Annotated in this window: 55 protein-coding genes (2 of these 55 only partly in view); 24 read left to right on the top strand and 31 right to left on the bottom strand. The window is 68.8% G+C overall.

Annotated features, from left to right (window positions below; translation table 11 throughout):
• The 4 genes from T333_RS00555 to T333_RS00540 all read right to left on the bottom strand — a co-directional run.
• Positions 1–244 carry the start of an MMPL family transporter gene (locus T333_RS00555; protein ID WP_496423382.1) on the bottom strand. 2,060 nt of this gene lie to the left of the window's left edge, so 244 of the gene's 2,304 nt are visible here — the first part of the coding sequence; the start codon lies at positions 242–244; its stop codon lies beyond the left edge, outside the window.
• A 181-nt stretch (positions 245–425) separates the two neighbouring features.
• A complete protein-coding gene (gene fahA, locus T333_RS00550; protein WP_496423381.1) occupies positions 426–1,634 on the bottom strand; it encodes a fumarylacetoacetase in 1,209 nt (402 codons plus the stop codon).
• Complete coding sequence (locus tag T333_RS00545) at positions 1,604–2,800, bottom strand: homogentisate 1,2-dioxygenase (protein WP_496423421.1); 1,197 nt, start codon at positions 2,798–2,800, stop codon at positions 1,604–1,606. Before T333_RS00545 ends, fahA begins: the two co-directional genes overlap by 31 nt.
• A gap of 288 nt (positions 2,801–3,088) precedes the next feature.
• Positions 3,089–3,715: a TetR/AcrR family transcriptional regulator gene (locus T333_RS00540; protein ID WP_496423380.1), complete on the bottom strand. Its 627-nt coding sequence runs from the start codon at positions 3,713–3,715 to the stop codon at positions 3,089–3,091.
• 388 nt (positions 3,716–4,103) lie between these two features.
• On the opposite strand from T333_RS00540, the gene T333_RS00535 reads away from it, so the two are divergent.
• Positions 4,104–6,020, top strand: coding sequence for an acyl-CoA dehydrogenase family protein (locus tag T333_RS00535; RefSeq protein ID WP_496423379.1), 1,917 nt, complete (start codon positions 4,104–4,106; stop codon positions 6,018–6,020).
• A gap of 93 nt (positions 6,021–6,113) precedes the next feature.
• Here T333_RS00535 and T333_RS00530 read toward each other — a convergent pair whose 3' ends face one another.
• The 3 genes from T333_RS00530 to T333_RS00520 are packed head-to-tail and all read right to left on the bottom strand — an operon-like array spanning position 6,114 to position 8,524.
• Positions 6,114–6,944: an exodeoxyribonuclease III gene (locus T333_RS00530; RefSeq protein ID WP_496423378.1), complete on the bottom strand. Its 831-nt coding sequence runs from the start codon at positions 6,942–6,944 to the stop codon at positions 6,114–6,116.
• A gap of 28 nt (positions 6,945–6,972) precedes the next feature.
• The gene (locus T333_RS00525; RefSeq protein ID WP_496423377.1) at positions 6,973–7,944 is read right to left on the bottom strand and encodes an N-acetylglutamate synthase, CG3035 family; all 972 of its coding nucleotides are present in this window, start codon (positions 7,942–7,944) and stop codon (positions 6,973–6,975) included.
• Positions 7,934–8,524 (bottom strand): peptide deformylase, encoded by a 591-nt coding sequence (locus T333_RS00520; protein ID WP_354998697.1) that lies wholly within the window; start codon positions 8,522–8,524, stop codon positions 7,934–7,936. Before T333_RS00520 ends, T333_RS00525 begins: the two co-directional genes overlap by 11 nt.
• Positions 8,525–8,710: 186 nt before the next feature.
• Here T333_RS00520 and napA point away from each other — a divergent pair, with 186 nt between their 5' ends.
• From napA to T333_RS00495, 5 genes are all read left to right on the top strand, one after another.
• Positions 8,711–9,067, top strand: coding sequence for a nucleoid-associated protein NapA (gene napA / locus T333_RS00515; RefSeq protein WP_354998698.1), 357 nt, complete (start codon positions 8,711–8,713; stop codon positions 9,065–9,067).
• 58 nt (positions 9,068–9,125) lie between these two features.
• Positions 9,126–9,698: a LytR C-terminal domain-containing protein gene (locus T333_RS00510; RefSeq protein ID WP_496423376.1), complete on the top strand. Its 573-nt coding sequence runs from the start codon at positions 9,126–9,128 to the stop codon at positions 9,696–9,698.
• Between the two features lie 127 nt (positions 9,699–9,825).
• Positions 9,826–10,515, top strand: a complete 690-nt coding sequence (sodC, locus tag T333_RS00505) for a superoxide dismutase[Cu-Zn] (protein ID WP_354998700.1) — start codon at positions 9,826–9,828, stop codon at positions 10,513–10,515.
• Positions 10,516–10,528: 13 nt separating this feature from the next.
• Positions 10,529–11,671 carry a glutamate--cysteine ligase gene (locus T333_RS00500; RefSeq protein ID WP_354998701.1) on the top strand — a complete coding sequence of 381 codons (1,143 nt, stop codon included), beginning with the start codon at positions 10,529–10,531 and terminating at the stop codon, positions 11,669–11,671.
• Positions 11,672–11,741: 70 nt separating this feature from the next.
• Positions 11,742–13,109 (top strand): phosphatase PAP2 family protein, encoded by a 1,368-nt coding sequence (locus tag T333_RS00495; RefSeq protein ID WP_354998702.1) that lies wholly within the window; start codon positions 11,742–11,744, stop codon positions 13,107–13,109.
• Between the two features lie 39 nt (positions 13,110–13,148).
• On the opposite strand, the gene mnhG is transcribed toward T333_RS00495, so the two are convergent.
• From mnhG to T333_RS00435, 12 genes are all read right to left on the bottom strand, one after another.
• Entirely contained in the window at positions 13,149–13,481 is a 333-nt protein-coding gene (gene mnhG, locus T333_RS00490) for a monovalent cation/H(+) antiporter subunit G (RefSeq protein WP_354998703.1), read from the bottom strand.
• On the bottom strand, positions 13,478–13,738 hold the full coding sequence (locus T333_RS00485) for a monovalent cation/H+ antiporter complex subunit F (protein WP_354998704.1): 261 nt from the start codon (positions 13,736–13,738) through the stop codon (positions 13,478–13,480). Before T333_RS00485 ends, mnhG begins: the two co-directional genes overlap by 4 nt.
• Before the next feature lie 4 nt (positions 13,739–13,742).
• Complete coding sequence (locus tag T333_RS00480) at positions 13,743–14,318, bottom strand: Na+/H+ antiporter subunit E (RefSeq protein WP_496423375.1); 576 nt, start codon at positions 14,316–14,318, stop codon at positions 13,743–13,745.
• A 58-nt stretch (positions 14,319–14,376) separates the two neighbouring features.
• Positions 14,377–15,978 (bottom strand): Na+/H+ antiporter subunit D, encoded by a 1,602-nt coding sequence (locus T333_RS00475; protein WP_496423374.1) that lies wholly within the window; start codon positions 15,976–15,978, stop codon positions 14,377–14,379.
• Complete coding sequence (locus tag T333_RS00470; protein ID WP_141808432.1) at positions 15,975–16,358, bottom strand: Na(+)/H(+) antiporter subunit C; 384 nt, start codon at positions 16,356–16,358, stop codon at positions 15,975–15,977. Before T333_RS00470 ends, T333_RS00475 begins: the two co-directional genes overlap by 4 nt.
• A gap of 150 nt (positions 16,359–16,508) precedes the next feature.
• Positions 16,509–19,343, bottom strand: a complete 2,835-nt coding sequence (locus tag T333_RS00465) for a Na+/H+ antiporter subunit A (protein ID WP_496423373.1) — start codon at positions 19,341–19,343, stop codon at positions 16,509–16,511.
• Positions 19,344–19,453: 110 nt separating this feature from the next.
• Positions 19,454–20,767, bottom strand: a complete 1,314-nt coding sequence (locus tag T333_RS00460; RefSeq protein WP_354998709.1) for a hypothetical protein — start codon at positions 20,765–20,767, stop codon at positions 19,454–19,456.
• A 61-nt stretch (positions 20,768–20,828) separates the two neighbouring features.
• Positions 20,829–23,057, bottom strand: coding sequence for an AAA family ATPase (locus tag T333_RS00455; RefSeq protein ID WP_496423372.1), 2,229 nt, complete (start codon positions 23,055–23,057; stop codon positions 20,829–20,831).
• Between the two features lie 100 nt (positions 23,058–23,157).
• Positions 23,158–23,580: a hypothetical protein gene (locus T333_RS00450; RefSeq protein ID WP_354998711.1), complete on the bottom strand. Its 423-nt coding sequence runs from the start codon at positions 23,578–23,580 to the stop codon at positions 23,158–23,160.
• A gap of 100 nt (positions 23,581–23,680) precedes the next feature.
• Positions 23,681–24,034, bottom strand: coding sequence for a UBP-type zinc finger domain-containing protein (locus tag T333_RS00445; RefSeq protein WP_354998712.1), 354 nt, complete (start codon positions 24,032–24,034; stop codon positions 23,681–23,683).
• 28 nt (positions 24,035–24,062) lie between these two features.
• Positions 24,063–25,541: an ATP-binding protein gene (locus tag T333_RS00440; protein WP_496423371.1), complete on the bottom strand. Its 1,479-nt coding sequence runs from the start codon at positions 25,539–25,541 to the stop codon at positions 24,063–24,065.
• Between the two features lie 16 nt (positions 25,542–25,557).
• A complete protein-coding gene (locus T333_RS00435; protein ID WP_496423370.1) occupies positions 25,558–27,225 on the bottom strand; it encodes an NAD(P)/FAD-dependent oxidoreductase in 1,668 nt (555 codons plus the stop codon).
• Positions 27,226–27,702: 477 nt separating this feature from the next.
• Here T333_RS00435 and T333_RS00430 point away from each other — a divergent pair, with 477 nt between their 5' ends.
• On the top strand, positions 27,703–28,158 hold the full coding sequence (locus T333_RS00430) for an SRPBCC family protein (RefSeq protein ID WP_354998716.1): 456 nt from the start codon (positions 27,703–27,705) through the stop codon (positions 28,156–28,158).
• Positions 28,159–28,336: 178 nt separating this feature from the next.
• Here T333_RS00430 and T333_RS00425 read toward each other — a convergent pair whose 3' ends face one another.
• Positions 28,337–29,365, bottom strand: coding sequence for a beta-ketoacyl-ACP synthase III (locus tag T333_RS00425; RefSeq protein WP_354998717.1), 1,029 nt, complete (start codon positions 29,363–29,365; stop codon positions 28,337–28,339).
• A 217-nt stretch (positions 29,366–29,582) separates the two neighbouring features.
• Here T333_RS00425 and T333_RS00420 point away from each other — a divergent pair, with 217 nt between their 5' ends.
• The 6 genes from T333_RS00420 to T333_RS00395 all read left to right on the top strand — a co-directional run bounded on the left by T333_RS00420 (position 29,583) and on the right by T333_RS00395 (position 34,587).
• The gene (locus tag T333_RS00420; protein ID WP_067791145.1) at positions 29,583–29,855 is read left to right on the top strand and encodes a GlsB/YeaQ/YmgE family stress response membrane protein; all 273 of its coding nucleotides are present in this window, start codon (positions 29,583–29,585) and stop codon (positions 29,853–29,855) included.
• A 99-nt stretch (positions 29,856–29,954) separates the two neighbouring features.
• Complete coding sequence (locus tag T333_RS00415; protein ID WP_067791146.1) at positions 29,955–30,668, top strand: phosphatidylserine decarboxylase; 714 nt, start codon at positions 29,955–29,957, stop codon at positions 30,666–30,668.
• Entirely contained in the window at positions 30,668–31,570 is a 903-nt protein-coding gene (locus tag T333_RS00410; protein ID WP_354999029.1) for a CDP-alcohol phosphatidyltransferase family protein, read from the top strand. Before T333_RS00415 ends, T333_RS00410 begins: the two co-directional genes overlap by 1 nt.
• 67 nt (positions 31,571–31,637) lie before the next feature.
• Entirely contained in the window at positions 31,638–32,519 is an 882-nt protein-coding gene (locus T333_RS00405) for an RNA polymerase sigma-70 factor (protein ID WP_354998718.1), read from the top strand.
• A 96-nt stretch (positions 32,520–32,615) separates the two neighbouring features.
• Positions 32,616–33,701, top strand: a complete 1,086-nt coding sequence (locus tag T333_RS00400) for an NAD(P)/FAD-dependent oxidoreductase (protein ID WP_496423369.1) — start codon at positions 32,616–32,618, stop codon at positions 33,699–33,701.
• Positions 33,702–33,849: 148 nt separating this feature from the next.
• A complete protein-coding gene (locus T333_RS00395) occupies positions 33,850–34,587 on the top strand; it encodes a Clp protease N-terminal domain-containing protein (protein ID WP_357254428.1) in 738 nt (245 codons plus the stop codon).
• Positions 34,588–34,832: 245 nt separating this feature from the next.
• On the opposite strand, the gene T333_RS00390 is transcribed toward T333_RS00395, so the two are convergent.
• Positions 34,833–35,507, bottom strand: coding sequence for a suppressor of fused domain protein (locus tag T333_RS00390; protein ID WP_496423368.1), 675 nt, complete (start codon positions 35,505–35,507; stop codon positions 34,833–34,835).
• Positions 35,508–35,651: 144 nt separating this feature from the next.
• Here T333_RS00390 and T333_RS00385 point away from each other — a divergent pair, with 144 nt between their 5' ends.
• Both T333_RS00385 and groL read left to right on the top strand, forming a co-directional pair.
• The gene (locus T333_RS00385; protein ID WP_141808449.1) at positions 35,652–35,954 is read left to right on the top strand and encodes a hypothetical protein; all 303 of its coding nucleotides are present in this window, start codon (positions 35,652–35,654) and stop codon (positions 35,952–35,954) included.
• A 238-nt stretch (positions 35,955–36,192) separates the two neighbouring features.
• Positions 36,193–37,818 carry a chaperonin GroEL gene (gene groL / locus T333_RS00380; RefSeq protein ID WP_354998722.1) on the top strand — a complete coding sequence of 542 codons (1,626 nt, stop codon included), beginning with the start codon at positions 36,193–36,195 and terminating at the stop codon, positions 37,816–37,818.
• A 459-nt stretch (positions 37,819–38,277) separates the two neighbouring features.
• On the opposite strand, the gene T333_RS00375 is transcribed toward groL, so the two are convergent.
• From T333_RS00375 to T333_RS00365, 3 genes are all read right to left on the bottom strand, one after another.
• Entirely contained in the window at positions 38,278–39,087 is an 810-nt protein-coding gene (locus tag T333_RS00375) for a DUF6585 family protein (protein WP_354998724.1), read from the bottom strand.
• 105 nt (positions 39,088–39,192) lie between these two features.
• Entirely contained in the window at positions 39,193–39,882 is a 690-nt protein-coding gene (locus T333_RS00370; RefSeq protein WP_496423367.1) for a ZIP family metal transporter, read from the bottom strand.
• An 84-nt stretch (positions 39,883–39,966) separates the two neighbouring features.
• The gene (locus tag T333_RS00365; RefSeq protein ID WP_496423366.1) at positions 39,967–40,941 is read right to left on the bottom strand and encodes an SMP-30/gluconolactonase/LRE family protein; all 975 of its coding nucleotides are present in this window, start codon (positions 40,939–40,941) and stop codon (positions 39,967–39,969) included.
• Positions 40,942–41,050: 109 nt separating this feature from the next.
• Here T333_RS00365 and T333_RS00360 point away from each other — a divergent pair, with 109 nt between their 5' ends.
• The 5 genes from T333_RS00360 to T333_RS00340 all read left to right on the top strand — a co-directional run bounded on the left by T333_RS00360 (position 41,051) and on the right by T333_RS00340 (position 45,225).
• Complete coding sequence (locus tag T333_RS00360; protein WP_354998727.1) at positions 41,051–41,512, top strand: MarR family winged helix-turn-helix transcriptional regulator; 462 nt, start codon at positions 41,051–41,053, stop codon at positions 41,510–41,512.
• A gap of 137 nt (positions 41,513–41,649) precedes the next feature.
• Positions 41,650–42,525 (top strand): DMT family transporter, encoded by an 876-nt coding sequence (locus T333_RS00355; RefSeq protein WP_496423365.1) that lies wholly within the window; start codon positions 41,650–41,652, stop codon positions 42,523–42,525.
• An 88-nt stretch (positions 42,526–42,613) separates the two neighbouring features.
• Positions 42,614–43,408 (top strand): HAD-IIA family hydrolase, encoded by a 795-nt coding sequence (locus T333_RS00350; protein ID WP_496423364.1) that lies wholly within the window; start codon positions 42,614–42,616, stop codon positions 43,406–43,408.
• A gap of 251 nt (positions 43,409–43,659) precedes the next feature.
• Positions 43,660–44,292, top strand: a complete 633-nt coding sequence (locus T333_RS00345) for a TetR/AcrR family transcriptional regulator (RefSeq protein WP_357254414.1) — start codon at positions 43,660–43,662, stop codon at positions 44,290–44,292.
• A gap of 72 nt (positions 44,293–44,364) precedes the next feature.
• A complete protein-coding gene (locus tag T333_RS00340; protein WP_357254412.1) occupies positions 44,365–45,225 on the top strand; it encodes an alpha/beta hydrolase family protein in 861 nt (286 codons plus the stop codon).
• 5 nt (positions 45,226–45,230) lie between these two features.
• Here the strand turns inward: T333_RS00340 and T333_RS00335 are convergent, their stop codons facing one another.
• Positions 45,231–45,980: a TetR/AcrR family transcriptional regulator gene (locus T333_RS00335; RefSeq protein ID WP_496423363.1), complete on the bottom strand. Its 750-nt coding sequence runs from the start codon at positions 45,978–45,980 to the stop codon at positions 45,231–45,233.
• A 140-nt stretch (positions 45,981–46,120) separates the two neighbouring features.
• Between T333_RS00335 and T333_RS00330 the strand changes: the two genes are divergently transcribed.
• Positions 46,121–47,476: a WS/DGAT/MGAT family O-acyltransferase gene (locus T333_RS00330; RefSeq protein ID WP_357254408.1), complete on the top strand. Its 1,356-nt coding sequence runs from the start codon at positions 46,121–46,123 to the stop codon at positions 47,474–47,476.
• Positions 47,477–47,479: 3 nt separating this feature from the next.
• Here T333_RS00330 and T333_RS00325 read toward each other — a convergent pair whose 3' ends face one another.
• A complete protein-coding gene (locus T333_RS00325; RefSeq protein WP_496423362.1) occupies positions 47,480–49,537 on the bottom strand; it encodes a prolyl oligopeptidase family serine peptidase in 2,058 nt (685 codons plus the stop codon).
• Positions 49,538–49,579: 42 nt separating this feature from the next.
• A complete protein-coding gene (locus T333_RS00320) occupies positions 49,580–50,125 on the bottom strand; it encodes an AMIN-like domain-containing (lipo)protein (RefSeq protein WP_496423361.1) in 546 nt (181 codons plus the stop codon).
• Between the two features lie 156 nt (positions 50,126–50,281).
• On the opposite strand from T333_RS00320, the gene T333_RS00315 reads away from it, so the two are divergent.
• A complete protein-coding gene (locus T333_RS00315; protein ID WP_496423360.1) occupies positions 50,282–51,256 on the top strand; it encodes a dipeptidase in 975 nt (324 codons plus the stop codon).
• A 1-nt stretch (position 51,257) separates the two neighbouring features.
• Here the strand turns inward: T333_RS00315 and T333_RS00310 are convergent, their stop codons facing one another.
• Positions 51,258–52,292 carry an NADP-dependent oxidoreductase gene (locus T333_RS00310; protein ID WP_496423359.1) on the bottom strand — a complete coding sequence of 345 codons (1,035 nt, stop codon included), beginning with the start codon at positions 52,290–52,292 and terminating at the stop codon, positions 51,258–51,260.
• A gap of 190 nt (positions 52,293–52,482) precedes the next feature.
• Complete coding sequence (locus T333_RS00305; RefSeq protein ID WP_496423358.1) at positions 52,483–53,532, bottom strand: AraC family transcriptional regulator; 1,050 nt, start codon at positions 53,530–53,532, stop codon at positions 52,483–52,485.
• A 261-nt stretch (positions 53,533–53,793) separates the two neighbouring features.
• Between T333_RS00305 and lpdA the strand changes: the two genes are divergently transcribed.
• Together lpdA and T333_RS00295 are read left to right on the top strand one after the other, a co-directional pair.
• The gene (lpdA, locus tag T333_RS00300; RefSeq protein WP_354998737.1) at positions 53,794–55,194 is read left to right on the top strand and encodes a dihydrolipoyl dehydrogenase; all 1,401 of its coding nucleotides are present in this window, start codon (positions 53,794–53,796) and stop codon (positions 55,192–55,194) included.
• Positions 55,195–55,260: 66 nt separating this feature from the next.
• Entirely contained in the window at positions 55,261–55,959 is a 699-nt protein-coding gene (locus T333_RS00295; protein WP_496423357.1) for a polysaccharide deacetylase family protein, read from the top strand.
• Here T333_RS00295 and T333_RS00290 read toward each other — a convergent pair.
• Both T333_RS00290 and T333_RS00285 read right to left on the bottom strand, forming a co-directional pair.
• The gene (locus T333_RS00290) at positions 55,906–56,547 is read right to left on the bottom strand and encodes a GrpB family protein (RefSeq protein ID WP_496423356.1); all 642 of its coding nucleotides are present in this window, start codon (positions 56,545–56,547) and stop codon (positions 55,906–55,908) included. The two genes, T333_RS00295 and T333_RS00290, sit on opposite strands and share 54 nt — an antisense overlap.
• A gap of 62 nt (positions 56,548–56,609) precedes the next feature.
• Positions 56,610–56,863, bottom strand: partial view of a PPOX class F420-dependent oxidoreductase gene (locus T333_RS00285; RefSeq protein ID WP_354998740.1) — the 3' portion only. The gene runs 163 nt beyond the window's last position; only the last 254 of its 417 coding nucleotides appear in the window; its start codon lies beyond the right edge, outside the window — the gene reads right to left on this strand; the stop codon is at positions 56,610–56,612.

Genomic DNA, 56,863 nt, shown 5'->3' with positions numbered 1-56,863 from the left:
CAGCGCTGTCCACCCCGTCCTCGGCTTGGATGAGCAGCACATAGTTCGGATCCCCACCGGTGAAGTGGTCGGCGATGAACTCGGCGGCCCGAACCGACTCGAGGTCTTCGGTGACGAACCCGCCGGACTTCATGTGCGCCTGCGCCGTCGCCCCGAACAGACCGCACAGCACCATGAGCAGAAGCGCGATACCGAGAACAACGCGAGGACGCGCGGCGGCGAACCGTGCGAGGGTGGTCAGCATTGACGCGGGCTCCCGTCCCGATGGAGGTGATCCCCCGAACGGTAAACCGGCCGGTCGTCCGAACAGAATCGGCCGAGAGGGTGATGCTGGCCACGTATGCGCTGAAAAGTGAGCGACATCTCCATCGCGCAGGTAGCGCTATCTCCGCGCACTCGAAAGTCGCCGCACCTCGAAACCCAAGTCACCCCCGCGACCCGGCAGGCAGAACCCGCCCCCGCACCTCCCCCAGACCCACACGCCCCCCACCAACCCCCGGCGCAGACGCGGTAATCACGACCTCATCCCCATCCTCCAAGAACGTCCGCCCCTCCCCGCCAACCACAACCGGCTCCGCACCGCCCCAAGACAATTCGATGAACGACCCCCGCTGCCCCGGCTCAGGCCCCGAAATGGTCCCCGACGCAAACAAATCCGCACTCCGAGCGGCCGCACCATTCGCGGTCAGATGCGCCAACATCTGCGCGGGCGACCAGTACATCCGCCCATATGGCGGATGCGAGACGACCTCCCCGTTCCAGCTCACGGTCAGCTCGATATCCAGCCCCCATGGCTCGTCCACCGTCAAATAGGGCAGCGGCGGCGGTGACTGCTCCGGCAGCGGAATGCGCGCCGAATCGAGCGCGGCCAGCGGCGTCACCCATGCCGACAACGACGTGGCGAACGACTTACCGAGGAACGGCCCGAGTGGCTGATACTCCCACGCCTGGATGTCCCGCGCGGACCAGTCGTTGACCAGCGCCACACCGAACAGGTGATCCTCGACATCGGCGATATCGATCGGCGTGCCGAGCGAAGAGCCGACACCGACGACGAAGCCGAGTTCGGCCTCGATATCCAACCGCCGGGAAGGACCGAAATCCGGCACACCCGAGTCTGTTCGGCGCTGACCTCGCGGCCGCACCACTTCTGTGCCCGAGACGACGACGGTCCCGGCTCTGCCGTGGTAGCCCACCGGAAGATGACGCCAATTCGGCAGCAGCGGTTCGGCATCCGGACGGAACAATCGTCCGAGATTGGTGGCGTGGTCGATGCTCGCGTAGAAGTCCACATAGTCGCCGATGCGAATCGGCAGCGCCAGCGTCACGTCAGCCAGGGGATGCACTGCGTCGGCGGGGATTTCCGCAGAGATCAATTCGCGCACCCGCTCACGAACCGCACGCCAACGCGTAGGCCCTTGCGCGAGAAAAGCATTGAGGTCGGCAGCCGCGAATACCGAGTCCTCGAGGGCGACAGCCAGATCGACGACGAACTCGCCGAAGCGCACCCCGACCCGATGCGCACCCCCGCGCGGCGCGAACACCCCGTACGGCAGATTGTCCGCGCCGAACAGCGAATCCTCGGGAACCTCGAGCCGCGTCCTCACCGCGGGCCCCGACCCGACCACGTCCACGCGTAGGCCGGATCCTCGCAGGCCAGCGCGCCCTCGCCGAGTTCGAGCGGGCGGAAGGTGTCGACCATGACGGCGAGTTCGTCGAAGAACTCGATGCCGATGCTGCGCTCGTACGCACCGGGCTGCGGTCCGTGCGCGTACCCGCCGGGATGCACCGACACCGAACCCTGCCCGATGCCGGAACCCTTACGCGCCTCGTAGTTTCCGCCGCAGTAGAACATGATCTCGTCGGAGTCGACATTGGAGTGGTAGTACGGCACCGGGATGGACAGCGGGTGGTAGTCGACCTTGCGCGGCACGAAGTTGCAGATCACGAAGTTGATCCCCTCGAACGCCTGGTGGACGGGTGGTGGCTGGTGCACGCGCCCGGTGATCGGCTCGAAATCGGCGATGTTGAACGTGATCGGGTACAGGCATCCGTCCCAACCCACCACGTCGAACGGATGCGTCGCGTAGACCATCCGCGTGCCGACCACCCGCCCGCCCGCGCGATGCTTCACCAGAACCTCGACATCGGTACCGGATTCGAGGATCGGTTCGCCCGGCCCGTGCAGATCACGTTCGCAGTACGGCGAATTCTCCAGCAGCTGACCGAATTTCGACAGGTACCGCTTCGGCGGAGTGATGTGACTGGACGCCTCGATCACATACGCGCGCAACGGACCCGGCCCGGCGGGCAACCAGCGGTGAGTGGTGGCGCGCGGAATGAGGACCTGGTCGCCCTGGCGGGCGGCGAGCCTGCCGAACACGGTCTCGACGGTCGCCTCGCCCGCCTCCACGTAGACCAGCTCGTCGCCGATCGCGTTGCGGTACAACGGAGAAGCGCCTTTGGCCGCGACATAGGAGATGCGCACGTCGGCATTCCCGAGCAGCAGCCGCCTGCCGGTCACCGGATCGGTCTCGGCCGCGGTGTCGCCGGGGAAGAGATCGTGCAGGCGCAGATGCCGGTGGCGCAGTGGATGGTTCGGCGTCGTCGTCTGGTCCGGTAGTTCCCAGACCGTGGCGTCGACGATCGCGGGCGGCAGACCGCGGTGATAGAGCAACGAGGAATCGCCGGAGAAGCCTTCCTCGCCCATCAGCTCCTCGTAGTAGAGCCGCCCGAGGTCGTCGCGGTGCTGGGTGTGCCGTTTCGGCGGCACCGCGCCGACCTGCCGATAGAACGCCATGCTCGCACCTCCCGCCAGATCGTGGTCGGATCGGTCGGTCTCCATCGTAATGATCGGATGACTTCGGCGACCGGGAAAACGCGCGCTCGCGACGGCAAAACCGACCATGCACGCGCTGTCGGGCGGCATTTCATCGGTAGTCGCGTGTGACTGCCGGAGAAATGTCGGCATGGCGTGCCTTTGCCGCAACTGGATGCAGGCTGTGGACGGCCGCGGCGACGAACCTCCGCGCCGCCAACGTTCCCCGCGGCGATCTGGGCGGCTCAGCAGGACCCGGCCGACAGCGCCTTACGCCTGCCGCAACGCTCGATAGACCGCCGCGCCCACGAAAGCGCCGAGTGTCTGCGGCGTCCATTCCCCCTCGTCGGCGAGCAGCGACCGCACCGCCCCCTCACCCGCCGACACCCACTGCTCCACCAGAATCGGCAGCTTCCGCTCGGCATCCTCGGTCCCCCACGCGCGCAGCGTCGGCCGCAGCAGCTCGGTGCATCGCTCGACCGCCAACTTGCGACCGCGTCCGAACGAATCCGCGACGGCGGGATCGGGATTGCCGTACAGCAGCCGCCACGAGTCGGGCCGCGCGGCAGCGATCTCCAGCAGCGTCTGGAAGCCCTCCACGAAGACCGTCTCGCCCGCGTCGACCGCGCGGGGCGGCGTCGCCTGGAGCAGACCCTCGACGAGGTGGTTCTCCTCGCGGCGGATCAGTTCCTGGATGAGTTCGACGCGATCGGCGAAGCAGGCGTAGACGACCGGCCGGGTGACGTTCATCCGCTCGGCCACGGCGGCGATGGTGACGGCCGCGACGCCGTGTTCGACGGCGATGGCCAGCGCGGTGTCGAGCACCTGCGGGCGGCGGCGTTCCGGTCCGAGGTGCCGCGCCCGCTGACGCGGTCGCACGACTTGCTCGGTACCCATGGCCACCAACATATCGTGGGCAGGTGTCCCTGCTTGTGGGGTGGTTCTCTGTGGGAGTGCCTGCGACGGGACTGCGGGGGTTGCTTGTGCGCTGTCTCCGCACAAGTGCACCTGCTGGGTGCGGGGGTGCCTGCTCATGGGGTGGTCCTCTGTGTGAGTGCCTGCGGCGGGACTGCGGGGGCTGCTTGTGCGCTGTCTCCACACATGGGCACCTGTCGGAGCGGTGGCGAGGGGCGGCACTCCGGGTTTCCTGAGGAGCGCGTGCCGGGCGCAGGTGTCGGGGCGGGTCTTGCCGGGGTTCCTACACTTGTGAACAATAATGCTACATTCGCGAATGAAGCGGCCCGGCCGGATGCCGGGCGTCGAACCGACGGCCGAGGAGTCACCGATGCCGGAAACCCTGTTCAACCCGAAGACCTGCGAGTTCGCCGAGTTCGATGCCGAGACGCGGCGGTTGCTGCGCGCCACGGTCGACTGGTTCGAGACGCGCGGCAAGGCGGCGCTGAAGCGGGACGACCGGGAGCGCGTCTGGTACTCCGAGTTCCTCGACTTCGTCAAGCGCGAGCGGGTCTTCGCGACCTTCCTGACCCCCGCGGCCGAGGCCAACGGCGATCCGAACAAGCGCTGGGACACCGGCCGCATCGCGATGATGAGCAAGGTGCTCGGCTTCTACGGCATGTCCTACTGGTACGTCTGGCAGGTCACCATCCTCGGCCTCGGGCCGATCTGGCAGAGCGACAACAAGGCCGCCAAGCAGCGCGCGGCGGCGCTGCTCGACTCCGGTGAGATCTTCGCGTTCGGGCTGTCGGAGAAGGAGCACGGCGCCGACGTGTACTCCACCGACATGGTGGTGGAACCCAAGCGCGGCGGCGGTTTCACCGCGACCGGCGGCAAGCACTACATCGGCAACGGCAACCTCGCCGGGATGGTCTCGGTGTTCGGCCGCCGCGCCGACAAGCCGATCATCGACAGCGCCAAAGCGCTGAATGCCAAACCGGCGCAGGACGATTACGAGGGGTATCTGTTCTTCGTCGCCGACAGCAAGCACAAGAACTACAAGCTGCGTCGCAACGTGGTGGACAGTCAGATGTACGTGGCCGCTTTCGATCTGGAGAAGTACCCGGTCGCCGAGGAGGACATCCTGCACCGCGGTGAGGCCGCGTTCCACGCCGCGATGAACACCGTCAACGTGGGCAAGTTCAACCTCGGCTTCGGCGCCGTCGGCGCTTGCGAACACGCCTTCTACGAATCGATCACGCACGCGGAGAATCGAATCCTGTTCGGACACAGGGTGACCGAGTTCCCGCAGGTGCGCTCGCTGCTGACCGACTCCTACGCGCGGCTGATCGGCATGAAGCTCTACAGCGAGCGCGCCATCGATTACCTGCGGTCGGCGTCCCCCGAAGACCGGCGCTACCTGCTGTTCAACGCGATCGAGAAGATGACCGTGACACGGCAGGGTCAGCGCGTCATCGAAGACCTCGCCGACGTGATCGCCGCCCGCGGCTTCGAGAACGACATGTACTTCCCGATGGCGATGCTCGGCCTGTTCGGGCTGCCGCGGCTGGAAGGCACCGTGCACGTGAACATGGCGCTGTCGCTGAAGTTCATGGCCAACTACATGTTCCACCCGTCCGACGCCGGGCTCGCCGCGCTGCGCGTGCTGCCGGACGCCGCGCCCAAGGGTGCGGTGCGGGCGGTGTCCTCGGCGTTGAGCTGGTCCAGCCGCAAGCTCGCCCCGCGGGCGGGCGCGGCGGTGCCCAAGCTCCGAGCGGAGCTGGCCGCCGCGCGGTATCCGGAGGTGCCGACCCGCCGCGACGGCGCCGACGACGAATTCCTGTTCCGGCAGGGTCCGAGCGCGGGACTCGGACGCATCCGGTTCACCGACTGGCGTCCGGTGTTCGAGAAGTACGCGCACGTGCCGAACGTCGCGATCTTCCTGGAGCAGGCCCTCGCCTTCCAGACGTTGCTCGCCGCGGCCCCGCCCACCGCCGACCAACAGCGTGACGTGGACTTCCTGTTCGCCATCGGCGAGCTGTTCACCGCGATCCCGTACGCGCAGCTCATCCTGGAACAGGCCACGATCGAGGGCACCGCCGCCGCCGTGCTCGACCAGCTCTTCGACGTCTTCGTGCGGGAGTTCGCCAAGAACGCCCTCGCCCTGCACAGCAAGCCGACCGCGACCAAGGCACAGCAGACCAGGGCGCTGGATCTGGTGCGTCGCCCCGCGGCCGACGCCACCCGCTTCGACAAGGTGCTGGCCGAGGCCCGCGCACACGCGGGCGGCTACGAAATGAACCCGTAGCGGCCGGTCAACGCGCCAACCACCGTCCGCCGGGGCGGCCGCCTGTGCGTCGGCACGCGGCCGCCGATCTCGCTGGGAGCCGGGACGGTGCGGTCAGCGCGACTCGACGGGAATGTCGAACTCGGCCACAACCGGCGCGTGGTCGCTGGCGCCTTTACCTTTTCGCTCCTCGCGATCGACACCCGCGTCCGTCGTCGCGGCGGCCAGCGCGGGCGAGGCGAGGACGAAATCGATGCGCATGCCCTCTTTCCGTGGGAACCGCAGCTGCGTGTAGTCCCAGTACGTGTACACACCCGGCCCCGGCGCGAACGGCCGCATCACGTCGGCGAAGCCGGTGTCGACGATGGCGGTGAAGGCGTCGCGTTCGGGCTGGGAGGTGTGCGTCTTGCCCGTGAAGAACTCGGGCGACCACACGTCGTCGTCGGTCGGCGCGATGTTCCAGTCGCCGACCAGCGCGATCTTGGCCTGCGGGTCCTCGGTCAGCCAGTTCGCGGCGGTGGCGCGCAGCGTCTCCAGCCACTCGAGTTTGTACGCGTAGTGCGGGTCGGCGAGGGCGCGCCCGTTGGGCACGTACAGGCTCCAGACCCGCACGCCGCCGCAGGTCGCGCCGAGCGCGCGCGACTCGACGACCGGTGTGCTGATGAGGGATTCGCCCGCGTCCTTGTCGAAACCGGGCTGATTGGGAAAGCCGAGTTCGACGTCTTCCAGGCCGACCCTGGACGCGATCGCGACACCGTTCCACTGGTTGATGCCGAGGTGGGCCACCTCGTAGCCGAGTTCCTCGAAGCGCTCGAACGGGAACTGGTCGTCGCGACACTTGGTTTCCTGCATGGCGAGCACGTCGATGTCCTGGCGGTCCAGCCAGGCCGCCACCCGGTCGAGCCGGGAGCGGATGGAGTTGACGTTCCAAGTCGCCAGACGCACGAAATGCCTTCCTTCTGCGGTCTTCGATCTATTGTCCGCCGTGCGGAGCGGCGTAGCGATAGCCGTGGTGGTCCAGGAAACCGAGGCCGCGGTAGAGCTCGAGCGCCGCCGCGTTGTCGGCCTCGACCTGGACGTAGGCGTGTGTCGCGCCGCGCTCGTGCCCCCAGCGGATCAGCTCCGCGCACACCAGGGTGGCCAGGCCGTGCCTGCGGTGCTCGGCGGCCACGGCGACGCAGGTGAGCCCGATCCAGCGGCGTCCGTCCGGCGCGGTGGTGGTCGCGCCGCGTCCGATGGCGATGGGGCTCGGCAGCCCGAGCGAGGCGAAACCGAGTTCGCCGTCGCGCACCGCGGTGAGCACCTCGGGCACCGGAACAGGCTGTGCCGCAGGGTCTTCGCCGCGATAGCGGTGCAGTCGCAGCCACGCCTCGTCGGGCCGCGGCGCGATCCGGACCATCGGGGGACCTTGCGGCAGAACGAAATTGTCGATGTCGATACCGAGCACCAGGGTTTCGTTCCAGGTGCGCCAGCCGGGCGGCGCCGGTGCGAGCCGGTCGGGCAGCAGCAGTTGCAGCGGCAGGCCGTGCGCGGTGTACCACGCGCCGATGCGGTGCAGGGTATCGGTGGAAAGTTCGGCCGGTCGTCCCGGTTCGCCCAGCGGCACAGCGGAATTGGCGCGATTGGTGTAGCCGTGTCCGGCGCGCAACAGCCACCCGTCGAGCCAGTCGTTTTCGGCGCCCGGCCACGCGTCCGCCGCGGCCGCTTCCAGTGCCCTGATCTCTCTGGTGCGAATCGGCCTCGGCCCGATGGCTTTCAGCGCGACCACCCGATCGGGTGTCACCGAGACCATCTGTCCGTCGGCGTCGCGCACCGTCGGCGGGTCCAGCGAAACCAGTTCGCCGATCACGTCGGTCAGCGGTTGTGGATATCCGGCGGGCAGTTGATAGCGCATCACCACCCGGCGGCCGAGCGGAATCGGCGCGGGCGCCGGCTCAGTCGTCATGCCCGAAGGGGTCCGGAACGGTGCCCGGCACCCAGCTCAGACCCGGTGCGCCCCAACCGTTTCGCTTGATCGCCTTCTTCGCCGCGCGCGCGTTGCGGCCGATCAGCACGTCGACATAGAGGAATCCGTCGAGGTGGCCGACCTCGTGCTGCAGCATGCGGGCGAAGAAGCCGTTGCCCTCGATCGAGACCGGCTCGCCCTGCTCGTCGGTGCCGGTGACCCGCGCCCAGTCGGCCCGGCCGGTGGGGAACTGCTCTCCGGGCACCGAGAGGCAGCCCTCTTCGTCGTCGTCGGGGTCCGGCATCGTCTCCGGTAGCGCGGAGGTCTCCAGCACGGGGTTGATCACCGCGCCGCGGCGCCGGACGGCCGTGCCGTCGGGACCGAAGTCCGGGCAGTCGTAGACGAACAGTCGTAGCGGCACGCCCACCTGGTTGGCGGCCAACCCGACGCCGTTGGCGGCGTCCAGGGTCTCGTACATGTCCGCGATCAGCGGGGCCAGTTCCTCCGGCGAATCGGTGACCGGCTTGGTCGGGTTGTGCAGCACGGGGTCACCGACGATCACGATGGGGAGGATTGCCATGGAAAGCAAGCCTACCGGCCGCTCAGCGGAGGCGAGTGGCCGCCGTCCGGCGCAGGTGAGACGCCCGTACCCGCGCGTAATCAACACGCCGGACCGAAGGCGGATCATCCCTGTGACCCCGTGGTTGAATGATCCGCGACGTACAAGCACCATTTTCGTCTGGTGGCAACTCGGCGAGGGAGCGAGATGGACGGCGCAGCGGCACGGAATCTTTCCGCGATCCAAGACGACCCTTCCGCGAGCGAAGAGACGACGGCGGGCGCATCGGCCCAGGCCGGGGCGGACGAAGGCAGCGGCCTCAGCCGCCGCGAACACGAAATTCTGGCCTTCGAACGGCAGTGGTGGAAGTACGCGGGCGCCAAGGAAGAGGCCATCCGCGAACTGTTCGGCATGTCGCCGACCCGGTACTACCAGGTGCTCAACGCCGTGGTGGACCGGCAGGAGGCCCTCGCCGTCGACCCGATGCTGGTGAAACGGCTGCGCAGGCTTCGCGCGAGCAGGCAGAAGGCCAGAGCCGCACGGCGTCTCGGTTTCCAGGTATGACACGTCTTCGGATCGTGATGCGGGCACCCCGGACCGATGTGCGACTAGGGTCGACAGCGTGAGTCAAACCAATCCCACCTCCGGCGGGCCGCCGTTGCGCGCGCTGGCGATGGTTTTGATCGCACTGGCCATCGTGTTCGCGGGTCTCGGTGCGATGTCGCTGTCGAGTTCTGATTCCGACGCCACGAACGCCGAGGAGTCGTCGACCGCGGCCCAGCAGGTCACCTCGGCCGCGCCCGTGACGACGGCCGCGACCACCCCGGTGGCGACGACCCCGGTCGCGACGACGGTGGCGCCGACCACGACCGCCGCCGCGCCGACGCCCGCGGCCGGTGCGCCCGCGGCGGGCGTGAACCGGGCCGTTCCGGTCCGTGTTCTGAACAACAGTCTGGTCGCCGGTCTGGCGGCCCGTACCGCCGAGGAATTGACGGCGAGCGGCTGGACGAACGTCGCGCCGGGCAACTACGCGGGCGGCACCATCGCGAAAACGACAGTGTATTACGGGAATACGCCCGGCGAGCGGGAGGCGGCGCTGGCGATCGCCGCGGAGATCGGCGCGACCGCCGAGCCCAAGTCGGCGGGAATCGGGGACAACGGTCCGGGTGTGGTCGTCATCTTGACGGGTAACTGAAAACCGAGCCCGGCGCGCACGGCCCCTTGGCGGCGCGACACGGCGCTCGTGGCATCATCTTGTCCGGTAACGACAGTGTCCACCCAGCTTTACTCGTAAACTCGGTACTCGTAAAGGAGTTCCCCCGATGGCCCCGTCCACAACTCGTCGCCCGTCCTGGCGGACTGTGACCCCGGTGCTTGCGGTCGCGGTCTTCGGCCTCGCTGCCTGCACGAACAGCCAGGAGTCGAGTGACGTCAAGGGAACCACCCCGCCGGTGTGGACCGGTGCCTCCGCCCCGGCTCAGGAGCACGGGACCGGTACCGAGCACGGCAGCCCGGCCACCGATCCGGGCACCAAGGTCGAGCTGAAGGACGCGTCGGGCAGCTCGGTCGCCACCGCGAACATCGCCAAGGACGGCGAGCACCTCGTGATCACCGTCGAGGCGCACGGCCTGAAGCCCGGATTCCACGGTCTGCACTTCCACCAGGTCGGCAAGTGCGAGCCCAACTCCGTGGCGCCCACCGGCGGCGCGGCCGGTGACTTCCTCTCGGCGGGCGGCCACCTCCAGGTAGGCAACGCCAACGCCCACCCGGCCAGCGGCGACCTCACCTCGCTGCAGGTCCGCTCGGACGGCCAGGGCAAGCTGGTCACCACCACCGACACGGTGACCCTCGACGACCTGAAGAATCGCGCGCTGATCATCCACGCCGATGCCGACAACTTCGGCAACATTCCCAACCGTTACGTCCGTGCCGACGGCGTGGCAGGCCCGGACGACAACACACTGGCGACCGGCGACGCGGGCGGCCGCTTCGCCTGCGGTGTAGTCCAGTAGACAAGGTGCCGATATGGGCGGGGCAATCGAGAACGTTCCATTTCCAGGTTCGCCCCGGCCGACCATCGGCATCGAATGGGAGGTCGCGCTCGTCGACAAGGTGACGCGCGATCTCTCCAACACCGCGGCCGCGGTCTTCGATGCCGTCGGTGACCTGCGGGCCTGGGACGGCACTCCGCAGGTCACCAAGGAGTTGCTGCGCAACACCGTCGAGATCGTCACCGGCGTGCACGACACCGTCGGCGCGGCGGTGGACGATCTGAGCGGCACGATGGACACCGTGCGCCGCGCCGCCGACCCGCTCGGCGTCGACCTGTTCTGCGCGGGCACCCACCCCTTCGCGCAATGGTCGGCCCAGCAGCTGACCCGTTCGCCGCACTATGACGAGTTGATCGAGCGCACCCAGTGGTGGGGCCGCCAGATGATGATCTGGGGCGTGCACGTGCACGTGGGAGTCTCGCACCGGGAGAAGGTCTTTCCGATCCTGAACGCGCTGTTGTTCACCTACCCGCACCTGCTCGCGCTCTCGGCCTCCTCGCCGATGTGGGCCGGTTCCGACACCGGGTACGCGAGCAACCGCACCCTGATGTTCCAGCAGCTGCCCACCGCGGGCCTGCCGTTCCAGTTCGACAACTGGAGCCAGTTCGAGCGTTTCGTGCACGACCAGATGCAGACCGGCGTCATCGAGCAGCTCGGCGGCATGCACTGGGACATCAGGCCGGCCCCCAAGTGGGGCACCATCGAGGTGCGCATCTGCGACGGCATCTCCACCAGGGCCGAGTTGGCCGCGCTCGCGGCGTTCATCCACTGTCTGATCGTGGATCTGGACCGGCGGATCGACGAGGGCGAGGATCTCGGGACGTTGCCGCCGTGGCATGTCCAGGAGAACAAGTGGCGGGCCGCGCGTTACGGCCTGGATGCGATCGTCATCACAGACGCCGACAACAGCGAACGACTGGTCACCGACGACCTGATGGACGTGCTGAACCGGCTGGAGCCGACGGCCAAGCGGCTCGGCTGCTCGGACGAATTGTCCTTTGTCGCCGAAATTCCCCAGCGTGGAGCGTCGTATCAGCGCCAGCGCAAGGTGGCGGCGGCGACCCAGGGCGACCTGATCGCGGTGGTGGACGCGCTGGTCCAGGAGCTTTACAAGTAGCGCGCCGGGCTCACGGGCGGTCGTCTGGCGTTCAGCTGGCCAGGGGGACGGCGTTCATCCCCCGTTTACTATGGTCGTCGTGCTTGTCGAAGACCCGGGTTCCAGCGTAGGAAGTGCGGTGCGGCGGTTGAAGATACCGCCGTCCCGGGTCTGGGTGACCGCGGCCGTCGCGGCGGTGCCCGCATTGCTGATCGTGCTCCAGATCGTCGCGTTCCAGCAGGATTTCGAAGGTCCGTTGGAAAGCTTGTTGCGCGACTATGTCGGCACCCCGAAATCGATGTCGGTGCCGTGGGCCGGGCTGGTCCTCGCGCTGGTCGGTATCCCCATGCGGCGCAGGCTCGTCGCGCTCGGTGCGGCGGTGGCCATCGACCTGGTGTGCGCGGGGGCGCGGCTGCTCGCCGGTGATCCGCCCACGGTCGGCAACGGTCCGGTGCTTGTGCTCACCGCGCTCGCCCTCATCGCCTGGCTGCGCTGGACCGGCGACGAACGGCGCAACGCGTTGCACGCCGCCGCGCTCGGCGCGCTGCTGATCCTGGCGACCAAGGTGGGCGACGTCTGGTTGCACATCACGGTGCTGAGCAGTCCCGAGGTGCTCGACGAGTACGTGATGCTCGCCGATCACGCGCTCGGCGACCCTTCGTGGGTGATGGGCCGGGTGATCGACACGCTCGGCCCGGTGGTCTACGCCGTGCTGCACTGGGTCTACATCGAGCTGCCGGTGGCCGCCATCGTGGTCGCGGTGTGGCAGTTGCGCCGGGTGGTCGATTCCGGGCGGTGGCCGAGCCACTACCTGGTGCGGACCTTCCTGGTGCTCGGGTTGGTCGGACCGATCGTCTATGTCCTCTTCCCGGTGGTCGGTCCGATGTTCGCCTATGGCGCCGACGGCAACGGACTCCAGATCGGCAACTACTGGCCGGGCGTCCTCCCGCCGATCGACCGCAGTCCCGAGCCGCTGCCCTTCGACACGGCGACTCCGCGCAACTGCATGCCGTCCATGCACACCGCGTGGGCGCTGTCGGTCTTCCTGCACACCCGCCGCGATATCGACGGCTCCCGCGCACCCGCCTGGCTGCGCTGGGGCGGCACCTTCTGGCTGCTGGCCACGCTGGCCGCGACGCTCGGCTTCGGCTACCACTATGGCGTCGACCTGGTGGCGGGCGCGGTGCTGTGCCTGACCGTCGAGTCCGCGCTGCGCGAGCCGGAACGCGGCTGGGGATGGTTCCGTATCCGCCTGGTCGCGGGCGGCGTCGCGGTGCTGGCGGTCCTGCTGCTCTCCTACCGCTACCTGGCGGTGTCGATGGCGGAGTACGCCGTCCCGGCCGGAACCATCGTGCTCGCGCTGTTGGCGGGCATGGCGGCCGCCTTCCACGCGACCTGGTTCGCGGGGCAGCGGGAGCCGGTGGTCGAGGTGCGGGAGACCGAGCCCGCCGACCGCTGAACCCATCGAGCGCTGCCGAGTCCGGCGCCGGTGGACCGCTCAGTCGATCTCGTCGCCGAGCTCGTTGACGCGCAGCAGCCCGTCGCGGTGCCGCTGTTCGCGGTAGGCGGTGCGGCCGATCAGGTGCGCGATCACCGGCGCGGTGACCAGCGTGAACAGCCCGACCAGCGCGAGCAGCCAGACATTGCCCTGGCCGCGCAGCTCGATCGCCGCGCCGCCGAGCACCAGCAGCAGCCCGACCACCTGCGGTTTGGTGGCGGCGTGCATGCGGGTCAGGGTGTCGGGGAAGCGGACGATGGCGATCGCGGCGGTGCACGCCAGCGCCGCGCCGCTGAGGATCAGCGCGGCCGATGCCCACTGCCAGCCCGTCATCGGTCGTCCCTGACGCGGAAACGGGAGACGGCGGCCGAACCGAGGAACCCGACCAGCGCCAGAGCGACGATGGCGGGCAGCACCGTGGCGTCCCGGTCGTAAGCGGCCCACACGGCGAGTCCCGCCATGGCGATGGCCATCAGCGAGTCGATGCCGACGACCCGGTCGAGCGTGCTCGGCCCCGCGAGGATGCGGTAGCTGGTGATGACGGCGGCGGCCGCGAGCAGGAAGCCCGCGAGCACGGCGACGACGGTCATGCGTTCACCTCCGGACGGATTTCGGTACGGGCCGCTCGAGTGCGGAGATCAGCAGCCGTTCCAGGCGGCGGGTCTGCTGGTAGAACCGCGCCACCGCGGCCTCGCTGCCGACGTCGAGCACATGCACGTAGACCAGGCAGCGGTTGCGGTCGATCTCGAGCACCATCGTGCCGGGGATCAGGTTGAGCAGGGCGGTGGTGAGCACCAGCACCAGATCCGACTTGGTGCTCAGGTTGACCCGCAGCACACCGGAGACCGGCGGCGGCGCGGGCCGCAGCGCGAACCACGCGATCTGCAAGCTGGATTCGAGCGCGTAGTAGGCGCTCACCCAGATCACCTCGATGAGCGCGACCAGGTTGAGCCGCCCGCTCACCGGGATTCGGGGCAGCGGCAGCGCCACCATGATCAGCGCGCCGACCACCAGCCCCGCCAGCAGGTTGGCGACGCTCAGATCGCCCCACAGCGCCATGTAGACGGCGGCGAGCCAGAGCAGCACGCCGACGCGGACCACGCTGTCCTTGCCGATCCGCCGCGAGCCGGATCCGCTTGTCCCGCCGGGGATCTCGTCGCCGATCCTCATGCCTGTGCCGCACTGGGCTCGGGCACGCGCGGGGTCACGATTCGCTCATCTCGTTCGCTCATCGAAACGCCTCCGGTTCGCCGAGTACCGCGCCGACGTACACCGCGGGATCGTTCAGGTCGGCCGCGGCGCGGTCGGCGATGCCGAGGATCGGTCCGGCCAGCACGGTGAGGCCGAGACCGACCGCGGCGAGCGCCACCGTCGAGAGCAGCATGAGCGGCGGGATGCGGCCGGGATCGGTGCGCTCGTCGTAGAGCACGTCGGTCGAATCCTCGATCAGGGTCGGCGGTTTCGCGGCCGCGAGGTGTCCCTCCGGAGCTTCGGAGCGCGGCCGCCAGAACGCCTTGGCCCAGACCCGCGCGACGACGTAGAGCGTCAGCAGACTGGTCAGCACCGCGCCACCGACCAGCACCCAGGCCAGCACGCCGCCGTCGGCCGCGCCCGCCTGGAGCAGCGCGACCTTGCCGATGAAACCCGAGAACGGCGGTATACCACCGAGATTCAGCGCGGGCACCAGGAATAGCACGCCGAGCACAGGACTCGCCGCGGCCAGCCCGCCGAGCCTGCGCAGCGAGGTGGAACCGGCCTGCCGCTCGATCAGGCCGACCACCAGGAACAGGGTGGTCTGCACCAGAATGTGGTGCGCCACATAGAACACCGCGCCCGCCAGACCGGCCGCCGTGGCGAGCCCGACGCCGAAGATCATGTACCCGATGTGGCTGACCAGCGTGAACGACAGCAGCCGTCGGATGTCGTGCTGGGCGATCGCGCCGAGGATGCCGATCATCATGGTGAGCAGGCCGCAGATCAGCAGGATGTTGTCGAAAGCGCCGTCGGGGAACAGCAGTGTGTGCGTCCGAATGATCGCGTACACACCGACTTTCGTCAGCAAACCGGCGAAGACTGCGGTCACCGGCGCCGGTGCGGTCGGGTAGGAGTCGGGCAGCCAGTTGTACAGCGGGAACACCGCCGCCTTGATGCCGAAAGCGACCAGCAGCACCGCGTAGACCGCCGTGCGTACGCCTTCGGGGGCCGCGCCGAGGCGTACGGCGATCTGCGCCAGGTTCAGTGTCCCGGTGGTCGCGTAGACCAAGCCGATGCCGGTCAGGAAGATCAGCGACGACAGCATCGACACCATCACGTACGCCACCCCCGCGCGGATGCGTTCGGCGGTCGCGCCCACGGTGAGCAGCACGAACGACGCGGCGAGCAGCATCTCGAAGCCGACGAACAGGTTGAACAGGTCACCGGCCAGGAAGGCCGCCGAAACACCGGCTGTCAGAACGAGATACGTGGGGCGGTAGATGGAGGTCGGCTGGCGCTCGTCGCCGTCGCGGATATTCTGGCCCGCGCCGTAGACCGAGACGGCGAGCAGCACGATGGCCGAGATGAGCAGCATCCCCGCGGCCAGCCGGTCCACTACCAGCGTGATGCCGATCGGGGTGTCCCACCCGCCGACCTGCACCGCGGCGGTGCCGTCTCGGTCGGCCAGATAGAGCAGCATTCCGGTGATGACGACGACCGCGGTCAGCACGACCAACGTGACCGCGCGTTGAATGCGGGGTCTGCGGCCGAAGATCAGCGTCGCGGCGGCGCCGAGCAGCGGAACGAGCACCGGCAGCGGCGCGAGCGCGGGCAGAAGGTGCGGCGAGAGGCTCAATCTTCCGGATCCTCTCGGTCGCGCCGCGCCGCCACTTCCGCGTCACCGGGGTCGTTCTGCACGTCGTCGGTGGTGGTGAGCATGTAGGAGCGGTAGGCGAGGGAGAGCACGAACGCCGCCAAGCCCATCGTGATGACGATCGCGGTGAGCATCATCGCCTGGGCGAGCGGGTCCGCCATGCCCTCGTGCGCGCCCGCCTCGGCGCCGCCGACGGGCGGGTCGCCGTCCGGACCGCCGACGGTCAGGATCAGCAGGTTCACCGCGTTGCCGAACAGGATCATGCCGAGCAGCATCTTGGAGACGGCGCGCTCCAGGATCAGGTAGACGCCGCAGGCGGTGAGGACGCCGATGAGGACGAGCAGGGTCAGGTTCGATGTCATGCCTCCACCTCGCTGGCGCTCGGTTCCGGCATGCCGTCGGCGGGCTGGCACATGATTCGCTCACTTCGTTCGCTCATGCCTCCACCTCGCTGGCGCTCGGCTCCGGCATGCCATCGGCGGGCTGGCACATGATTCGCTCACCGCGTTCCCTCATGACCGACTCCCTCGCGGCGCCGGGGAGGGCTCGTCGCTCGGGGAGTCGCCGAGTTCGCTGTCCAGGCGGGCGCCGAGGCTGCGCAGCACGTCGAGGACCAGGCCGACCACGATCAGATAGACGCCGAGGTCGAACAGCAGCGACGTCACCAGCTTGACGTGGCCGAACAGCGGCAGCGTCACCTCGATGATCGCCGAGGACAGCGGCGGCGCGCCGAGCAGCAGCGAGCCGGCCGCGGTGCCCGCCGCCAGCGTCAGTCCGGCGCCGAGGACGTGGCCCGCTTCCACCGGCAGCGCCTCGCCGAGTTCGTAGCGGCCGCCCGCGAGATACCGCAGCGTCAGCGCGAGGCCCGCGGTGAGGCCGCCCGCGAAACCGCCGCCGGGAGCGTTGTGGCCCGCGAAGAAGAAATAGATCGAGAGCACCATGATCGTCGGGAAGAGCAGGCGCGCGGTGATCTGCAAGACCATCGAGCGTTCCCGGCGGTCGACCAGCCGTCCGGCGGGCAGCCAGCTGACGAGGTCCGGGTTGTAGTGCGGCGAGTCGGCGGCGCGTGGCGCGGCGCCGAAACGCCTGGTGCGGAACACCATCGAGGCGACGCCGGTGGCGGCGACGATGAGCACCGAGACCTCGCCGAGGGTGTCCCACGCCCTGATGTCGACGAGCAGCACGTTGACCGCGTTCTTGCCGCCGCCGAGCCGGTAGGCGGCCTCGGGGATCCGGTGCCAGATGGGTTCCGCGCCGCGCGCCGCCGTGGCGAAGGCGGCCAGCACCGTGACGCTCGCCCCGACCGCGACGGCCAAGGCGGCGCGGCGCGTCTCGAACGCGGTGGTCCTGCTCTCCTCGATCTCGGCGGGGAAGGCGCGCAGGACGAGCACGAAGACCACCAGCGTCACCGTCTCGACGAGGAACTGGGTGAGGGCGAGGTCCGGCGCGCCGTGCAGCGCGAAGATCACGCCGCAGCCGTAGCCGGTGACGCCGACGACCAGCACGCTGGCGAGCCGGTTGCGCAGGATGGTCGCCGCGAACGCCATAGCCGCCATGATCCCGGCGATGGCGAGTTGCAACGGCGAATCCCACAGGCGCAGTTCCACTCCCGTCTTGGTGCCCAGCGCGAGCAGGACCGCGGGCAGGATGGTCAGGGTGCCGAGAATGGCGGCCTGCGTCAGCGGAAGCGAACCGCGCTGCACCGATCCGGTCATCCGCAGCGAGAGCCGATCCATCCCGCGCAGGGTGGCGTCGTAGGCGCGGTCGGCGTTGCCGAGGCGCGGGTGCGCCGTCTCGCCGAATCGGTTGCGCACCAAGAAGAGTGCCGAGCCCGCGGCGATGATCAGCACCGACAGCGCGAGCGGCACGGTGAACCCGTGCCACAGCGCCAGATGCGAAACCAGCTCGCCCGGAAGCGTTTCCGGATACCCGCGCAGCAGCTCGTCCAGCCACTGCGCGCCGATACCCGCGGCGAGGCTGGCGACGGCGAGTGCCATGGGCGGCGCGAGGAACAGCGGCCCCGGCGCGTGCCACGACGGTTGCTTGTCGAGTTCCCTGTCCCCGAACGCGCCCCAGACGAAACGGGCGCTGTAACCGACGGTCAGCATGGAGCCGAGCACGATCGCCGCGCACAAGGCGATGCGCGCCGGAACCGTCAACGTGTCCGCGTCCAGGATCGCGCCGAGCGCGCTCTCTTTGCCGACGAACCCGAGCAGCAGTGGAATGCCCGCCATGCTCAGCGCCGCGAGCACGGCGACCCCGCACAGCACCGGAGCCCGCCGACCGAGCCCGGACAACTCGCGCAGATCGCGGGTCCCCGCGCCGTGGTCCACGATCCCGACCACCATGAACAGGCAAGCCTTGAACAGCGCGTGCGCCACGATCAGCGTCGTCCCGGCCAGCGCCGCGTCCGGCGTGCCGATGCCGAGCAGCACGATCAGGAAACCCAGCTGGCTCACCGTGCCGAAGGCGAGCAGCAGTTTCAGATCGGTCACCCGCAGCGCGCGAATGCCCGCGAGCAGCATGGTCACCGCGCCGAGGACGAGCACCATCGGATGCCACGGCGGACTGCTCGCGAACACCGGCGCGAGCCGCGCCACCAGGTACACGCCCGCCTTCACCATGGCCGCGGCGTGCAGGTACGCGCTGACCGGGGTGGGCGCGGCCATCGCGCCGGGGAGCCAGAAGTGCAGCGGAACGATCGCGGACTTGCTCAGCGCGCCGACGAGCACGAGCGCCACCGCCACCGATACCGCGATCCCGTCCGGAAGGCGGTCCATGGCCAGCAGTTCCGACAGCAGGTAGGTGCCGCAGGTCTGTCCGAGGATCACGATGCCGACCAGCATCGCCAGCCCGCCCGCGCCGGTGACCAGCAGTGCTTGCAGCGCCGCGCGTCTGCTGGTCGCCCGTTCGGCGTTGTGGCCGACGAGCAGGAACGACAAAACCGTCGTCGTCTCCCAGAAGACGTAGAGCAGCAGCATATTGTCGCTGGTGACCAGTCCGAACATCGCGCCCGCGAAGCCGACGAACTGGGCGGCGAAGACGCCGAGTCGCGGTTCGTCGTCCGTGAAGTAGCGGGTGCAGTAGAGCAGGATCAGCGTGCCGATGCCGAGCACGAGCGCGGCCATGACGGCCGCGAGCGAATCGAAGCGCAGCTCGATGTTCATCGCGATCGCGGGCGCCCAGGTCAGCCGAACCTGCTGCGCGCTATCCCAATTCGCGACCACCCAGCCGAAACCGCCGAGCGGCGCGAGCGCGAGCACCGCGAAAGCGTTGCGCCCCAACACCCGTACGCACCACGGCGCTGCCAGCGCGGCGAGCGCGTGCGCGAGCAGGATTACGAGCAAACTGCACTCCGTCAGGTCGTGGCGGGCGGTGGTGCGGTTCCAGCCTACGTGGAGCCAGGGTTTTCTGCGGAAGTGGCCGCTATGGCGTCAGCCATGTCGCGGCGGCTCGGCTATATATCCGCTACCTCGTCCCGGTGCGCGGGCGGCGCCGGTTTGCGGTAGGCGCGCGGCCGCAGGCGGTAAAGCAGGAGCAGGGCGAACGTGCACCCGGCCACGATCATCAGCGCCACCTTGCCGGGCGTGGTGGCGTGCGCCATGTTGTCCCGCGGCGGCCACGTTTCGTTCTCCACCGGCAGCGCGGTGACGACGCTCGGCAGGGCGAGCGCGGCGAGGGCGAGTACGGCGCTCGGGCCGTAGTGCGGTCGGGCGGCGCCGCCGCAGAAGCCGGCGGTCAGCGCGAGCAGCACCGTCGCGACGGAGTAGTAGACCGTGCCGTCGCCGTGCGCGTCCACCCACGCGAACACCGCGACGCCCATCAGCGCCAGCAGCGCCAGGAACGGCGACGGCGCGCGCAGACCGGCGAACAAGCCGAGCGCGGTGAGCGCGAGCACCACCAAGAGGCTCCACCAGGGCCGGGGCGCGTAGCCGAGCGAGTCGGCGGTCGCGACCAAGCTCACCGCGAGCAGCACGCCGATCCCATCGCGTCCGGGCAGCAGCATGGCCGCGATCAGCGCGGCGCTGATGATGGCCGCGACGGCGATCGCGATCTCCAGCCGGTTGTCGCCGGGCGCGGAGACATTGTTGTATTGGCCGGCCAGCCATTCGCTCGCCGCCAGGACGATCAGGCCGAGCACGATCGCCGCGAGTATCGGCGTGATCGGCAGATCGATGGGCACCGTCGAGTCGCTCTCCGGTTCGGCCCGGTCGCGATTGCGGGCGATGGCGACGAACAGCAGCACCACCGCGATGCCGATCATCGAGAACGGCGGCGTTTCCAGTACTACCCACGGGTCCTGCTCGGGCAGGTCGAGCAGGTCGGCGAGATCGCCGAAGACGAAGATGCTCGTCGCGCCGAGCACGTAGCCGATCGCCGAGGTGCGGCGGCGCAGCGCGACGACGCCCAACGCGCCCAACAGGATTCCGCCGCAGACCGCGTCGATATAGTTCTGCGTGGTGAGCAGATCCGCGGAGGCGACGTCGCGGCCCGCGAAGTGGTTTACGTACATGCCGAGCGCGCCGACGAACGCGACGATCCAGCCGACCAGCGGCCGGGCGAAGGTGGTGATCAGCACCGCGACCGTGACCGCGACGACCATGCCGATCGTCGCGCCGCGCGGCACGCTGTTGATCAGGCTGGCGATCCGGTACGGGGTGCTCTGCGCGGTCCAGGCGAAGGTGATCGGCAGGAACAGCGCGACTCCCGCGACCGCGGCCCCGAGGAGGGCCGTGACCACGTCGACTCCGTCGCCGATCCATCGCCGCACCAGGGCAACATACCCGCGCGACGGCGCCCAGCCCGTGATTACCGGCCCAGCGCCGTGTCCGTCAGCTGCGGTTTTCCGCGTACTTGCGCAGCGCTTCGACCTGATCCGGATCCAGCGACGGACGCACCACCGCGCGGGCGGCGGCGAGATCGGCGGCGGTGACGTCGGCGGCCGCCACGTCGCGGCGCATCGCCGCGAGCGCGGCCTCGCGCAGCAGCGCGGCGCAGTCGGCGGCGGAGTAGCCGTCCAGGTCGGCGGCCAGCGCGGTCAGGTCGACGTCGGCGGCCAGCGGCACCGAACGACCCGCGGTCCGCAGGATCTCCAGCCGCGCCGCGGCGTCCGGCGGAGGCACGAACACCAGCCGCTCCAATCGGCCCGGTCGCAGCAGCGCGGGATCGATCAGCTCGGGCCGGTTCGTCGCGCCGAGCACCACCACGTCGCGCAGCGGCTCCACGCCGTCGAGCTCGGTGAGCAGCGCGGCGACCACGCGGTCGGCGACACCGGAGTCGGTGCTCTGCCCGCGTCGCGGCGCGAGCGCGTCGACTTCGTCGAGGAAGATCAGCGACGGCGCGGAATCCCTTGCCCGCTGGAATAATTCGCGCACCGCCCGTTCGGACGCGCCGACCCACTTGTCCAGCAGTTCCGCGCCCTTGACCGCGTGCACGCTGAGCTGGCCCGAACCGGCCAGTGCCCGCACCAGGTACGTCTTGCCGCAGCCCGGCGGGCCGTAGAGCAGCACGCCGCGCGGCGGATCGATGCCGAGCCTGGCGAAGGAATCCGGATGGCGCAGCGGCCAGAGCACCGATTCGGTGAGCGCCTGCTTCGTCTCGATCATGTCGCCGACGTCGTCCAGGCCGAGGCTGCCGATCGCCAATTCCTCCATGCCGGAACGCGACAGCGGACGGATCACCTCCAGCGCGCCGACCAGGTCCTGCTGGGTCAGGCGTGGATCGGCCTGCTCCTTGCTGACCCGCGACGCCGCGCGCAGCGCCGCCTCCCGGCACAGCGCCGCGAGATCCGACACCACGAAACCCGGTGTGCGCGCGGCGATCACGTCGAGCTTCAGATCGTCGGTCGGCACCTTGCGCAACAGCTGCTCCAGCAGCGCCTTGCGCATCGCCGACGTCGGCAGCGGCAGTGCGAGCTCCCGATCGCACAGGTCCGGCGCGCGCAGCCGGGCGTCCACACCGGCCGGATGCGCGGTGGTCGCGATGAACGCCACGCTGGTCTCGGCCATGGCCGCCCGAAACTGGTCCAGGATCAGCGTCGCGACCGGCTCGGGGTCGGCGGGCAGCAGCGCGTCGATGTCGGTGACGAGCAGGATGCCGCCGCGCCCGGACGCGACATCGGCGACCGCCTCGGCCACCTCGCGCAGCCGGGCGCCGCCCTCCTGCGCGCCGACCGAAGGTCCGTCCAATTCGACGATGCGCCGCGGGGCGGTCACCGACCTGGCCAGCGTGGCCTTGCCGACACCGGCGGGTCCGGTGATCAGCACCCCGAGATGGGGTGTGGCGCCGAGGGTTCTGAGCAGTTCGGGTTCGTCGAGCGCGAGGCTGAGCCATTCGGTCAGCTTCGAGGCCTGGGCGTGCACGCCGACGAGTTCCTCCGCGGGAACGCGCGGCGGCGCGGCGCGCACCGCGGTCGCACCGTTGGTGCCCGCGGCGGCCTCGATCACCGCGCGGGAGGTATGGCCCGCGGCCGCCGCGCGTTCGGCGGCGTCCAGCGCCGCGACCGCCCCAGCGCCCCAGGCGACGGCCGTGTTGGGCTGCACGCTCACCGGCCCGCGCACCGGATCGGTGGCGGTGACGGTCAGCAGTTCGGTCGTCCACGCGATGCCGAAGGTGCGCGACAACGCCTGGCTCGCCGCCGACGAGGGGATGTCCGGTCCCAGATCGCGCGGCAGCAGCGAGACCGCGTCGCCCACCGTGACGACCTTGCCGAGCAGCGCCTGCCGCAGCGTGGCGGCCGGAATGCTGCGGCAGGCGTGCACCGAGCCGCTGACCGAGATCTGCTTGGCGCCGTACACCGAGGCGGGGGAGACCACCACGGTGGCGTTCTCGCGCAGTCCCGCGTTCGACAGCGTCACGTCGTCCAGCAGCGCGACGCCCGCCGGAGTGCCCGCGGGCGCGATGCCGACCACCGCGGCGGTGCGGCGCGATCCCGCCAGCGCGACTCCGTCCCACTCGCGCAGGCCGAGCGCCGTCAACGCCTCCGGATGCAGGCGGACCACCCCGCGTCTCGCATCGGCGGCGGACGTATTCAGTCGAGCGGTGAGCGCCAGTTCTGCCACTGTGCCATTCTGCCCGCGTTGGCGTGCCGGTGGACAGGGACCGGGCGTAGCCGCGCCCTCGTCGCGGCCGACGGGACCCTGTCGCGGCGGCTAGCGGCGGCTAGATGATGCGAGCGGCGACGGCCACCGGCTTGTCCGCGTTGCTCGGCGACAAGCAGACCAGCTTGGCGGTGCCGAGCGCGACGTTCGGGCTGCCCGCGAACGAGCTTTCCGGGTTCTCGGCGAGGATCTGCTCGATCACCCGCTTCTCGGCTTCGCCGTCGAGTTCCTTGAACTCACCGCACGTGGTGCGCGAGGCCGGGCCGAGGCCGGAGGTGTCGGCGGACTCCGTGGTCGCCGGAGCGCTGTCGGGGGTCGTTGGCGCCGAAACGGTCGTGGTCGGAGCCTGCGTCGCGCTGGCACTGGTGCCCGTGCTGCCCTTGCGTAGGCCGCTCGCATCGGAGGACTCGTCCGACCCGCCGCAGCCGGTCGCCGCCAGAGCCACCGCTCCCGCGGCCAGGACGATGACGGAAATTCGCTTCATTTGGTGCTTTCCCGGGTGCCACAGAGCGCCGGAGCCTCCGGCGTCGGCAGCAGCGTACCGGGAAGGATCGGGTTGTCGGCAAGCCCAGGCGCACGCGGGCTCAGTGAATGTGCGCCTGCCAGTCCTCGGGAACCCGCCCGCGCGGGCCGGGTACCCCCTGGTCCGCGGGATGGCTGTGCGGGGGAGCCAGCTCGGGTCCGCCGCCGTACATCTCCTCGCTGCGGAAATCCCAGAACCAGTCCTCACCTGGCTCGAAGCTCTGGATGAAGGGGTGACCGGTGTCCTTGGCGTGCTTGCTCGCGTGCTGGGCCGGTGAGGTGTCGCAGCACCCGATGTGACCGCACTCGGCACAGCGGCGCAGATGAACCCACCAACCCTGATTCTCTTCGCACTCGAGGCAGCCCGGCCCGCTGGGCGGGACAACCGGATTGATGCCTTCGATGGCTTCCGTCATGGATTCCCTCCTGTGGCGGTGCGTTCGGTCATGGGGCTTCCAGCGCGTCTTCATTGTGCTCCGGCCGGTGCAGCGGGAGGCGGACCGTGAAGCGGGTGTTGCCGGGTTCGGATTCGACTCGGATGTCGCCGTTGTGCTTGTTGACGACGATGCGGAAGGAGATGTCGAGGCCGAGGCCGGTGCCTTCGCCGACCGGTTTGGTGGTGAAGAACGGTTCGAAGACGCGGCGTCGGACATCCTCGGGCATGCCGGGGCCGGTGTCGCCGATCTCGACGACCGCGCAGTCGTTCTCCTTGCCAGTTCGGATGGTGAGGGTGCCCTCGCCGCGCATGGCGTAGACCGCGTTGTCGATCAGGTTCGTCCACACCTGGTTCAGTTCGGCGGCGTAGCAGGGCAGCGGCGGCAGGCTGCGGTCGTACTCCTTGACCACTTTCACGCCGTCCCCGAGCTTCCTGTTCAACATGACCAGGGTGCTGTCGAGCAGCTCGTGCAGGTCGACAACCTGGAACGGGGCCCGGTCCATCTGCGAGTACTGCTTGGCGGCGCCGACGAGCGTGGAGATCCTGGTGGTCGAATCGGCGATCTCGTTCATCAGCAGCTCGGTCTCGATGGTGTAGTTGAGCCAGCGGATCGCACCTTCGAACACTTTGTTCGGGCAGCCCTCCAAGGTGCCCCAGATCCGTTCCAGCCAGTCCACGTCGAATCCGGCCTGCACGAAGTTCGGCGCCAGCGCCCAGCCGTCGCCGATCTCGTGCTCCTCGAGCCATTCACCGAGCATGTCCTCCCGGTCGGCGGCTTCCATCGGAGTCAGCTCGGGCGCCTTGGCCACCTGGGCAGCGGCCTCCTCCTGCAACCGCACCAGGGTGACGAGCACCTCCGGCTGGAACCGCCCGTCGGCCATCATGGCCAGCTTGTGCCGCATACCCGCGACCCGCTCGCGCAGGCCCGAGGTGGCGCGCACGGCAGCGGCGGCCGGGTTGTTCAGCTCGTGGGTCAGACCCGCCGAGAGCGAACCGAGCGCGAGCAGGCGTTCCCGTTCGGCGACGCGCTGGGCGGTGTTGCGGTTGCCGAAGAACGCGCCCTCCAACAGGTGCACCGCCATCGGGAACCACTCGTGCATCATCCGCGCGAAGGTGCCCGCGTCCAGCACGTAGAACCGGGACTTGCGGGTGACGTACATCGACCCGGTGTAGTTCGGATCGGCCTTGTCGCCCAGGTACGCGCTCCACGCGCCCGCGTAGACGCCCTTGTGATCGGTGCGGTTCAGCTCGATCTCGGTGCCGCTGGACAGCTTGGTCAGCCGCACTTCGCCGTCCATCAGGACGTAGAAGCAGGTGGCCGGGTCTCCCTCGCGGTAGACGAGTCCCGGCTCGATGTACTCGATGCGCCCGTCCGCGCACAGCCAGGCCAGCTGGTCGTCATCGAGCTTCTCGAACAGGAACAGGGTGCGCAGCTCGGCGGGATCGCAGACGAGATGCGAACGGCGCGCCGCGTTTTCGATGGTCACAACTGTCCTCCTGAGATCACGCCAGGTACCGGTGCACGAGCATGACCGCCATCGCGCCCTCGCCGACCGCCGAGGCGACCCGCTTGGCCGACTCGGCGTGCACGTCGCCCGCGACGAACACGCCCGGCACGCTGGTTTCCAAATGGTGTGGCGGGCGGGGCAATTCCCAGCCCGACGGACGCGCGCCGTCGACCATCAGATCGGGACCGGCCAGCACGTATCCGGAATCGTCGCGCTTGACAACGCCATCGAGCCAGTCGGTCTGCGGCGCCGCGCCGATGAAGAGGAAGAGACGCTCGGCCTCGGCCTTCTCCTCCGTGCCTGTGACGTTGTCGCGCAACACGATCCACTCCAGGTGATCGTTGCCGTCCGCGGCGGTCACCTCGGTGTTGGTGTGCACCTTGATATTCGGGATCTGTGCGATCTGCTGGATCAGGTAGTGCGACATCGACTTCTCCAGCGAGTCCCCGCGCACCACCAAGTGCACCGTGCGGGCGTTGCGGGACAAGAAGACCGCCGCCTGTCCGGCCGAGTTGGCCCCGCCGACGATGTAGACCTCGTGGTCGGCGCATTCGGACGCCTCGGTCATCGCCGAGCCGTAATACACGCCGCGACCGGTGAATTCGTCGACGCCGGGCGCGGGGTGGCGCCGATAGTCGACGCCAGTCGCGATGATCACGGTGTGGCCGCACAGGGTGCCGCCGTCGGCGAAACGCACAGTGCGGGCGGAACCGTTGACCTCGAGCCCCACCACCTCGCGCGTGGTGATCACCTCGGCGCCGAACTTGGCGGCCTGCCGCCGCGCCCGGTCGGCCAGCTGCGCGCCGGACACCCCGTCGGGGAACCCGAGGTAGTTCTCGATGCGCGAACTCTGCCCGGCCTGTCCGCCGGTGGCGGTGCGTTCGACGAGCACCGTGCGCAGGCCCTCGGACGCGCCGTAGACCGCGGCGCCGAGCCCGGCGGGACCGCCGCCGACCACGATCAGATCGTAGAAATCGCCGGTGGGGGTGACGTTGAGCCCGACGCTCTCGGCCAGCGCGCTGTCGGTCGGCTGGACCAGCGCGTCACCGGCGGCGGTGATCACCACCGGACATCGGTTCGGGTCGGCGCCCGCGGCCTCCAGCAGCCGGGCGCCCTCCGGCTCGTCGGCCAGGTACCAGCGATAGGGCAGTTGGTTGCGGGCGAGGAACTCGCGCAACTGCGAACAGCGCGGCGACCAGCGGTTGCCGACCACCTTGGTCTCGGTCACCGGCCGGTGTTCGCTGCTGCGCCAGGCGTCGAGCAGGCCGTCCAGGACCGGGTAGAGCTTCTCCTCCGGCGGATCCCACGGCTTGAGCAGGTAGTGGTCCAGGTCGACGACGTTGATCGCGTCGATCGCGGCGTTGGTGTCGGCGTAGGCGGTCAGCAGGACGCGGCGCGCGTACGGGTGCAGGTCCATGGCCTGCTCCAGGAATTCGATGCCGTCCATGCCGGGCATCCGGTAGTCGGCGATCAGCACGGCGACCGACTGGCCGCGCAATTTCATCTCACGCAGGGCTTCGAGCGCCTGCGGGCCGGATTCCGCGCGCAGAATCCGGTAGTCGGCGCCGTAGCGACGGCGCAGATCGCGGACGACCGCCCGGGAGACGCCCGGATCGTCGTCGACGCTCAGGATTGCCGGTTTCGTAGCAGCGGGTGAAGTCACCCCAGAAGTATCTCGCCTCGGCGTCGGGTGTGTCGCCGAAGTTTCCCGTCCCCCTGATCACCCCCGAGGTGTGGGTCACACCCGGTGTTGGAGCACCATCTCGAGTTCGCTCGGCGTGAGCAGCCGCTCCAGCCGTTCCTCTTGGGCGAGCGCCTTCGCGGCTCGGCGCGGTATGGAACCGGGCGCCGCGGGCCCGTCGTCGGATTCTAGCGAGGGAAGCAGTGGGACTTGGTCCGGCTGCCGACGATGAAGAAGCGAGCGAAGATTCACGGCCGATCACCTCACGCTGGACGGGAAAGTTGGTGGCTGTGCTTGTGCTTCGTCTATCCGCCATTGTGCGCGGCCCATTACGACGGGAGGTAACCAAAAAGCCAAAATGTGACACAGTTGTCTTCCAACGGCGCCCGTTTAGGATGTCTGTTACTCGTCGTACACATGTGTCCGGTTTGTCCGGACCGCGCAACACCGGAGGCAGCGTTGCCCAACCACCTCGAAGCGTCCGTCGACATCGCCGCACCGCCGGAGCGGGTCTGGCAGATCGTCTCGGACCTGAAGCGCATGCCCGAGTTCAGCCCGATGACGGTCCGGATGATTCCGCTCGGCACACCCAAGGCGGGCACCTGGACGGTGAACTGGAACAAGGACGGCTGGAAGCGCTGGCCGACGACGTCCCGCATCGTGCGGTTCGAGCCGAATCAGGCCTTCGCCTTCCGGATGAACGAGAACTACACGGTCTGGAGCTACACCCTGGAGCCGACCGCGACCGGCACCCGGCTGGTGGAGCGGCGCGACGTGTCCAACGGCGTCGCCTGGGCGGTGCGCAAGGCCATCGACACCATGCTCGGCGGCGAGCAGGCGTTCGAGGCCAACCTGGTTCGGGGCATGAACGCGACGCTCGCCAAGATCAAGGCCACGGCCGAGGCGGGCGCCTGATCTTCGCTCGATCGGCGGGCGGCACACGAACGCCCTCGCCCCGAGCGGGACGAGGGCGTTGACGCTAGTCATCAGGCGCAGCCGGACGTAGTCCGCCGCGGAGGTGCGCACAAACACGCTGCAGGACGGTAGCCCGCCCTCGGTCCGCGCATGGCCGGAGCGAGGGCGGAGGTACGCCTTACTTCCAGTTCGGCAGCGTGACGACCTGCGCCGCGTAGGAAAGCCCCGCGCCGAAGGCGATGAGCAGCGCGGTGTCACCCGGCTTCGACTCGCCGTTGCGCAGCAGCGCCTCCATCGCGAGCGGGATGGACGCGGCCGAGGTGTTGCCGGTCTCCTCGATGTCGTGCGCGAGCGCGCAATTCTCCGGCAGCTTGAGCACGCGCGCCATGATCTCGATGATCCGTCCGTTGGCCTGGTGCGGGATCATCGCCTGCATGTCGTCGGTGGTGAGTCCGGCGCGGTCGATCGCGTCGCGGCACACCTTCTCCAGCGAGTGGGCGGCCCACCGGAAGACGGCGGTGCCCTCCATGGTCAGGTAGGGCCGGACCGCGTCGAGGCCCTTCTCGTCGATCTCGGCGAAGTACTCCATCCAGTCCTTGTCCTGGCGGATCGCGTGGTGCTGGGTGCCGTCCGAGCCCCACACGGTCGGGCCGATGCCCGGCTCCTCGGAGGGGCCGACCACCACGGCGCCCGCGCCGTCGGCGAACAGGAACGCCGTGGAACGGTCGCTCATGTTGATCGTGTTGGTCAGTTTCTCCACGCCGATCACCAGCACGTTCTTCGACGTGCCGCACCGCACGAGGTCCGACGCCAGCGCCAGCGCGTGACAGAACCCCGCGCAGCCCGCGGAGACGTCGAACGCGGCCACGCCGTTCATGCCCAGCTCGGTGGCGATGCGCGGGGCGGCCGCGGGTGTCAGCAGCAGATGTGTCGACGTGGCGACGATGACGCAATCGACCTCGTCGTAATCCACGCCCGACGCTGCCAGCGCGTTCTGCGCGGCGGCCACGCTCATGCTCTGGATCGTTTCGTCCTCGGAGGCGAAACGTCGGGTCTTGATGCCCGACCGGGTCTGGATCCACTCGTCACTGGAGTTGATCGGTCCCGCAACTTCGTCGTTGGTGACCACACGGGCCGGGCGATAGACGCCGAGCCCGAGGATCGCGGTGTGCTCAGCCCCGGTGGTCTGGGCGATTCGAGCAGACATGATGCGTCTCCTAATACCTGCGGCGCTGCAGCCGGGGATCCGGCGGAGCCTCGAACTCCTCATCGATGTGCCATGGCTACGAACTTAGACATGAGGCTCCCTCATATTACCCGAGGGTTGGCGCGCGAGTGCGTATTCTCACACTCGCCGGGTATATCGTCGAAAGCACGTCCTTCTACTGCTCGGCGTGCATCCCAACTAGTGATGCGAGGTCACCATGCTCGGTCTCGGGATTATCGGCTGGATCATCATCGGTGGTCTTGCCGGCTGGATCGCAAGCAAGATCATGAAAACAGACGCTCAACAGGGCATCCTGCTGAACATCGTCGTCGGCATCATCGGCGGTTTGCTCGGCGGTTTCCTGCTCAAGTTGCTCGGCGTCGACGTCGAGGGTGGCGGGCTGTGGTTCAGCTTCTTCACCTGCCTCGGGGGCGCGGTGATTCTGCTGTTCCTCGTCGGCCTGGTCACCGGCCGCCGGGCCTTGCGCTGACCGGACGAGTCACAGGCTCCTCCCGTAAGGTGTGATCGCTTGCGCCCGACCTATCGTTGAAGGGCGCAACCGAATGCATCCAGCACGAAAGAGGAGCCTGTGGCACGCCGTCCCACCCCGCCCGGCACGCCCGAAACCACCGGAGTCGGCCACGTCGTCGACTTGGTCAGGGCCGCCATTCCCCCGCTGCATCCCGCGGGTCTGCCCTTCGTCGCCGCGCCGCTCGCGGTCGCGGTGGTGGGCGGCAAGCGCAAATGGGTGCGCCGGACGGGTCTGGTCGCCGCGGCGGCCTGCGCCACCTTCTTCCGGCACCCCAAGCGTGTCCCGCCGAACCGGGCGGGCGCTGTGGTCGCCCCCGCCGACGGCGAGATCGCCTTGGTCGACACGGCGGCGCCGCCCGCGGAGCTCGGGCTCGGCGATCAGCCGCTGCCCCGGGTGAGCATCTTCCTCTCCGTGCTGGACGTGCACGTGCAGCGCACGCCGGTCTCCGGCACCGTCCGCGCAGTGCACCACCAGGCGGGTCAGTTCCGCTCGGCCGATCTGCCCGAAGCCAGCTCGGTCAACGAGCGCAACAGCATGCTGCTCGAGACCCCGGCGGGCAAGCAACTCGTCGTGGTCCAGATCGCCGGTCTGCTTGCCCGGCGCATCGTGTGCGACGCGCAGGTCGGCGACGTGCTCACCATCGGTGACACCTACGGTTTGATTCGCTTCGGCTCCCGGGTCGACACCTACTTCCCCGCGGGCACCGAGCTGCTGGTGCAGCCGGGGCAGCGCACCATCGGCGGCGAGACCGTTCTGGCCGTGTTGTCATGATGGAAGCGGCTGTGCCCACCCAACGGCGCAGGCGCCGCAGCGTCCGGCTGCTTCCGAGCATCGTGACCATCCTGGCGCTGGCCTCGGGTCTGTCCGCGGTGAAGTTCGCGCTGGACGGCGAGCTCGATATCGCGCTGGCCATGGTCGGCGCCGCAGCGGTGCTCGACACCCTCGACGGCCGCTTGGCCAGGATGCTCGACGCCACCACCAAGATGGGCGCGGAGCTCGATTCGCTGTCCGACGCGATCTCTTTCGGCGTCGCGCCCGCGCTCGTGCTGTACATCGCGCTGCTCGACCAGAACAGCGCGGGCTGGATCGTCGCGCTGCTGTTCGCGGTGAGTATCGTGCTGCGCCTCGCCAGGTTCAACACGCTGATGGACGACGACACCAGGCCCGATTGGTCGCGTGAGTATTTCGTCGGCGTGCCCGCTCCGGCGGGCGCGCTGATCGCGCTCGTGCCGATCGGGCTGTACGTGCAGTTCGGTGACGGCTGGTGGGTCGGCTTCTACGAGGTCGCGGCCTGGACGGTGTTCGCGGCGGCGTTGTGCGTCAGCACGATTCCGACGCTGGCGATGAAGTCGGTGTCGGTGGCGCCGCAGGCGGCGGCCGGGCTGCTCGTGCTCGTCGCGGTGGCGGCGGCGCTGCTGGTGACCTACCCGATCGTGCTGCTGCTGATCCTCGTCGCGCTGTACCTGGGCCACATTCCGTTCGCCTGGCACTCGCAGCGCTGGGTGGCCGCGCGGCCGGAGACCTGGCAGCACAAGCCCGCCGAACGCCGGGCGCAGCGCCGGGCGCAACGGCGTCGTCCGGCGATCCCCTCCGGTTTCCGCGGTTCGACCGCGCGGCTTCGGCTGCGCAGGCCCGGCGGACGCCGGGAACAGGCCGACGACGTTCTGCGCTGACACAGGCACCGCGCGCTGACCGAAGACTGACGGCGACGCGAGCGGCGAGCGCGGAGGAAGGTGAGGCGTGGAACCCGACGGACTGCGCGAATTCCAGGCGCATCGCCCGCGGTTGTTCGCGCTCGCCTACCGCATGCTCGGCTCGGCGACCGAGGCCGAGGACGCGGTGCAGGAGACCTTCCTGCGCTGGGACGGCACCGACCGGGCCACCATCCGCTCCGCGGAGGCCTGGCTCACCACCGCCGTCGTGAATCTCTGCCGCACCTGGCTGGTTTCGGCGCGGGCGCGGCGCGAGACCTACGTCGGCCCGTGGCTGCCCGAGCCCGTGCCCACCGCGGACGGCGAACTGGGTCCGCTGGAGACCGTCGAGGAACGCGAGTTGGTCTCGCTGGCGCTGCTCACCGCGCTGGAACGGCTGAATCCCGTGGAGCGCGCGGTCTTCGTGCTGCGCGAGGCGTTCGGGTACGCGCACCGCGAGATCGCCGACATGCTCGACCTCACCGAGTCGGCTTCCCAGCAGACCTACCGCAGGGCCGGTCAGCGCGTCCGCGACGGCCGGACCCGATTCGCGATCGAACCCGCCCACGCGCGAGCGCTGATCCAGCGTTTCCTGGACGCGGCGCGTTCCGGCGAGATCGATGAGCTAGGGCGGATGCTCGCCGCCGACGTCACCGCCACGGCGGACGGCGGCGGCCGGATCAACGCCGCGCGGCGGCCGGTGCACGGCGCCGACCGGGTCGCGCGCTACCTCGCCGGTCTGTTCCGCTGGGCGGTCCCCGGCATGGAGATCGGGATCGAAGAGGTCAACGGCGCACTGGCGGTGGTCGTGCGGGTCGCCGGAAATCCCATGCTGATGGTCGGTTTCGAGCTCGACGGCGAACTCGTCGGCGAGTTGTACCTCGTCGTCAATCCGGACAAGCTGGCCTACCTCGCCGCCGTTCGGGCGTAGCCGTTCTCCGGTGTGACGCGGCTCATGCCGCGGACTGTCAGGAAACGGGGGCCTATCCGGTCTGAGTGGTGTCGGCCTACGAGAGGAGCCACCATCATGACCGGGAATCAGCACATCGTCGTTCTGGGAGCCGGGTACGCGGGTCTTGCCGCGGCCAAGCGGCTGGCCGCGGCCGCCGGTGACGCGCGGGTCACCGTTGTCGACGCGCGCGCCGAGTTCGTGGAGCGGGTGCGGTTGCATCAGCAGGTCGCCGGGCAGCGGGTACGTCGCTGGGACTTGGCGGAACTCCTGGAGCGCAAGGGCATTCGATTCGTCCGGGCGCGGGCTACGGGCATCGACACGGTCGGCAAGCGGATCGAGCTGGATCGCGGTGCCGCCGTCGACTACGACATCCTGATCTACGCGTTGGGCAGTCTCGCCGATCCCGTCGGCGTCCCCGGCGCGGCGGAGTTCGCCAAGACCGTTGCCACGCCGGAGGATTCGGCATGGACCGCGAAGGGAACCGTCGCCGTCGTCGGCGCGGGCGCCACCGGCATCGAGCTGGCCGCGGAACTCGCCGAGTCCCAGCCGGATTCGCGCGTGCTGCTGCTCAGTCCCGACGAGCCCGGCGCTTGGCTCTCGGCGACGGCGGTCGCGCACATCCGGAAGGTGTTGGAGCGCTTGGGTGTCGAGATTCGCACGGACGCGAAGGTGGTCGAGGTGACCGCGGACGGGGTCCGGCTGGTGAACGGTGAATTCGTCGCCGCCGACACCACGATCTGGACCACCGGGTTCGGCGTGCCCGATCTCGCCAGCCGCGCCGGTCTCGAGGTGGACGGTGCGGGCCGGGTGCTGACGGACGAGTCGCTGCGCTCGCTCTCGCATCCGGACATCTACGCCGCGGGCGACAGCGCGGTGGTCGCCGGTCCCGGCGGGCGGTCGTTGCGGATGGCCTGCGCGACGGCGCTGCCGACGGGCAAGTACGCGGCCGACGTTGTCGCGGCGCGGATGCGCGGGCGGGACCCGCGTGACCTGCGGTTCCGATACGTCTTGCAGTGCATCAGCCTGGGGCGGCGGGACGCGGTCGTCCAGTTCGTGCACGCCGACGACACCCCGGCTCGGACCGTGCTGCGCGGTCGCCTCGGGGCAGGGGTGAAGGAACTCATCGTGCGCGGTGCGGCGGCCGCCGCTGGGTTGCGGTAGAGGCCGCTGGGCCGGATTTGCGGCGGCGCGGTATGGGATCGCGTGCTGGCCGACCAGACGGCGAGGCGGGGTGAGTAGCGGTAGAGGCCGCGATCAAGATCGTCAACCAATGGTTGACGCGGAAGTGTCGTCAACCTATGGTTGACGCATGACTTCTTCGATTCGTCTCGACGACCTCATCTCCGCCATAAAGAAGGCTCGGCCGGACAACGTGCTCGAGCAGCTCTCCGACGCGGTCATCGCCGCCGGTCACCTCGGCGAAGTGGCCGATCATCTGATCGGCCACTTCGTGGACCAGGCCCGTCGCTCCGGCGCGTCCTGGACCGACATCGGCGCCAGCATGGGCGTCACCAAGCAAGCCGCGCAGAAGCGGTTCGTCGCGAAGGGGCCCGGTGATCCGGCCGACGCCGCCGCGATGGATCCGAACGCGGGATTCGCCAAGTTCACCCCCCGCGCCCGCGCGGCGGTGATGGCCTCCCAGCAGGCCGCGCTCACCGCGGGCAACAAGCTCATCGGCCTTCCCCATCTGGTGCTCGGGCTGCTGAGCGAGCCGGAAGGCCTTGCCGCCAAAGAGATGCTGACCGCGAAACTCGACCTGGAGGAGGTGCGCGCCGCCGCGACCGCCGCGCTGCCGCCCGCCGAATCCGGCGACGAGGCGCCCACCGGTCTGGTGCCCTTCGATTCCGAGGCCAAGAAGGCGCTCGAGCTGACCTTCCGCGAGGCACTTCGCCTGGGGCACAACTACATCGGCACCGAGCACATCCTGCTCGCCATCCTCGAACAGGAGAACGGCGCCGGCCTGCTGACCGACCTCGGCATGGACAAGGCGAAAACCGAAGCGCACCTGGTGGAACTGCTTTCGGTGATCGCCGCGCAGAAGCCGTGAAGCCGGGGCGTCCCGGCGTCCGAATCGTGCTCGCCGCCCTCGTCGTCGTGGCGCTCCGCACGGTCGTGCCGAAGCCCGGTCCGTGTGCGGATCGGATGATTCTGTCGCTGAGAGCATTTCGGTACGCGTCCGCCGCACATGCGCGCCGCCGCCGCGTCGTCCGCGTGGCGGCCCGCCGTGCCCGGGACCTATACCCGCCCATGCGCGACAGCGCCGCACGGGAGCGGGCCACCCGTCCGCGGGACCTACGCCCGCCCGCGCAACCCGCCGCCCCACCGCGGCCACTGCGCCTGCGGTTTGGGGGCGGCGATCAGCGATTGCCGGTCGATGTCGGTGACGAACAGCGGTAACCGCGGTGCGAGACCGTCCAGCAGCGCGAGCAGCTTCCCGCCCAGCGCGGCCTGGTACTCGGTCATCGTCAGACCCACGATCTGAAGGAAGGCGACCCGGCCGTTGGGGGTCGCGATGGTGCCGAGCTCCGGATCGGCGACGAAGCCGACGGCTTGGATCGCCGAATCCGGCCGGTCCGCGGCGAGGGGACCGTTGGCCTTGATGGTGTGGCCGGGCTCGAACCACTTGCCCGATTGGAAGACGTACCTGGCGAGGTTCTGCAAGAAGTGCGCGGGCCAGATCGGCGCCTGCGCCTCGGCGGGATCGCCCGCCAGCCGGAAGGTGAACTCGAACCCCCACCCGGAGACGTCCGGATCGTCCCATTCCTTCGTGCCGAGCTCGCTCATGCCGTACCCGACGTAGTGCCAATGCGGGACCGGATCGGTGCGCGGGTACGCGCTGACCCCCTCCAGCGGGTCCGGCCCGCCCAGTGACCAGGGGTGCCCGACCGTCCAGTGCACCGGTTGTAGCTCGCCGTACAGCTGTGCCAGGGCGCCATCGATCGCATCCCGGCCGGGTCCAACACTCACCCGGTCACTTTAGGGGGTCGGCGCGGACGGAAATCCCCGCAGACTCCGCCCCCAGCCGCCGATTGCCGGTGACGAGGCCGGGTTGCGATGTGCTGGTCGCTTGCGCTACCGGGGTGTGTCACCGCCGACCGCTAAGCTATAGCGATGGCGGATGAATCGACTGATACGGATTCCGACCTAGTCGCGGGCGAACGCCGCGCCGACTTGTTGCGCGCTCTGTCCTATGTGTCGACGGAATCCGGACCCGACGGCGAATACATCGTGAACGGTGATCTTCCGCCCGAAGTGGCGCCACCGTTCATTCGGGCCGTCATGCGCATCGAGGCCGAACTGCTGCTGCACGACGCCGAGCTCGTCACCGTGGACAACGAGGAACCCAGAACACCGGAGGATCGTCGCACCGACGCGCTTGTCGCGCTGTTCCTGCGCATCGACGACCGGCACTGAGACGCGGACCGCGGAGCGCACCGGGAAGGCTCGGACCTTGCACTCGACACCCTCGAGTGCTAGAAATGGCTTTGGCACTCTCGACCTGTGAGTGCCAGGGTCGGGACGGTGAGACCGGGTTTCATCGACACCCCCGGTCGTCCGTCGCGGGCACCGAACCTGGCCAGCGTAACTGGGGCGATCCAACCAGCGGTCGTCCTGTGTGTCAGCCATACACATGGAGGATCTCAACAACGCCATGGCCAAGACAATTGCGTACGACGAAGAGGCTCGCCGCGGCCTCGAGCGTGGTCTGAACAGCCTCGCCGACGCGGTCAAGGTGACGCTGGGCCCCAAGGGTCGCAACGTCGTCCTCGAGAAGAAGTGGGGCGCCCCCACGATCACCAACGATGGTGTTTCCATCGCCAAGGAGATCGAGCTGGAGGACCCGTACGAGAAGATCGGCGCCGAGCTGGTCAAGGAAGTCGCCAAGAAGACCGACGACGTCGCGGGCGACGGCACCACCACCGCCACCGTCCTGGCTCAGGCGCTGGTGCGCGAGGGCCTGCGCAACGTCGCGGCCGGCGCGAACCCGCTGGGTCTGAAGCGCGGCATCGAGAAGGCCGTCGAGGCCGTTACCGCCAAGCTGCTCGACACCGCCAAGGAGGTCGAGACCAAGGAGCAGATCGCTGCCACCGCCGGTATCTCGGCGGGCGACGCGTCCATCGGTGAGCTGATCGCCGAGGCTATGGACAAGGTCGGCAAGGAAGGCGTCATCACCGTCGAGGAGAGCAACACCTTCGGCCTCCAGCTGGAGCTGACCGAGGGTATGCGCTTCGACAAGGGCTACATCTCCGGTTACTTCGTGACCGACCCGGAGCGTCAGGAAGCGGTCCTCGAGGACCCGTACATCCTGCTGGTCGGCTCGAAGGTCTCGACCGTCAAGGACCTGCTGCCGCTGCTGGAGAAGGTCATCCAGGCCGGCAAGCCGCTGCTGATCATCGCCGAGGACGTCGAGGGCGAGGCCCTGTCGACCCTGGTGGTCAACAAGATCCGCGGCACCTTCAAGTCCGTCGCCGTCAAGGCCCCGGGCTTCGGTGACCGCCGCAAGGCCCAGCTCGCCGACATCGCGATCCTGACCGGTGGCGAGGTCATCAGCGAAGAGGTCGGCCTCTCGCTGGAGACCGCCGGTGTCGAGCTGCTCGGCCAGGCGCGCAAGGTCGTCGTCACCAAGGACGAGACCACCATCGTCGAGGGCGCGGGCGACGCGGAGGCCATCCAGGGCCGCGTGGCGCAGATCCGCACCGAGATCGAGAACTCCGACTCGGACTACGACCGTGAGAAGCTGCAGGAGCGTCTGGCCAAGCTGGCCGGCGGTGTCGCGGTGATCAAGGCGGGCGCGGCCACCGAGGTGGAGCTCAAGGAGCGCAAGCACCGCATCGAGGACGCCGTCCGCAACGCGAAGGCTGCCGTCGAAGAGGGCATCGTCGCCGGTGGTGGCGTGGCCCTGCTGCAGTCGGCTCCGGCGCTGGACGCGCTGAACCTCACCGGTGACGAGGCCACCGGCGCGAACATCGTGCGCGTCGCGCTGTCGGCTCCGCTGAAGCAGATCGCCTTCAACGCCGGCCTCGAGCCCGGCGTGGTCGCCGAGAAGGTCTCGAACCTGCCCGCGGGTTCCGGCCTGAACGCCGACTCCGGCGAGTACGAGGACCTGCTGGCCGCCGGCGTCGCCGACCCGGTCAAGGTCACCCGCTCGGCCCTGCAGAACGCGGCCTCCATCGCGGCCCTGTTCCTGACCACCGAGGCCGTTGTCGCCGACAAGCCGGAGAAGGCCGCCGCTCCCGCCGGCGACCCGACCGGTGGCATGGGCGGCATGGACTTCTGATCCCCGGATCAGCGAGTTCCCGCTAGTCACGAAGGCCGGTCCACCCTCGGGTGGACCGGCCTTCCGCGTTCGGTTCCCCTGAGACCGGCGAAAACGCAGCGCATTCCGTATGTCGGTTGTCGCTCCGATCCATCATCGCGACGAGTGGACCGGTGTCGAGCACCGTTGTGGTCACTGCCATTCGGACCGTCGCCGCCGAAGGCGCTCGCGGATGTAGTCGTCGTGGGACTCGGCGCTGTCGGTTCGCCCGGATGCCCAGATTCCGGTCAGCGACCTCAGCGCTTCGGATGTCTTCGCGGCATCGGTCTCGTCGTCCGAGGCGGAAACCGCGGGTAGAGCAGGATCTTCCGACACGAGCAACCGTAGATGCCGCGCTTGCGCGGGAGTCAGTCGGTCGACGAGGTGATGCAGTTCCTCGTAGTCGATCTCGGTGGCGGCCTCCCGAAGCCGGCCGTCCTTTCAGGTGGTGGCGGGGAGGCGGAGGCGTTCGGCTAGTTCGTTGAAGATGTAGAAGTTGGGGATGGCGGCGACGGGGGTGAGGGAGATCCAGGTGCCGTCGACTTTGATGCGGACCAGTCCGCTGCGGGCGTCGATGAGCTGGATGCGGTCCCAGGGATAGACCTGATTGCGGAAGCTGAGGGCGACCAAATCGAGGCCGATATCGCCGAAGTGGACGGTTTCGCCGTTGTCGATTTTGAGGACCGCGCGCGGCAGTTGGGTGCCGGTGACGGCGGACTGGATCGCCCTGCCCCATTCGCGCGCGTCGGCGAACTCGGTGTCGTCGAAAGCCGCGTGCGCGCCGTTGGGTCCGCTCATCTCCAGCGAATACTCGACGCGCGAGGTGTTCTGGAACGGGATGACCTGCTGGCGCACTTCGGCGGTGTCCCAGCGGAATCCGGCGATCTGCTCACCGGATCGGTACACGGTCATGCCGTGGTCGAACAGATCGAGCCGCGCCGAGCGGTTCTGCTGGTTCTGCCGGCCGCGCACCGAGGCCAGCGTGGCGGGCAGCAGTGCGACGACGCCGACCGCGACCCCACCCGCGAAGGATCCGACCGCAGCACAGATCACACCGACGGCCGCGAGTCCGCCCGCGACGATCCCGCACCCGCGCACGAAGGTGTCGCTCACCGGTGCGGGGAGAAATGTTTGGCGGTGTGTGCCGAGCTTTTCGTACTCGGCCATCAGGTGTATCAGCTGCGACAACGGTATGGCGCGCCGGACGCCGGTTCCGCCTTCACCGTCCTCCGGCATGCTCGGAGTGGTCAATAGTCCCTCCATGAGGCGGTTTTCATCCGCGCGAAGCGTATTCCACCGGACCGAATATCGCTACCGCAACCCCTGGTGAATCTGCGCGCCGGTGTCATCGCGTATTCACCCCGCCAGCACGAAGGCGACCAGAAAACCTGCCGCCGTGGCCATTCCGACCCACCAGCCGCCCTCCCGATAGGCCTCCGGCATGAGCGAATCGGCCAAAACCGCGATGGTCGCACCGCCCGCGAAAGCCTGCACGGTGCTGATATGGGTGTCGGAGAGATTGTCCGAGAGACTGTTTCCCAGCACCGTGACCAGCACGAGAACCGCGCCGGTCGCCGCCCACAGCCCGAACGCGCGAGCCTGTTCGAATCCGTGCTGGCTGCGCATGAGCGCCGCGCCGCCGATGGCTTCTGGCACGTTGCCTACGGCCACCGCGACCAGCAGCACCAGCCCGCCGCCCGAGGTCAGCGAGACGCCGAGCGCGGTGTTCTCCGGCACGCCGTCCAGGATGGTGCCGAGCATCAGCGCCCAACCGATGGCCGCCGCGCCCAATTTCGTCTCGATCAGATGGTTGGCGACCACGTAGATCCCGGCGCCCGCGAACAGCGCCGCCCCGGCGATCACCGCGCCCGCCTGGTGAAAGGCTGGTTCGAACAGTTCCGAGGACACCGCCGCGATCATGGTGCCCGCGCCGAACGCCATCAGCGACGCGAGCAGCGGCCTCGGCAGCGACCAGCGCAGCCCGATGGCCGCGCCGATCAGCAGCGGTACCGCGGTGCCGAGACCGTAGAGCAGTGCCTTCAGCATGCGCCTCACCATAAGCGAAATCGCCGCTTCGGCTTCGCGCCTGCGCCGTCCGAGCCAGTCGAGCGCCCGGACAAGGCAACTCGTTCAGATGCCGGCGACCGAGACGACGCGGAAGGCGCTCGGCGTGCCGGGACCCATCGGCCCGCCCTTGTCGAACTGCGAGGCGACCACCAGCGTGCGCTCGCCGTCGCGCACCAAAGTGGTTGGAATGCTCAATGTCTCGTCGGTGAGGCGTTCGTCGAGCCGCGCGGACGCACCGTCCTCGGTCAGCGTCCAGCGCGAGATCGTGTTGGTGGTGTTGTGGACCGCCCACAGCGTGTCGCCGCGCAGCTCGAGGCCGTCGCCGTTGGTCATATCGCCGCCGTGCAATTCGACTTTCCGGATCGGCGCGTCGGCGGTGAGGTCGACGCGATAGAGGTCGCCGCCGACCATGTCGACCACCAGCAGGTACCGCCCGGACGGGTCCGCGACCAGGCCGTTGAGGCTGAAACCCCCTGGTTCGCGCGGTTCGATGACGCCGCCGAGCTCGAATCGTGGTGTCAGCTCGCCGCGTCCGCCCTGCGCGGCGACCGCGCGCACCTGCTCGGGAGTCACCCGGTAGACCACGGCGCGCACGCTGTCGGTGAGGTAGGCGGTGCCGTCCGGCGTGAGGACGACGTCGTTGACGAAGCGCGGTTCGGCGCCGGGCACGTCGAAGCGGGCGATCAGTGCGCGAGAGCCGGTGTCGTACACGGCGACTCCCGCGGTCGAGTCGGTCACCCACAGGCGGCCCGACCCGTCGACCTTCAATCCGTTCGCGGTTTTTCGCCCGTCGGCGCCCTCGGGCAGGAACACCTCCGCCCGCTCGGCGTCGGCTGTGGCGCGGTAGATCGCGCCGGTGCTGTAGGAGCCGACGTAGGTGTCGCCGGTGCGGGCGTCCAGTGCGATGCCCTCGGGATAGGCGCGCTCGCCTGGCAATTCGTAGGCGGTGGTCACCCGCGGTGCTTCGTCGGGCGAACCGCAGGCCGTCAGCGCGGCGAGCGCGAGGAGGGCGATCGGAAGGGTGCGCGTGCGGGACATGCCAGAACCTTTCGAATGTATCCATATCAAAGAACGTCAACGAACGTAGATTAGAGTTCTAATATTCGTCAAGACTCGAACGATGTGACGAGCGGATACCATGCCAGGCATGACCCCTATGCCCGCCTCCGAACGCATCGGCTCCTATGTCAAGCGCGCGGAGCAGGCCCTGGCCACGGCGAAGAACGCCGCACTGAAGCCCGCCGGGGTCACCGTCGCCCAGTACTCCGCGCTGCTGTTCCTCGCCGAGAACCCAGGCATCTCGGCGGCGGCCTTGGCGCGACTCTGCGGCGTCACCCCGCCGACCATGAACACCGTGCTCGGCAACCTGCAGGAGCGCGGTCTCATCGAGCGAACCCCGCACGCATGGCACAAGAACGTCCTGGAGACCCGCCTCACCGAGCTGGGCGAGTCGGTGATGAAGGACGCCGATGCCCGCGCGATCCGGGTCGAGCGTTCGGTGGCCGCCGCGTTCACCGCCGCCGAACGCGACACCCTCATCGATTTGCTGACCCGCTGTGCCGACGCCTTCGACGCGGCCCGCCCCGAGGACGCGCCCGCGCCGAAGTAGTCGTCGTGACGATGCCGACCTACCGGTGTCGGCGGGCCGTGGGGTGCTGCTCGTCGACGCTCGCTTCCGTCCGCGGTGCAGCAAAGAGCGACGTGCGAACGGCCCGGCGCCGCGCCCGACGTCGGTAGTCTGCGGTGATGGCGCACCTGCATGCGATCGGATTCGCGCTGGTCGCCGCGCTGTGCATCGCGTTCAGCGCGGTGTCGCGGCAGCGGGAGGCGGCGCGGGTGCCGGACGGGGATCTCGGGCGTCTCGGCGCGATCGGCAGCCTGGTGCGTCGGCCGCTGTGGTGGCTCGGGACGGCGGTCGGCGCGGGCGGTTACGTTTTCCAGGCGATGGCGCTCGGTCGCGGATCGGTGCTTCTGGTGCAGTCGCTTCTGGTGAGTTCGCTGCTGTTCGCGTTGCCGCTGGCGGCGACGCTCGCCGGGCGCGTGATTCGGCGCTCGGAATGGTTGTGGGCTTTGATGCTCAGCGTCTCCATCGTGGTGCTACTGGTCGTCGGCGATCCACGGCAAGGGAAACAGCATGCGGCAGGCTGGCATTGGGCGCTCACGGCCGCGATCGGGCTACCGCTTCTCGCGGCTTGCCTGCTCGGTGCGCGACGACGTCCGGGCGGGCGGCGGGCGCTGTTGCTCGGCATCGCGGCGGGCGCGCTGTTCGGCGTCGCGGCGGTGCTGACCAAAGGTCTGGTCGCGTTGCTCGGCGAAGGGCCCGCCTCGGTGTTCGGGTCCGCGGAGACCTACGCCCTCGTCGTGGTGGGTGGCGCCGCGGTGGTCCTCCAGCAGGACTCCTATCAGGCAGGGGCACTGCAAGCTTCGCTGCCCGCCGCAACGGTGACCGAACCCGTCGTCGCCGCGGCCCTCGGCATCCTGCTGCTGAACGAGTACTTCGACGTCGACGGCCCCCAGGTCGTCCTGCTGGCCCTCGCCCTGGCCGCGATGATCACCGCCACCCTCGCCCTGTCCCGCTCCGCCGCAATCGAACCCGCCCCAGACCCCGCCCCGATCCGCTGACTCGAGTTCAAGTGTCGGTCGTCCCGCCGTCAGCACCCGTCCGCCCGTTCCGCGGGTATACCACCCACTCCAGTCGTAGGCTGAATTCATGTCACGCGGCGAGATCGAGGGCGTGCTCTACGACATCGACGGCGTGCTGGTTACCTCCTGGCGCGCTATCGAGGGAGCGCGCGACGCCGTGCGCGAATTGCGCGAAAAGGGTTTGCGCCGAGCATTTCTCACCAACACCACATCGCGTACGTGCGCCGAGATCGGCAGTCGGTTGAAGTCGGCCGGATTCGAGATCGATACGGCGGAAATCGTCACGGCGGCCAGGCTGACCGCCGAATTCCTGCGGCGCCGCTATTCGGATGCCCGCGTCTGGGTGTTGAATCACGGCGACATCGAAGCGGATCTCGCCGGACTGGAACTGGTCGAGAAAGATCCCGACGTTGTCGTGATCGGCGGCGCGGGAACGGAATTCACGCACCGCGCGCTCAGCAGGGTGGTCGAGCTGATGCTGGACGGCGTGCCGGTCGTCGCGATGCAGGGCGGCCTCACCTGGGCCACCGACGACGGCCTGCGTATCGACGCGGGCGCGTATCTCCCTGGTCTCTCGGCGGCGGGCAACGCGGAGATCGAAGTGATCGGCAAACCCGCACCGACGGGGTTTCGCACCTGCGCGCAGCTCATGGGTCTGGAGCCCGCCGAGATCGCGATGGTCGGCGACGACCTGCATTCGGATGTGCTGGCCGCGCAAGCGGTCGGCATGACGGGTGTGCTCGTCCGCACCGGAAAGTTCCGGCCCGGCGTGCTCGCCGCCTCGGACCTCGCGCCGGACCACGTGATCGACTCCGTGGCCGCACTGCCGGAACTGCTGTCGACCAGCGGCGTCGCCGGGTGAAGATTGGGACCGGTCCGTTCGAAAAAAGTTCTACGAAATTCCTCCAAAAGCCTTCCGGCGCGGCGGATTGCTCGGTATCGTCCGTGTCGGCAAACAGCCAGTGACAATGGAGTTGCGATGGTCGGATCGGAGGAATGTTTGATCTAGCTACCAGGCTGCCAACTTTCGGCTAACGCGCGGTCGGTCGAAGGTTGAGACGAAGGGCCCGATCCATGACGAGGGGATCGGGCCCTTCGGTATTGTCTGCCCCAATGTCACAGGATGCGAATACGGGACGAATGTATGCCGGGCAACCCGTAGAGGACCGGCAACGCCAGCGGCGTGCGCGTTTTCTGGAATCGGGCCTGACGGTCTTTGCGCGCGACGGATACGCCAATAGTTCGGTGGGCGCCATCTGTAAAGACGCCGGGCTCTCCTCACGACAGTTCTACGAGGAGTTCACCGGGCGCGAGTCACTCCTACTCGAGCTCTACGAGCAAATCGACAAGGAGTCGCGCGAAGCGGTGACCGTCGCGCTCGACAAGAAGACCGACGCGTCCGCGCTGGAGCTCATCGACGCCGCGGTGCGCGCCTACGTCGAGTCCATCGGCGCCGATCCGCGCAAGGCACGCGTCGCGCTCGTCGAGGTGGTGGGCGCCGGGCCGAAGGTGGAGAAATTCCGCCTGGAGCTACGCCGCGTGTGGGGCTCGCTACTGGCGAGCGCCGCGGAGGACGCGGCCATGCACGGCGAAATCCCGCCGGGTGACTACGAAATGCGGGTGCTGGCGATCATCGGCGCGGTCAACTACGTGGTGGATTCGTGGAGCGGCTCGGATCCGCGCCCGCCGCTGGACGACGTGATCCGCGTGCTGAGCCGGGTGATCATGGGCGCGGTCGGCGCATAGGCCCTGCCTAGCAGACCGGGTGGTCGGCTGCCGACGCGGCGGTACGTGACGCCGCGCGGTAGCGTGCGCAGCATGGAGACAGTTCCGATCCAGGTGCCGGACGGCAGCACCATTCCGGTGCGGTTGATTCCGGCCGAGGGTCAGCACCGGCATCCGGTGACGCCCGACGCGCCGCGCCCCGTCGTGGTGATCGTGCCCGGGCTCGGCGTGCCGGGCGCGTACTACGAACTGGTCGCCCAGCAATTCGCCGCGCGCGGATTCGACGCCGCCATCGGCGAATTGCGCGGCAACGGCGACAGCCGCCCGCGGCCGAGCCCGACCAGCACCTACGGCTACCACGAGCTGGTCTCGGTGGACTTCCCCGCCATGTTGCAAGTGGTGCGCGACCGGTTTCCGGCGAGCACGCCGTACCTGCTCGGGCACAGCATGGGCGGTCAGCTCGCCGCCATGTACGCGGCGCGGGTCCGCGGCAGGCTCGGCGGGCTGATCCTCGTCGCCTCGGGCACGCCGTACTACCGCGGCTATCGCGGATTGTTCAGTCCCGGCATGCTGTTCGGCACCGCCGCCGCCTCGTTGACCGCGAGCCTCGCGGGTTTCTGGCCCGGCGACCGGATCACCGTCGGCGGCTTCGGACCGCAGTCGAAGGTGCTCATCTCCGACTGGGCGCGGCTGGCGCGCACCGGCAGGTTCGTGCCGGTCGGCGCCGATATCGACTACGAGGAGCGCATCGCCCGGCTGAAGCTGCCGGTCCTGTCGATCACCATCGCGGGCGACGAGCTCACCCCGCGCGGCTCGGCCGAACATCTGCTCGGCAAGATGCCCGCGGCCGAGCTGACCACCTGGCATCAGCCGGAACGGTTGGGGCACAACGGCTGGATCCCGGATCCGAATTCGACCGTCGACCGCATCGAGAAGTGGCTGCGCGACCGCTGATCGCCTCAGCGGCTGCGCGCCAACCGGTCCGCGAAGCCGTCCAGCATGGCCTCGACGCCGATCTCGAAGTACTCGCCGCCTTCGGCGAGTGTGACGTCTTCGCGCGCATCGGACTTCGGTCCGCGCCGTGTCGTATCGCCGTCGCGCGCCGCTGCCACGGCCTGGCTCAGAATGTGCCCGATCACGTAGTCGTGTAGGCAGCGGGTCAGCTGCCGCGCGTGGTCGGGCTCGAATCCCGTGCCCTGCAACCGCTCGATCATCCAGTTGCCGATCTCGGCAGCCGCGGGGCTGCGCACCGGCCGGGTGGCGAAGACTGGCACCGCGTTCGGATGCCTGCGCGATGTCGAACGCAGCCTGCGGGCGTACGCGCGCAGCAGGTCGCGCCAATCCTCCTGCCACGGTAGGGTTTCCATCTCCAGCTCGGCGAACATGGCCGCCGCGATCCCGTCGAACAGATCCTGCTGATCCGTGAAATGCCGGTACGCCGCCATCGGGTCGGCGCCGAGCGCGATGCCGAGTTTGCGCATGGAGAACCCGTCGAGCCCGGTCTCATCGATGACCGTCAGCGCGACCGCCGCGATGTAGTCGCGGTTCAGCGCGGTGCGGGTGGGCGGTGTGCGCTTGCGCGGCGTCATCCGGCGACCAGCCGCCGCGAAACCTGCCGCGAGACGATGCACGCCGGGGACCGACGCACCGGGACAGCCGGTGAGGACATGGCGGGCATGCGGGTCATGGTAGACGCCGACCGTTCCCATCTACGATGTAGATCACATCTACGGCGTAGACGTTTGCCGCGCGATGACCGCGAACACGCAGCGGTGCGACCGAATCCGGCCGAGGGCGGCGGACGAAAGCGGTACATTTCTTCGACTCGGGTTCGGCAAGGGACGGGCACATGGTCGAGTTGATATCTCCACCCGACGCGATCTTCCTGGTGAACGAGTCGCGGGAGCATCCGATGCACGTCGGTTCGCTCCAGCTGTTCCAGCCGCCGGACGACGCGGGTCCCGATTTCGCCAGGACCATCCACGAACAGATGCTCGCGATGCCGGTGCGCAAGCGCCTGTTCCGCAAACGTCCGGGCACCGTGCTCGGCGGCATCTCCAGCCTCACCTGGTCCTACGACGACGAGGTCGACCTGGACTATCACCTGCGCCGCTCCGCGCTCCCCTCGCCGGGCCGGGTGCGGGAACTGCTCGACCTGACTTCCCGGCTGCACAGCAGTCTGCTCGACCGGCACCGCCCGCTGTGGGAGCAGCGTTTGATCGAGGGTCTCGACGACGGTCGGCTCGCGGTCTACACCAAGGTGCACCACGCGCTGATCGACGGTGTCTCGGCGCAGCTGTTGCTCCAGCGCACGCTGAGCACCGACCCGAACGCGACCGACGTCCAGGTGCCGTGGAGTTCCTCCGGCGCGGGCCGACGCGGCGGTGGTCCGTCGCTGGCCGGGCGCGCGGTGAGCGCGCTGCGCGGTATCGGCGGCATCGCACCGTCGACCCTGGCGCTGGCCAAGCAGGCGCTCGCCGAACACCGGCTCGCCCTCCCGTTCGACGCGCCGGACTCGATGTTCAACGTGCGGATCGGGGGAGCGCGGCGCTGCGCCGCGCAGTCCTGGCCGCTGGCGCGGATCAGGGCGGTGAAGGCGGCGGCCGACGTCACGGTCAACGACGTGGTGCTCGCGATGTGCTCGGCGGCGCTGCGCTGCTATCTGCTCGAGCACGACGCGCTGCCGGATCGGTCGCTCATCGCGATGGTCCCGGTGTCGCTGCGGCACGACGACGGGGACGAGGAGAGCGGCAACAGCGTCGGCACCATCCTGTGCAACCTGGGCACTCATCTGCCCGACCCGGTCGAGCGCCTGCGGACGATCAGCGAGTCCATGAGCGAAGGCAAGCGGTTGTTCGCGCAGATGCCCAAGACGCAGGCACTCGCGGTGTCGGCGTTGATGATCGCGCCGCTCGGCCTGTCCACCGTTCCCGGCTTCGTCTCGGTGACGCGCCCGCCGTTCAACATCGTCATCTCGAACGTGCCGGGGCCGCGCGAACCGATGTACTGGAACGGCGCGCGGCTGGACGGCAACTACCCGATGTCGATCGTGCTGGACGGCCAGGCGCTCAACATCACCGTGACGTCCAACGCGGGCAACCTCGATTTCGGCGTGGTCGGCTGCCGCCGCAGCGTGCCCCACCTCCAGCGGATTCTCCGGCACCTGGAGACAGGGCTCGCCGAGCTCGAGCACGCCACCGCGTGAGTCCTATTCGCCCTTCTCCATGAGCATTTGGGTGAAGAACTCGTAGATGAGCGCGGCCTGGAACGCCATCTGCTTGTTGTCCGCGGCGCCGCCGTGCCCGCCCTCGATGTTCTCGTGGTACCAGAACGTGTGGCCCTGCTCCTCCAGCAGCGCCGCCATCTTGCGCGCGTGCCCGGGATGGACGCGGTCGTCGCGGGTGGAGGTGGTGAGCAGGATGGGCGGGTAGTCGGCGTCGGCGCGCGCGTTCTGGTACGGCGAGTACTTGCCGATGTACTCCCACTCCTCCGGCTTGTCCGGGTCGCCGTACTCCGCCATCCACGACGCGCCGGCCAGCAGCAGGTGGTAGCGCTTCATGTCGAGCAGCGGGACCTGGCAGACGATGGCGCCGAACAGCTCCGGGTACCTGGTGAGCATCACGCCCATCAGCAGACCGCCGTTGCTGCCGCCCACCGCGCCGAGCTGCCGCGGGGTGGTGATGCCGCGGTCGACGAGATCCCTCGCGATGGCGGCGAAATCCTCGTACACCTTGTGGCGGTTGGCCTTCTGCACGGAGGTGTGCCACTCCGGGCCGTACTCACCGCCGCCGCGGATGTTGGTCATCACCCAGGTGCCGCCGCGCTCCAGCCAGCCCATACCGGACGCGCCGCTGTAGGCGGGCGTACGGGACACCTCGAAACCGCCGTAGCCGGACATGACCGTCGGGCCCGGCTCGTCTTTGCGGTCGCGGTGCCGAATCACGAAGTACGGCACCATCGTTCCGTCGTCGGACCGGGCGAAGAACTGCTCGGTCTCCACGCCGTCGGCGTCGAAGAACGCGGGTTCCTGCTTGAGCTGCTCGGTGCTGCCGCCGACCGCACTGGCCAGCAGCGTGGCGGGGGTGGTGAAACCGCTAGTGGTGAGCATGAACTCGTCGCCGCCCTCCAGCGGGTCCAGGTTCATGACGCTGGTCGTCGCCATCGGGGGCGTGTCGGCCAGCGGCTCGACGGCCCACCCGTCGGGGCCGGGGGTGAGCACGTGCAGCTTGGTCTGCACGTCCTGGAGGGTGATGAGCAGCAGGTGGTTCTCGGTCCAGCCGTAGCCGTGCAGCGAGGTGTGCGCGTCGGGTGTGAACAGCGCCTCGAAATCTCTTGCGCCGGAGAGGAAGCTCTCGAAGTCGGTGGCCAGCAGCGCACCTGCCGGATAGGTCACGCCGCCCACCTCCCACGGCGACTTCAAGCGGACCAGCAGCCAGTCCTTGTACCAGGATTCGCTGGCGTCGGTCGGCACGTCGATGTGGCGCAGCGTGCCGTCGTCTTCGATGAGGTAGACCTCTTCGTTGAAGAAATCGGTGGCGCGGCCGACGAAATGGCGTTCGTAGCCGGGGGTGCGGTCGTAGCCCGCCGAGACCGCGACATCCTCCTCGGATCCCTCGAAAACCGTTTCGGCGTCGACGAGTTCGGTTCCGCGCCGCCAGCGCTTGGCGATGCGCGGGTATCCGGATTCGGTCAGCGAACCCGGTCCGAAATCGGTGCCGACGTACACCGAGTCGACGTCGATCCAGCGGATCTCCGATTTCGCCTCGGGCAGGAAGTAACCGCCGTCCGACTGTTCGATGAATTCTTTTCGCTCGATGTCGAATTCGCGAACAACCTTGGCGTCGGCGCCGCCGCGGGACAGGCTGACGAGCGCGCGCGACTGTTCCGGCCGCAGCACCGCGGCGCCGCCCCACACCCAGTTCTCGCCTTCGACGGCGGCCAGCGCGTCCAGGTCGATCAGCACGTCCCAGTCCGGGGATTCCTTGGCGTACTCGGCGAACGTGGTGCGCCGCCACAGGCCGCGCGGGTGCTCGGCGTCGCGCCAGAAGTTGTACAGCCAGCGCCCGCGCCGACCCGGGTAGGCGATCTTGGTGTCGGTGTCGAGCATGTCGAGGATGCGGCGTTCCAGCTCGGTGAACCGCTCGGTCGAGGCGAAGCGCTCCCCGACGACCTCGTTGTGGGCGCGCGCCCACTCCAGTGGCCGATCGCCGGTCACCTCTTCCAACCACAGGTAGGGATCGTTCATACTCTGCTCGACGCCGCTCATGTCAACTATTGTTGCTGAGCGGCGTCCTCCCTGCGTGCGCGGTTACCAGAAGTGTGCGACGTCGAGTACGACTCGCGATCCGCCGCCGGGGCCGTCCAGCGTGAACACCCGGAACGGCAGCCGCGCGCGCACGCCGACGCCCAAGGTGGTCTGACCTTCGAACGAGCCCGCCCAGGCGACCTGTCGGAAGGTTCGATAGCCGGCGACTCTCGCCAGTTCGCCGCGATCGGCCGGGGCGTAGGTGAGATCGCCCGCGTGGTCGTAGGCCGGAGCGTGCACCGTCACGCTCAGGAACGCGCCGCCGCGCAGCGGCACGGGCGCGCCGGAGGCGTCCATGCTCACCGAATCGACGTAGGTCGCGCGGTAGCCGGTGACCGGACCGGCGACGTCGATGACGAGTCGGTCGAAACACTGGTGGCGACCGGAGCGCACGTTCGTGACAGGCGCGGACGAATGGTTCGGCTCGGTCTTCTCGAGCGAGCCCCAGACCAAGCCGCAATAGGAGGGGGTCGCGTTGGCGGAGTTGGGAATGATCAAGAGTGCGATTCCGGCGGCAAGCGCGGAAATCAGGACGAGGAAGCGACGCACGTCGCACCGCCTTGGGGCAGTTGGGATGAAGCACACGGAAAATCGGTCTGATCCGACAATTCGTTAGGCACCGTTGTGTCGCGGATGTGTCTCGAATTCGTCGCTGCCCGCGCTCATTAAGATCGAAATTCCGTACCGAAAGACAGGAGTCCGACCTTGGCCGCCTTCCTGTGGGAACAGCACTGCTGTCTGCCGCTGCTGCCCACCGCCGACATCACGGAGCTGGCCAGGTACCCGCTGGGCTCCTACCTGTCGGTGAACGTCGGCTACTCCAGGCAGAGCACCGCCGATTCGCTTGCGCTGGTGCGGCAGTTTCGCCGGGATGCGCTGGCGGACGGACGGTTTCGTCTGGTTGTCGGTCTCGAGGACCTCGGCGATCCGGAACGTATCGCGCTCGCCTTCGATCTGGAGGACTCGGAGCCGCTCGGCGGCGATCTGGACAACGTCGAGGTGTTCCACGAACTCGGCGTGCGCTCGCTGCTGCCGACCTACAACCACGTCAACGCGGCGGGCTGCGGCTGCCTCGACACCGAGGACACCGGACTCACTCCCTACGGAAAGGATTTGGTGCGCAAACTCAACGAGGTCGGCGTGTTCGTCGACGGCGCGCACTGCTCGCGGCGCACCGGGCTCGACCTCGCCGCGCGCACCGCCGTGCCGATGATCTACAGCCACGCCAATTTCGCCGCACTGTGGGATCACCCGCGCAATATCACCGACGAGCAGGCCAGGGCGTGCGCCGAGACCGGCGGTGTCATCGGTGTCAACGGCGTCGGCATCTTCTTGGGCCGCAACGAACCCGACGATCGGGCCCGGCGCGTCGCGGCCATGGCCGATCACATCCAGTACGGCGTCGAACTCGTCGGTGTGGAGCACATCGGCATCGGCTCGGACTACTCCTTCGACGGCGAGGATTTCAACGCCGAGCTGTTCGCCAACCCGGGCGCCTTTTCCGATTCGTACACCAAATGGGGTCCTTTGCAATGGGTTCCGCCTGAGGACCTGCTCGGGATCGGCGTCGGCCCCGGACTGGACGCCGAGCTGGCCGCGCGCGGGTTCACCGAAGACGAGCGCGCCGCGGTGTTCGGCGAGAACTTCCGCAGGGTCGCCGAGCAGGTCTGGCGAAACTGATTCAGCCGAGGCGCACGAGCATCTTGCCGGTGTTCGCGCCCGACAGCACGCCGAGGAACGCGGCGGGCGCCTGCTCCAAGCCTTCGTACACGGTCTGCCTGGTGCGCAGGGTGCCGTCGGCCAGCCAAGCGGCGGCCTTGGCGATGTACTCGCCGAAGACCGGGAAGTAGCTGCTCACCAGCATGCCGCGCAGCGAAACCTCCCTGGTGGCAGCGAGATACAGGTCGGGGCCTTGCTCGCCGGTCGCGCCGTTGTATCCGCTGATCGCGCCGACCAGCGCGACCCGGCCGTTCGGCCGCATGGCAGCCACCGCGACGCGCAGGTGCTCGCCGCCGACGCTGTCCAGATAGACGTCGACGCCCTCCGGCGCGGCCGCGGCGAGCTGCCCTTCCAGGTCGCCCGCGCGGTAGTCGATCGCGGCGTCGAAACCGAACTCCTCCAGTAGCAGAGCCGTTTTCGCCGGGCCACCCGCCGAGCCGATGACCCGGCCCGCCCCCAGCGCCTTGGCGATCTGACCGGCGACGCTACCCACCGCGCCCGCCGCCGCCGAGACGAAGACGGTGTCGCCGGGCCGGACCGGCGCCACGTCGGTGAGCGCGGCGTACGCGGTGAGCCCGGTGGTGCCGAGCGCGCCGAGGAAGTGCTCGGGCTCGGCCGCCGACGTATCGATCGGTGTCGCGAGTGCGTCGTCGAGGATCGAGTGTTCCCGCCACCCCGCGAAGTGGGTCACCGTGGCGCCCACTGGAATCCGCTCCGACCGTGAGGCGATCACCTCGCCGACCGCAGACCCCTCCAACGCCGCGCCGACCTCGAACGGTGCGATATAGGACGGGCGGTCGTCCATCCGCCCGCGCATGTACGGGTCGACCGACATCCAGGTGTTTCGCACCAGGATCTGCCCTTCGGCGAGTTCCGGCATCGGCCGGGTCACCAGCTCGAAGTTCGCCGGGGTCGGCGCACCCTCGGGCCGGGCCGCCAAGTGAATCTCCCTCGTCGTGACCGGCAATGTGGTGGTCGAAATTGCCTGTGCAGTCATCTGTTTCGCACTTCCTCGGAGAACGATCCGGACTGTTCCATCCGGCACCGATCACGCTATGAGCGCCTCGGACGGCTTCCCAGGTCCTCCGCCGCCACCAACCGGTCCGAACACGCCACCGCCCGGTACGCCCGTCGGCTGAAGCGGCACCCCCTACTGCTCGGTGCGCGTCGCCGGTAGTTGGGCGGCGTCAGGAGTGTCGACGGGCCGAAGGGGAGCTGCCTGTCCAGCGCCGGAAGGCCTTGCGCAACGCCCGGTCGTCGGCGAAGCCGAGGCGGTCGGCGACGGTCGCGGTGGTGAGTCCTTGGCCGAGAAGCCTTTTCGCGCGTTCGTAGCGGGCCAGGTCGACCTCGTGCCGCCATCCGGTGTCGTGCTCGGCGAGTTGGCGTTGCAAGGTGCGCGGGCTCACGGCCAGGCGGTGGGCCACCGAGGCGAGGGAAGGTTCGCCCTGGTCGAGGGCGGCGTCCAGGGCGGTGCGGAAGACTTCGAGGGGGCTGGGGACCGGCTTGGCCGTGGCGAGCACCAGGTCGGCGTGGTTGCGCAGTAGGTCGGCGAGCATCGGGTCGGCGCGGGGGAGCGGTGCGGCGGCGTCGGCGGCGGTGAAGGTGATGGTGTCGGCGGGTGCGTCGAATTCGATGCGGTCGGTGCCGAAGGCGGTGGTCAACACCTCGTGGGTGGCCGGGGCGGCGTGACTGAAGGTGAGTCGGGCGGGAACGACGCGTCGGCCGGTCGCCTCGCGGGCGCGCCGCAGGTAGTAGGCCAGCACGTACTCGTTGACCACCGCGGCGACGTCGGGATCGCCCGCGGTGGTGCGGTAGCCGACGGTGAGTTCGCCGGGGTGGTCCAGCTCGAAGCCTTCGGCGGCGGCGGTCACCACCCGGTGATAGGGCTGGGCCGCCCGCAGCGCGTCGGCCAGCGTCGGACCGGTGGTGACGAGATAGTCCCAGGTGGTCAGGGTCCCGAGCGGGGCGGCCCGCGCCACGGCCAGACCGGCTCCCGGCTCCGGCCTCGCCCGCGCGAGCAATTCCCACAGGTCGACCAGCGAGCGCAGCGGAATCCGGTTGAGCTCACCGGCCAGCGCGGCGTCGTCGATCGCGGGAATGCGGGCCAGCCGCGCCGGGTCGACGTCCGATAGCCGAACGACATCACGGACCAGGCGAACGAGATGCGTCGAGGTGGTGCCGTCGATCGGATCGAGCGGCCGGACCCCGTCGTCACCGTTCGATCCGCCGTTCGTCACGACGCCAGGGTAGGCGTATCTCCGCATTGGCTCCGGCCGTGCGCGGGCTTCGGTCGGACTGCGTCCGCCTGCGTGGATAGCGCATACCTCCGCATCCGCTCGGCCATCTGCGTCCGGCGGCGCGGGTGAGGCCGCTTCCGCCCAGGTCGGCGCGACCGTGGCGGCGCTCGTCCGGTCCCGACGATGGCGCGTGTGCCCCGCATCTCACCGAACCGGGACCACGGTGGGTGAACTCCCGGCAACGGAGTTAGGCTCGGTGGCGTGACTTCCCACTACGATGTCGTCGTTCTCGGCGCTGGTCCCGGCGGTTATGTCGCCGCGATCCGCGCCGCTCAACTCGGCCTGCGAACAGCGATCGTCGAGCAGAAATACTGGGGCGGTGTGTGCCTGAACGTGGGCTGCATCCCGTCGAAGGCGTTGCTGCGCAATGCCGAACTCGCGCACATTTTCACCAAAGAGGCCAAGACCTTCGGCATCACCGGTGAGGCGAGCTTCGACTTCGGCGCGGCGTTCGACCGCAGCCGCAAGGTGGCGGACGGCCGGGTCAAGGGCGTCCACTTCCTGATGAAGAAGAACAAGATCGACGAGTTCGACGGCAAGGGCACCTTCGTCGACGCGAACACGCTGTCGGTCGAGCTGTCCAAGGGCGGCACCGAGACGGTCACGTTCGACAACGTGATCATCGCGACGGGCACCGTCACCAAGCTGCTGCCCGGCACCCAGCTGAGCGCCAACGTGGTGACCTACGAAGAGCAGATCATGACCCGGGATCTGCCCGGTTCGGTCCTCATCGTCGGCGCGGGCGCGATCGGCATGGAGTTCGGCTACGTCCTGAAGAACTACGGCGTCGACGTGCGCATCGTGGAGTTCCTGGACCGCGCGCTGCCCAACGAGGACGCCGACGTCTCCAAAGAGATCACCAAGGCGTACAAGAAGCTCGGCATCACCATCACCACCGGTGCGGCCGTGCAGTCCATCGACGACGACGGGTCCAAGGTCACCGTCTCGATCAAGGACAACAAGTCCGGCGCGGTGGAGACCGTCACCGTCGACAAGGTGCTGCAGGCCGTCGGCTTCGCGCCGCGGGTGGAGGGCTACGGCCTGGAGAACACCGGCGTGCAGATCGAACGCGGCGCCATCGCCATCGACGACTACATGCGCACCAACGTGCCGCACATCTACGCCATCGGTGACGTCACCGGCAAGCTGCAGCTCGCGCACGTCGCGGAGGCGCAGGGCGTGGTCGCGGCCGAGACCATCGGCGGCGCGGAGACCGTCACCCTCGGTGACTACCGCATGATGCCGCGCGCTACCTTCTGCCAGCCGCAGGTGGCCAGCTTCGGTCTCACCGAGGAGCAGGCGCGCGCCGAGGGCTACGACGTGAAGGTCGCGACCTTCCCGTTCACCGCCAACGGCAAGGCGCACGGCCTCGGCGACGCGACCGGTTTCGTGAAGCTGATCTCCGACAACAAGTACGGCGAGCTGATCGGCGGCCACCTGATCGGACCCGACGTCTCGGAGCTGCTGCCCGAGCTGACCCTGGCCCAGAAGTGGGATCTCACGGTCAACGAGCTCGCGCGCAACGTGCACACCCACCCGACGCTCAGCGAGGCGCTGCAGGAGGCCATCCACGGTCTCGCGGGCCACATGATCAACTTCTGAGCCGCGCGAAACGGTGGCGCTCGGTCCGAAAGGGCCGGGCGCCATTGTTTTTGGTATACAGCGAAGATGCTTCGCCGATTGCTGGTCGGGACCGCGCTCGCCCTGGTCCTCGTCGTGCTGCTGGGGGCAGGCACCTATTTCCTGATGAACTCGCGCACCTATCAGGTGGCGGGGCGGCTGGTCGATCGGGTCGACACCGCGGACAAAGTGGTCGCGCTGACGCTCGACGACGGACCCTCCGACAACGCGCCGGAAGTGCTGAAAGTCCTTGCGGACGCGGGCATTCCGGCCACGTTCTACCTGAACGGGCGCGATCTCGCGGCCCGGCCCGAGGCCGGTAGGGCGATCGCCGCCGCCGGTCACGAGATCGGCAACCACACCTACAACCATCGCCGCATGGTGTTCGTCTCCGACGAGACCGTACGCGCCGAAATCGAGGACACCGACGCCGAGATCGCGAAGACGGGCTATCGCGGACCCATCACCTTCCGCCCGCCCTACGGCAAGAAACTGTGGTCGCTGCCCGAATACCTCGCCGACCACGACCGCATCACCGTCATGTGGGACGTCGAACCGGACTCCGGCAAGATCGCCACCACCGACGAGATCGTCAGCGAAACCGTCGCTCAGGTGCGGCCGGGTTCGATCATCCTGCTGCACGTCATGAGCAACCCGGACTCCCTCGCCGCCATCCCGCGCATAGTCGAGGAACTACGCGCCGACGGCTACACCTTCCTCCCCATCTCCCAACTCCTCACCCGGTGACGTACGACCGGGAAGCGCTCGGCCGAGGATCTCCTCGACGACGTCGCTCTTGGCATTCGCGTAGTGCTGGACGAACTTCCAGTTACGCCGGGCCAGTTCCCGTTTGACTCGCTCGTAGTACTCCTTGTCGTCGCCATGCGTGCGGAGCCGGTCGCGAAAGGCCACGATGCGTTCGATCTCGGGTGCGCCCGATTCCTGGTCGAAGACATGTAAATTCACGCTCCACTGCGCGCCGTCCTCCACTCGCCGGACGAGACAGCGATGCTGGTACCAGTCCGGCTGCCGGATCCGTAATGCGTAGCCGGTGGCTTCGAGGGCCGGAACGTAGGCGGCCTCATCGGCGGCGTCTGGGACGACCAGCAGGATGTCGATCAGCGGTTTGGCCGAGAGCCCGGGCACAGAGGTCGAGCCGGTGTGCTCGATCCGCAACGCGAGCGGACCGAGCGCCGCTCGTATCGCGGCTTCGTCCTCGGCGTACCAGGCGGGCCATTCGGGGTTGTAGTCCTCGATGACGATCTCGACGGCGTACGGCGTCAGCTTGCCGACGGTGGCGGCGGCGAGCTCCTCGTCCGAGTCCAACGTGGCCATACATCACCCTATCGAGGGGACGAGGCTGGGTTCGTGATGGTGGAGTCGCGCCGGTCTCGGGTTCAGAGCATGCCGTAGGCGCGGTCCGGGGTGAAGCGGGCGATGACGCGGTGGTCTTCGACCATGGAGCGGCGGTAGTCGGACCAGTCGGGGTGTTCGCCGGAGGCGGCGCGGTAGTAGGCGACGAGTTCGTCGACGGTGGGGTCGTCGGGGTCGGTGGCGACGGGGGTGAGTTCGACGGTGCCTTCGAGGACGGCGTAGGCGAAGAAATCGTCGCGGGTGACGTGCAGCGCGGCCCAGGGGTCGCGGCGCAGGT

Source organism: Nocardia sp. CNS-044, from assembly GCF_059570515.1.
Note: the sequence above shows the minus strand (reverse complement) of the source record. Positions and strands in the feature narration are given on the sequence as shown.

Excerpts from the sequence above, each read along its gene's own strand:
- T333_RS00545 (WP_496423421.1), bottom strand. The coding sequence starts at position 2,800 with ATGGCGTTCTATCGGCAGGTCGGCGCGGTGCCGCCGAAACGGCACACC.
- T333_RS00540 (WP_496423380.1), bottom strand. The coding sequence starts at position 3,715 with ATGGGTACCGAGCAAGTCGTGCGACCGCGTCAGCGGGCGCGGCACCTC.
- T333_RS00535 (WP_496423379.1), top strand. The coding sequence starts at position 4,104 with ATGCCGGAAACCCTGTTCAACCCGAAGACCTGCGAGTTCGCCGAGTTC.
- T333_RS00525 (WP_496423377.1), bottom strand. The coding sequence starts at position 7,944 with ATGACGACTGAGCCGGCGCCCGCGCCGATTCCGCTCGGCCGCCGGGTG.
- T333_RS00520 (WP_354998697.1), bottom strand. The coding sequence starts at position 8,524 with ATGGCAATCCTCCCCATCGTGATCGTCGGTGACCCCGTGCTGCACAAC.
- napA (WP_354998698.1), top strand. The coding sequence starts at position 8,711 with ATGGACGGCGCAGCGGCACGGAATCTTTCCGCGATCCAAGACGACCCT.
- sodC (WP_354998700.1), top strand. The coding sequence starts at position 9,826 with ATGGCCCCGTCCACAACTCGTCGCCCGTCCTGGCGGACTGTGACCCCG.
- T333_RS00500 (WP_354998701.1), top strand. The coding sequence starts at position 10,529 with ATGGGCGGGGCAATCGAGAACGTTCCATTTCCAGGTTCGCCCCGGCCG.
- T333_RS00495 (WP_354998702.1), top strand. The coding sequence starts at position 11,742 with ATGGTCGTCGTGCTTGTCGAAGACCCGGGTTCCAGCGTAGGAAGTGCG.
- mnhG (WP_354998703.1), bottom strand. The coding sequence starts at position 13,481 with ATGACGGGCTGGCAGTGGGCATCGGCCGCGCTGATCCTCAGCGGCGCG.
- T333_RS00485 (WP_354998704.1), bottom strand. The coding sequence starts at position 13,738 with ATGACCGTCGTCGCCGTGCTCGCGGGCTTCCTGCTCGCGGCCGCCGCC.
- T333_RS00480 (WP_496423375.1), bottom strand. The coding sequence starts at position 14,318 with ATGAGGATCGGCGACGAGATCCCCGGCGGGACAAGCGGATCCGGCTCG.
- T333_RS00470 (WP_141808432.1), bottom strand. The coding sequence starts at position 16,358 with ATGACATCGAACCTGACCCTGCTCGTCCTCATCGGCGTCCTCACCGCC.
- T333_RS00450 (WP_354998711.1), bottom strand. The coding sequence starts at position 23,580 with ATGAAGCGAATTTCCGTCATCGTCCTGGCCGCGGGAGCGGTGGCTCTG.
- T333_RS00445 (WP_354998712.1), bottom strand. The coding sequence starts at position 24,034 with ATGACGGAAGCCATCGAAGGCATCAATCCGGTTGTCCCGCCCAGCGGG.
- T333_RS00425 (WP_354998717.1), bottom strand. The coding sequence starts at position 29,365 with ATGTCTGCTCGAATCGCCCAGACCACCGGGGCTGAGCACACCGCGATC.
- T333_RS00420 (WP_067791145.1), top strand. The coding sequence starts at position 29,583 with ATGCTCGGTCTCGGGATTATCGGCTGGATCATCATCGGTGGTCTTGCC.
- T333_RS00410 (WP_354999029.1), top strand. The coding sequence starts at position 30,668 with ATGGAAGCGGCTGTGCCCACCCAACGGCGCAGGCGCCGCAGCGTCCGG.
- T333_RS00400 (WP_496423369.1), top strand. The coding sequence starts at position 32,616 with ATGACCGGGAATCAGCACATCGTCGTTCTGGGAGCCGGGTACGCGGGT.
- T333_RS00395 (WP_357254428.1), top strand. The coding sequence starts at position 33,850 with ATGACTTCTTCGATTCGTCTCGACGACCTCATCTCCGCCATAAAGAAG.
- T333_RS00385 (WP_141808449.1), top strand. The coding sequence starts at position 35,652 with ATGGCGGATGAATCGACTGATACGGATTCCGACCTAGTCGCGGGCGAA.
- groL (WP_354998722.1), top strand. The coding sequence starts at position 36,193 with ATGGCCAAGACAATTGCGTACGACGAAGAGGCTCGCCGCGGCCTCGAG.
- T333_RS00370 (WP_496423367.1), bottom strand. The coding sequence starts at position 39,882 with ATGCTGAAGGCACTGCTCTACGGTCTCGGCACCGCGGTACCGCTGCTG.
- T333_RS00365 (WP_496423366.1), bottom strand. The coding sequence starts at position 40,941 with ATGTCCCGCACGCGCACCCTTCCGATCGCCCTCCTCGCGCTCGCCGCG.
- T333_RS00360 (WP_354998727.1), top strand. The coding sequence starts at position 41,051 with ATGACCCCTATGCCCGCCTCCGAACGCATCGGCTCCTATGTCAAGCGC.
- T333_RS00355 (WP_496423365.1), top strand. The coding sequence starts at position 41,650 with ATGGCGCACCTGCATGCGATCGGATTCGCGCTGGTCGCCGCGCTGTGC.
- T333_RS00350 (WP_496423364.1), top strand. The coding sequence starts at position 42,614 with ATGTCACGCGGCGAGATCGAGGGCGTGCTCTACGACATCGACGGCGTG.
- T333_RS00345 (WP_357254414.1), top strand. The coding sequence starts at position 43,660 with ATGTCACAGGATGCGAATACGGGACGAATGTATGCCGGGCAACCCGTA.
- T333_RS00340 (WP_357254412.1), top strand. The coding sequence starts at position 44,365 with ATGGAGACAGTTCCGATCCAGGTGCCGGACGGCAGCACCATTCCGGTG.
- T333_RS00335 (WP_496423363.1), bottom strand. The coding sequence starts at position 45,980 with ATGGGAACGGTCGGCGTCTACCATGACCCGCATGCCCGCCATGTCCTC.
- T333_RS00330 (WP_357254408.1), top strand. The coding sequence starts at position 46,121 with ATGGTCGAGTTGATATCTCCACCCGACGCGATCTTCCTGGTGAACGAG.
- T333_RS00325 (WP_496423362.1), bottom strand. The coding sequence starts at position 49,537 with ATGAGCGGCGTCGAGCAGAGTATGAACGATCCCTACCTGTGGTTGGAA.
- T333_RS00310 (WP_496423359.1), bottom strand. The coding sequence starts at position 52,292 with ATGACTGCACAGGCAATTTCGACCACCACATTGCCGGTCACGACGAGG.
- T333_RS00295 (WP_496423357.1), top strand. The coding sequence starts at position 55,261 with ATGCTTCGCCGATTGCTGGTCGGGACCGCGCTCGCCCTGGTCCTCGTC.
- T333_RS00290 (WP_496423356.1), bottom strand. The coding sequence starts at position 56,547 with ATGGCCACGTTGGACTCGGACGAGGAGCTCGCCGCCGCCACCGTCGGC.